General features: G+C 59.4%; 60 protein-coding genes and 4 pseudogenes (1 of these 64 running past the window's edge). 38 read left to right on the forward strand and 26 right to left on the reverse strand.

From position 1 onward, the window contains the following. Both C5J26_RS33405 and C5J26_RS27750 read left to right on the forward strand, forming a co-directional pair. Window positions 1–155: pseudogene (locus C5J26_RS33405) on the forward strand (IS30 family transposase); the annotation flags it as partial. A 108-nt stretch (window positions 156–263) separates the two neighbouring features. Further along, complete coding sequence (locus C5J26_RS27750; protein ID WP_105404704.1) at window positions 264–692, forward strand: hypothetical protein; 429 nt, start codon at window positions 264–266, stop codon at window positions 690–692. A 584-nt stretch (window positions 693–1,276) separates the two neighbouring features. Here the strand turns inward: C5J26_RS27750 and C5J26_RS27755 are convergent. Next, entirely contained in the window at window positions 1,277–1,744 is a 468-nt protein-coding gene (locus C5J26_RS27755; protein WP_206051232.1) for a translation initiation factor 2, read from the reverse strand. Between the two features lie 169 nt (window positions 1,745–1,913). Here C5J26_RS27755 and C5J26_RS33410 point away from each other — a divergent pair. Continuing rightward, a pseudogene (locus C5J26_RS33410) lies at window positions 1,914–2,048 on the forward strand (type II toxin-antitoxin system RelE/ParE family toxin); the annotation flags it as partial. 84 nt (window positions 2,049–2,132) lie between these two features. Here the strand turns inward: C5J26_RS33410 and C5J26_RS33735 are convergent. Further along, window positions 2,133–2,423 carry an HNH endonuclease gene (locus tag C5J26_RS33735; protein WP_105404705.1) on the reverse strand — a complete coding sequence of 97 codons (291 nt, stop codon included), beginning with the start codon at window positions 2,421–2,423 and terminating at the stop codon, window positions 2,133–2,135. 170 nt (window positions 2,424–2,593) lie between these two features. Between C5J26_RS33735 and C5J26_RS33415 the strand changes: the two are divergent. From C5J26_RS33415 to C5J26_RS27795, 7 genes and pseudogenes are all read left to right on the forward strand, one after another. After that, a pseudogene (locus C5J26_RS33415) lies at window positions 2,594–3,007 on the forward strand (IS3 family transposase); the annotation flags it as partial. A 708-nt stretch (window positions 3,008–3,715) separates the two neighbouring features. Further along, on the forward strand, window positions 3,716–4,636 hold the full coding sequence (locus C5J26_RS27770; protein ID WP_105404706.1) for a LysR substrate-binding domain-containing protein: 921 nt from the start codon (window positions 3,716–3,718) through the stop codon (window positions 4,634–4,636). Between the two features lie 429 nt (window positions 4,637–5,065). After that, window positions 5,066–6,124, forward strand: a complete 1,059-nt coding sequence (locus C5J26_RS27775; RefSeq protein WP_172746122.1) for an ABC transporter substrate-binding protein — start codon at window positions 5,066–5,068, stop codon at window positions 6,122–6,124. A 70-nt stretch (window positions 6,125–6,194) separates the two neighbouring features. After that, window positions 6,195–7,295, forward strand: coding sequence for an ABC transporter ATP-binding protein (locus C5J26_RS27780; protein ID WP_105404708.1), 1,101 nt, complete (start codon window positions 6,195–6,197; stop codon window positions 7,293–7,295). Continuing rightward, entirely contained in the window at window positions 7,292–9,112 is a 1,821-nt protein-coding gene (locus tag C5J26_RS27785) for an ABC transporter permease subunit (protein WP_245441297.1), read from the forward strand. Before C5J26_RS27780 ends, C5J26_RS27785 begins: the two co-directional genes overlap by 4 nt. After that, on the forward strand, window positions 9,099–10,187 hold the full coding sequence (locus tag C5J26_RS27790; protein WP_105404710.1) for a succinylglutamate desuccinylase/aspartoacylase family protein: 1,089 nt from the start codon (window positions 9,099–9,101) through the stop codon (window positions 10,185–10,187). Before C5J26_RS27785 ends, C5J26_RS27790 begins: the two co-directional genes overlap by 14 nt. A 4-nt stretch (window positions 10,188–10,191) precedes the next feature. Next, entirely contained in the window at window positions 10,192–11,358 is a 1,167-nt protein-coding gene (locus tag C5J26_RS27795) for a pyridoxal-phosphate dependent enzyme (protein ID WP_105404711.1), read from the forward strand. Between the two features lie 132 nt (window positions 11,359–11,490). Here the strand turns inward: C5J26_RS27795 and C5J26_RS27800 are convergent, their stop codons facing one another. Both C5J26_RS27800 and C5J26_RS27805 read right to left on the reverse strand, forming a co-directional pair. Continuing rightward, window positions 11,491–12,756, reverse strand: coding sequence for a type II toxin-antitoxin system HipA family toxin (locus C5J26_RS27800; RefSeq protein WP_105404712.1), 1,266 nt, complete (start codon window positions 12,754–12,756; stop codon window positions 11,491–11,493). Continuing rightward, entirely contained in the window at window positions 12,753–13,133 is a 381-nt protein-coding gene (locus C5J26_RS27805) for a helix-turn-helix domain-containing protein (protein ID WP_105404713.1), read from the reverse strand. The genes C5J26_RS27800 and C5J26_RS27805 overlap by 4 nt, the downstream gene beginning before the upstream one ends. Window positions 13,134–13,596: 463 nt before the next feature. Between C5J26_RS27805 and C5J26_RS27810 the strand changes: the two genes are divergently transcribed. The 3 genes from C5J26_RS27810 (at window position 13,597) to C5J26_RS27820 (ending at window position 15,908) form a co-directional block, all read left to right on the forward strand. Then, complete coding sequence (locus C5J26_RS27810) at window positions 13,597–14,055, forward strand: mobile mystery protein A (RefSeq protein ID WP_105404714.1); 459 nt, start codon at window positions 13,597–13,599, stop codon at window positions 14,053–14,055. Next, a complete protein-coding gene (locus tag C5J26_RS27815) occupies window positions 14,052–14,654 on the forward strand; it encodes a mobile mystery protein B (RefSeq protein ID WP_105404715.1) in 603 nt (200 codons plus the stop codon). Before C5J26_RS27810 ends, C5J26_RS27815 begins: the two co-directional genes overlap by 4 nt. Window positions 14,655–15,440: 786 nt before the next feature. Continuing rightward, window positions 15,441–15,908 carry a GNAT family N-acetyltransferase gene (locus tag C5J26_RS27820; RefSeq protein ID WP_172746124.1) on the forward strand — a complete coding sequence of 156 codons (468 nt, stop codon included), beginning with the start codon at window positions 15,441–15,443 and terminating at the stop codon, window positions 15,906–15,908. A 126-nt stretch (window positions 15,909–16,034) separates the two neighbouring features. Here C5J26_RS27820 and C5J26_RS27825 read toward each other — a convergent pair whose 3' ends face one another. Genes C5J26_RS27825 through C5J26_RS27835 form a run of 3 tightly spaced genes read right to left on the reverse strand, consistent with a single transcriptional unit; the run spans window position 16,035 to window position 19,037 of the window. Beyond that, window positions 16,035–17,258, reverse strand: coding sequence for an ATP-grasp domain-containing protein (locus tag C5J26_RS27825; RefSeq protein ID WP_172746126.1), 1,224 nt, complete (start codon window positions 17,256–17,258; stop codon window positions 16,035–16,037). A 23-nt stretch (window positions 17,259–17,281) separates the two neighbouring features. After that, entirely contained in the window at window positions 17,282–18,346 is a 1,065-nt protein-coding gene (locus tag C5J26_RS27830) for a cysteine synthase family protein (RefSeq protein ID WP_105404718.1), read from the reverse strand. Window positions 18,347–18,371: 25 nt separating this feature from the next. Then, the gene (locus C5J26_RS27835) at window positions 18,372–19,037 is read right to left on the reverse strand and encodes a GHMP kinase (RefSeq protein WP_245441298.1); all 666 of its coding nucleotides are present in this window, start codon (window positions 19,035–19,037) and stop codon (window positions 18,372–18,374) included. A 126-nt stretch (window positions 19,038–19,163) separates the two neighbouring features. On the opposite strand from C5J26_RS27835, the gene C5J26_RS33570 reads away from it, so the two are divergent. Next, on the forward strand, window positions 19,164–19,298 hold the full coding sequence (locus C5J26_RS33570) for a hypothetical protein (protein WP_256386095.1): 135 nt from the start codon (window positions 19,164–19,166) through the stop codon (window positions 19,296–19,298). 369 nt (window positions 19,299–19,667) lie between these two features. Further along, window positions 19,668–20,348: a response regulator transcription factor gene (locus tag C5J26_RS27840; RefSeq protein WP_105404720.1), complete on the forward strand. Its 681-nt coding sequence runs from the start codon at window positions 19,668–19,670 to the stop codon at window positions 20,346–20,348. 438 nt (window positions 20,349–20,786) lie between these two features. Here the strand turns inward: C5J26_RS27840 and C5J26_RS27845 are convergent, their stop codons facing one another. Both C5J26_RS27845 and C5J26_RS27850 read right to left on the reverse strand, forming a co-directional pair. Next, complete coding sequence (locus C5J26_RS27845; RefSeq protein ID WP_172746130.1) at window positions 20,787–21,542, reverse strand: autoinducer binding domain-containing protein; 756 nt, start codon at window positions 21,540–21,542, stop codon at window positions 20,787–20,789. 95 nt (window positions 21,543–21,637) lie between these two features. After that, the gene (locus C5J26_RS27850; protein ID WP_105404722.1) at window positions 21,638–22,345 is read right to left on the reverse strand and encodes an autoinducer binding domain-containing protein; all 708 of its coding nucleotides are present in this window, start codon (window positions 22,343–22,345) and stop codon (window positions 21,638–21,640) included. A 246-nt stretch (window positions 22,346–22,591) separates the two neighbouring features. On the opposite strand from C5J26_RS27850, the gene C5J26_RS27855 reads away from it, so the two are divergent. Continuing rightward, window positions 22,592–23,266: an acyl-homoserine-lactone synthase gene (locus C5J26_RS27855; protein WP_105404723.1), complete on the forward strand. Its 675-nt coding sequence runs from the start codon at window positions 22,592–22,594 to the stop codon at window positions 23,264–23,266. Between the two features lie 171 nt (window positions 23,267–23,437). Here C5J26_RS27855 and C5J26_RS27860 read toward each other — a convergent pair whose 3' ends face one another. Continuing rightward, window positions 23,438–23,914, reverse strand: a complete 477-nt coding sequence (locus tag C5J26_RS27860; RefSeq protein ID WP_172746132.1) for a helix-turn-helix domain-containing protein — start codon at window positions 23,912–23,914, stop codon at window positions 23,438–23,440. Window positions 23,915–24,068: 154 nt separating this feature from the next. On the opposite strand from C5J26_RS27860, the gene C5J26_RS32920 reads away from it, so the two are divergent. Further along, window positions 24,069–24,386 carry a hypothetical protein gene (locus C5J26_RS32920; RefSeq protein WP_172746134.1) on the forward strand — a complete coding sequence of 106 codons (318 nt, stop codon included), beginning with the start codon at window positions 24,069–24,071 and terminating at the stop codon, window positions 24,384–24,386. Between the two features lie 188 nt (window positions 24,387–24,574). Here C5J26_RS32920 and C5J26_RS27870 read toward each other — a convergent pair whose 3' ends face one another. From C5J26_RS27870 to C5J26_RS27880, 3 genes are all read right to left on the reverse strand, one after another. Next, complete coding sequence (locus C5J26_RS27870) at window positions 24,575–24,832, reverse strand: nucleotidyl transferase AbiEii/AbiGii toxin family protein (RefSeq protein ID WP_105404726.1); 258 nt, start codon at window positions 24,830–24,832, stop codon at window positions 24,575–24,577. Between the two features lie 211 nt (window positions 24,833–25,043). After that, window positions 25,044–25,586 (reverse strand): thermonuclease family protein, encoded by a 543-nt coding sequence (locus C5J26_RS27875; protein ID WP_105404727.1) that lies wholly within the window; start codon window positions 25,584–25,586, stop codon window positions 25,044–25,046. Beyond that, entirely contained in the window at window positions 25,583–26,104 is a 522-nt protein-coding gene (locus tag C5J26_RS27880; protein WP_245441305.1) for a hypothetical protein, read from the reverse strand. Before C5J26_RS27880 ends, C5J26_RS27875 begins: the two co-directional genes overlap by 4 nt. Window positions 26,105–26,364: 260 nt before the next feature. Here C5J26_RS27880 and C5J26_RS27885 point away from each other — a divergent pair, with 260 nt between their 5' ends. The 13 genes from C5J26_RS27885 to C5J26_RS27945 are packed head-to-tail and all read left to right on the forward strand — an operon-like array spanning window position 26,365 to window position 39,116. Further along, window positions 26,365–27,249, forward strand: a complete 885-nt coding sequence (locus C5J26_RS27885; RefSeq protein WP_105404728.1) for a lytic transglycosylase domain-containing protein — start codon at window positions 26,365–26,367, stop codon at window positions 27,247–27,249. A gap of 15 nt (window positions 27,250–27,264) precedes the next feature. Then, entirely contained in the window at window positions 27,265–27,615 is a 351-nt protein-coding gene (locus tag C5J26_RS27890; RefSeq protein WP_105404729.1) for a TrbC/VirB2 family protein, read from the forward strand. A 3-nt stretch (window positions 27,616–27,618) separates the two neighbouring features. Next, on the forward strand, window positions 27,619–27,918 hold the full coding sequence (locus C5J26_RS27895; RefSeq protein ID WP_105404730.1) for a type IV secretion system protein VirB3: 300 nt from the start codon (window positions 27,619–27,621) through the stop codon (window positions 27,916–27,918). A 2-nt stretch (window positions 27,919–27,920) separates the two neighbouring features. Beyond that, window positions 27,921–30,335: a VirB4 family type IV secretion/conjugal transfer ATPase gene (locus C5J26_RS27900; RefSeq protein WP_105404775.1), complete on the forward strand. Its 2,415-nt coding sequence runs from the start codon at window positions 27,921–27,923 to the stop codon at window positions 30,333–30,335. Next, on the forward strand, window positions 30,332–31,411 hold the full coding sequence (locus C5J26_RS27905; RefSeq protein WP_105404731.1) for a lytic transglycosylase domain-containing protein: 1,080 nt from the start codon (window positions 30,332–30,334) through the stop codon (window positions 31,409–31,411). The genes C5J26_RS27900 and C5J26_RS27905 overlap by 4 nt, the downstream gene beginning before the upstream one ends. A 15-nt stretch (window positions 31,412–31,426) precedes the next feature. Then, on the forward strand, window positions 31,427–32,128 hold the full coding sequence (locus tag C5J26_RS27910) for a type IV secretion system protein (protein ID WP_105404732.1): 702 nt from the start codon (window positions 31,427–31,429) through the stop codon (window positions 32,126–32,128). A 6-nt stretch (window positions 32,129–32,134) separates the two neighbouring features. After that, window positions 32,135–32,332: a hypothetical protein gene (locus tag C5J26_RS27915; protein WP_105404733.1), complete on the forward strand. Its 198-nt coding sequence runs from the start codon at window positions 32,135–32,137 to the stop codon at window positions 32,330–32,332. Window positions 32,333–32,338: 6 nt separating this feature from the next. Then, window positions 32,339–33,364, forward strand: coding sequence for a type IV secretion system protein (locus C5J26_RS27920; RefSeq protein ID WP_105404734.1), 1,026 nt, complete (start codon window positions 32,339–32,341; stop codon window positions 33,362–33,364). A gap of 30 nt (window positions 33,365–33,394) precedes the next feature. Continuing rightward, window positions 33,395–34,087 (forward strand): virB8 family protein, encoded by a 693-nt coding sequence (locus tag C5J26_RS27925; RefSeq protein ID WP_105404735.1) that lies wholly within the window; start codon window positions 33,395–33,397, stop codon window positions 34,085–34,087. A gap of 32 nt (window positions 34,088–34,119) precedes the next feature. Next, window positions 34,120–34,899, forward strand: coding sequence for a TrbG/VirB9 family P-type conjugative transfer protein (locus tag C5J26_RS27930; RefSeq protein ID WP_105404776.1), 780 nt, complete (start codon window positions 34,120–34,122; stop codon window positions 34,897–34,899). Then, entirely contained in the window at window positions 34,899–36,131 is a 1,233-nt protein-coding gene (gene virB10 / locus C5J26_RS27935; RefSeq protein ID WP_105404736.1) for a type IV secretion system protein VirB10, read from the forward strand. The genes C5J26_RS27930 and virB10 overlap by 1 nt, the downstream gene beginning before the upstream one ends. Beyond that, on the forward strand, window positions 36,094–37,119 hold the full coding sequence (virB11, locus tag C5J26_RS27940; protein ID WP_105404737.1) for a P-type DNA transfer ATPase VirB11: 1,026 nt from the start codon (window positions 36,094–36,096) through the stop codon (window positions 37,117–37,119). Before virB10 ends, virB11 begins: the two co-directional genes overlap by 38 nt. Next, window positions 37,116–39,116 carry a type IV secretory system conjugative DNA transfer family protein gene (locus C5J26_RS27945; RefSeq protein WP_105404738.1) on the forward strand — a complete coding sequence of 667 codons (2,001 nt, stop codon included), beginning with the start codon at window positions 37,116–37,118 and terminating at the stop codon, window positions 39,114–39,116. The genes virB11 and C5J26_RS27945 overlap by 4 nt, the downstream gene beginning before the upstream one ends. Window positions 39,117–39,296: 180 nt before the next feature. On the opposite strand, the gene C5J26_RS27950 is transcribed toward C5J26_RS27945, so the two are convergent. The 5 genes from C5J26_RS27950 to C5J26_RS27970 all read right to left on the reverse strand — a co-directional run bounded on the left by C5J26_RS27950 (window position 39,297) and on the right by C5J26_RS27970 (window position 42,630). After that, window positions 39,297–39,722, reverse strand: a complete 426-nt coding sequence (locus C5J26_RS27950) for a nuclear transport factor 2 family protein (protein WP_105404739.1) — start codon at window positions 39,720–39,722, stop codon at window positions 39,297–39,299. A 24-nt stretch (window positions 39,723–39,746) separates the two neighbouring features. Next, the gene (locus C5J26_RS27955; RefSeq protein WP_105404740.1) at window positions 39,747–40,364 is read right to left on the reverse strand and encodes a LysE family translocator; all 618 of its coding nucleotides are present in this window, start codon (window positions 40,362–40,364) and stop codon (window positions 39,747–39,749) included. A gap of 201 nt (window positions 40,365–40,565) precedes the next feature. Beyond that, entirely contained in the window at window positions 40,566–40,811 is a 246-nt protein-coding gene (locus C5J26_RS27960; RefSeq protein ID WP_105404741.1) for a hypothetical protein, read from the reverse strand. Between the two features lie 72 nt (window positions 40,812–40,883). Then, window positions 40,884–42,008 (reverse strand): acetylserotonin O-methyltransferase, encoded by a 1,125-nt coding sequence (locus tag C5J26_RS27965; protein ID WP_245441300.1) that lies wholly within the window; start codon window positions 42,006–42,008, stop codon window positions 40,884–40,886. Window positions 42,009–42,171: 163 nt separating this feature from the next. After that, a complete protein-coding gene (locus C5J26_RS27970; RefSeq protein ID WP_245441301.1) occupies window positions 42,172–42,630 on the reverse strand; it encodes a cytochrome c in 459 nt (152 codons plus the stop codon). 591 nt (window positions 42,631–43,221) lie between these two features. Here C5J26_RS27970 and C5J26_RS27980 point away from each other — a divergent pair. Both C5J26_RS27980 and rpsU read left to right on the forward strand, forming a co-directional pair. After that, window positions 43,222–44,658: a PLP-dependent aminotransferase family protein gene (locus tag C5J26_RS27980; protein WP_105404744.1), complete on the forward strand. Its 1,437-nt coding sequence runs from the start codon at window positions 43,222–43,224 to the stop codon at window positions 44,656–44,658. A 333-nt stretch (window positions 44,659–44,991) separates the two neighbouring features. Continuing rightward, complete coding sequence (rpsU, locus tag C5J26_RS27985; protein WP_105404745.1) at window positions 44,992–45,237, forward strand: 30S ribosomal protein S21; 246 nt, start codon at window positions 44,992–44,994, stop codon at window positions 45,235–45,237. A gap of 239 nt (window positions 45,238–45,476) precedes the next feature. Here rpsU and C5J26_RS27990 read toward each other — a convergent pair whose 3' ends face one another. Then, window positions 45,477–48,011: a relaxase/mobilization nuclease domain-containing protein gene (locus C5J26_RS27990; RefSeq protein WP_172746136.1), complete on the reverse strand. Its 2,535-nt coding sequence runs from the start codon at window positions 48,009–48,011 to the stop codon at window positions 45,477–45,479. Between the two features lie 20 nt (window positions 48,012–48,031). Next, window positions 48,032–48,250, reverse strand: a pseudogene (locus C5J26_RS33740) (plasmid mobilization relaxosome protein MobC); the annotation flags it as partial. Window positions 48,251–48,690: 440 nt separating this feature from the next. Between C5J26_RS33740 and C5J26_RS28000 the strand changes: the two are divergent. Both C5J26_RS28000 and C5J26_RS28005 read left to right on the forward strand, forming a co-directional pair. Beyond that, window positions 48,691–49,401: a ParA family protein gene (locus tag C5J26_RS28000; RefSeq protein WP_105404748.1), complete on the forward strand. Its 711-nt coding sequence runs from the start codon at window positions 48,691–48,693 to the stop codon at window positions 49,399–49,401. After that, on the forward strand, window positions 49,398–49,784 hold the full coding sequence (locus C5J26_RS28005) for a hypothetical protein (protein WP_245441302.1): 387 nt from the start codon (window positions 49,398–49,400) through the stop codon (window positions 49,782–49,784). The genes C5J26_RS28000 and C5J26_RS28005 overlap by 4 nt, the downstream gene beginning before the upstream one ends. A 63-nt stretch (window positions 49,785–49,847) precedes the next feature. On the opposite strand, the gene C5J26_RS32925 is transcribed toward C5J26_RS28005, so the two are convergent. Continuing rightward, window positions 49,848–50,012: a hypothetical protein gene (locus C5J26_RS32925; RefSeq protein WP_172746138.1), complete on the reverse strand. Its 165-nt coding sequence runs from the start codon at window positions 50,010–50,012 to the stop codon at window positions 49,848–49,850. Window positions 50,013–50,282: 270 nt separating this feature from the next. Between C5J26_RS32925 and C5J26_RS28010 the strand changes: the two genes are divergently transcribed. Continuing rightward, complete coding sequence (locus tag C5J26_RS28010; protein WP_105404749.1) at window positions 50,283–51,479, forward strand: DUF1173 domain-containing protein; 1,197 nt, start codon at window positions 50,283–50,285, stop codon at window positions 51,477–51,479. A gap of 9 nt (window positions 51,480–51,488) precedes the next feature. On the opposite strand, the gene C5J26_RS28015 is transcribed toward C5J26_RS28010, so the two are convergent. Next, window positions 51,489–51,710 (reverse strand): hypothetical protein, encoded by a 222-nt coding sequence (locus tag C5J26_RS28015; RefSeq protein WP_105404750.1) that lies wholly within the window; start codon window positions 51,708–51,710, stop codon window positions 51,489–51,491. Between the two features lie 143 nt (window positions 51,711–51,853). Between C5J26_RS28015 and C5J26_RS28020 the strand changes: the two genes are divergently transcribed. From C5J26_RS28020 to C5J26_RS33110, 3 genes are all read left to right on the forward strand, one after another. Then, window positions 51,854–52,117, forward strand: a complete 264-nt coding sequence (locus tag C5J26_RS28020) for a WGR domain-containing protein (RefSeq protein WP_105404751.1) — start codon at window positions 51,854–51,856, stop codon at window positions 52,115–52,117. Window positions 52,118–52,139: 22 nt separating this feature from the next. Continuing rightward, the gene (locus C5J26_RS28025) at window positions 52,140–52,478 is read left to right on the forward strand and encodes an HU family DNA-binding protein (RefSeq protein WP_256386097.1); all 339 of its coding nucleotides are present in this window, start codon (window positions 52,140–52,142) and stop codon (window positions 52,476–52,478) included. 80 nt (window positions 52,479–52,558) lie between these two features. Continuing rightward, window positions 52,559–52,960 carry a hypothetical protein gene (locus C5J26_RS33110; protein ID WP_206051233.1) on the forward strand — a complete coding sequence of 134 codons (402 nt, stop codon included), beginning with the start codon at window positions 52,559–52,561 and terminating at the stop codon, window positions 52,958–52,960. Here the strand turns inward: C5J26_RS33110 and C5J26_RS28035 are convergent. The 4 genes from C5J26_RS28035 to C5J26_RS28050 all read right to left on the reverse strand — a co-directional run. Then, complete coding sequence (locus tag C5J26_RS28035; RefSeq protein WP_105404753.1) at window positions 52,935–53,258, reverse strand: DUF736 family protein; 324 nt, start codon at window positions 53,256–53,258, stop codon at window positions 52,935–52,937. The two genes, C5J26_RS33110 and C5J26_RS28035, sit on opposite strands and share 26 nt — an antisense overlap. Before the next feature lie 595 nt (window positions 53,259–53,853). After that, window positions 53,854–54,273 (reverse strand): hypothetical protein, encoded by a 420-nt coding sequence (locus C5J26_RS28040; protein WP_105404754.1) that lies wholly within the window; start codon window positions 54,271–54,273, stop codon window positions 53,854–53,856. Further along, on the reverse strand, window positions 54,263–54,523 hold the full coding sequence (locus tag C5J26_RS28045; protein ID WP_105404755.1) for a type II toxin-antitoxin system Phd/YefM family antitoxin: 261 nt from the start codon (window positions 54,521–54,523) through the stop codon (window positions 54,263–54,265). The genes C5J26_RS28040 and C5J26_RS28045 overlap by 11 nt, the downstream gene beginning before the upstream one ends. Before the next feature lie 82 nt (window positions 54,524–54,605). Beyond that, window positions 54,606–54,701 carry the final stretch of a DUF2493 domain-containing protein gene (locus C5J26_RS28050; protein WP_105404756.1) on the reverse strand. It continues 846 nt past the right edge of the window, so 96 of the gene's 942 nt are visible here — the last part of the coding sequence; its start codon lies beyond the right edge, outside the window — the gene reads right to left on this strand; its stop codon occupies window positions 54,606–54,608.

Below are 54,701 nucleotides of genomic sequence, written 5' to 3' on the forward strand. Positions count from 1 at the left end.
TTTCGAGAGAGGTCGATCCACTGTCGGTCACAGACACAGATCTGATCGAGATCTGCAACCACCTCAATGCCACGCCGCGCAAGTGCCTTGGCTATCGAACCCCGGCCGAAGTCTTCCGCAAAAAATTACTCGCCCAGATGAGACACGCCGGTTAGCTTAAAGCAGCCCGCAAGTCGCGGTTCAGCATGAACTCACACGGGTACATTCTATTTTCAAGTGCGACATGCCAATAACATCAATGGCTTCGCCTTGGAGAAATTTGCATGTCGCCCTGCTATTCGCAACTCACCCTGTCCGACCGCCGCCATCTGTATCAGTTAAAGGAACGCAAGCTGCCGACGGCAGTCGTAAGGGCCGGACGCATCAACCGTCGCAGAGTTGCCCCTCTCTCAGCCTCCCTACTGGTGCCGCTGGCTCGACTGTTGATCGGACGGTGCCTCAGCCGTCATGTTCGCCAAGATGATGACGTACTCATCCGCGGCGTCGGCGAGGATCAGTGCGACTTCCTGCCGGCCGAGGCCTTCCTGCTGAAGGCGCTCGATCATCTCCAGCATCGCGGCTTCGACCCTGAAGCGGTGCGCAGGTGGAGGTTCGTATGGTTCATCGGGTGTCTGAGTTCGCATGTCCATGATCTGTTTCCCCATGTCAGGGGAGCATTGCACACCGTCGGCGGTCTGCAAGCAGATGCTTAAATAACAGTTAACGCGACCGCCCGACTGCTGCCCAAGTCAGACCAGACTCGAGCCGCTACTGGATCGGGCGTACTCGCAGACCAGTGAAGAGGAGACATCGCAGAGTAGATCACTGGTGAACGCGGATGCTGACGGGGAACAGGCATCGGGAGACGTGCTGAAATCAACATTCGCGTTCTATCCCTTAACAAGAGCAGTTCACGGAAGTTTCGCGCGCCTTAAAATTTGTTGAAGCTATTTCGGCCGCAACTGGTGCGGCCATGTCCCGAAAACCCGATAGTTGGCCCAGACGCTTCGAGATATCTCATCTTCGGTTGCCCATTCGGCGTCGGAGTCGTTGAGCAGAGTGAGAAATCCGTTGTTGCTCTCGATGTCGCCCGGCGATTGATAACCTTGCTCGCACTCCTCGCAATGTCCGTAGACATCTCCGGTTTCGCTCTCTCGAAAGAGAAAGAGCCGCCCGTTGTGACAATTCGGGCAATGGCCTGCGTGAAATAGCATCATGGCGCCTCGGAAGGGTTTCGCGGGCGTTTAGGTTGTTCAGCCCTGTACTCGGAGCCTGCAACGCGCAACTCACCCGAACTTCATACGGACGGCGTCTCTGCAGTCTTTTTCTTCGGCGTCTCGACCACGGGTTTCGGAATAACGGGCGTCTTCGGGTTCTTCGAATCGATCGGCTCGAGGACGACGTAGGCCGGATTAGGATAATGATCGAGAGCCGCACCGGTGGCCGCATCCACGCCCATTCCGATGATGCCGCCAACTAGGATGTTGCCGGCGAACCCAGCCGCTCCTCCATCACTTATCTTGGTTTTGACGTCCAGCCGGCCAGGTTTGTAGCCTTCTTTCTCCGCAAAGACGGTGAACTCTGCCTTCCGCTCAACCTTGATTGTACACGGCGATTGCGGGCACATATGACCAAGCGAGGTTGTCACCTTCGCGTCGTTCGGAAGAGCCGAAATGACCATGTTTTCAGATGTGCCGCGAGAGATCGAGCCGCATGACGAAAGGGCTACGGCAAGCGCAGCGATAGACGCAATTTTGATGTGCATTGAAATCCCCTTACCCTGCGGGGAGGAGAGCAGAAATTCGCGTGGAGGTCGAGTATCAGAGTTGATGGGTGGTTAATTCGGTTTTCCCACGGCGCGAGGTGCAACTTACCTGCCTTGGAAGTTCATCCACACTGATTTGACGGCGTCGTCATTTTGGAGGTTGCTCCGTACCGCGCGGATGCTGGTTGAAGCGCCCTATGTCATCCTTTATGAGACCCTGCCGGACAGTGACGAGGGCGATATCCATACGGGTGAGATTGTGCGGGTGGTGCATGGTCGGCGCGACCTATCCGCGCTTTTCTAAGGTAGGTTAGGCTGCTAAAGCGAATGCTCCAACGGGCACCTTTATGTGTCCGGCACCGACGCCGAGCCTCCTCGCCATCCCTTCTCAAACACCGCGTTTTACTAGAACCCGTGAACGAAACGCCCTTACATCTAACACATGGGCCGACCGGTGAATTGCACGGTGACAGGCAGCGCACAGGACGGCGAAATCATCTGTGATGAGCTCCCGCCCCACGCCTTCCTGCATCTCGCCCCAAGGCATGAGATGGTGTAACTCAAAACCGGTTCCCCAGATCTTTTGGTCTTTTTGGGAGATGGCATAGTTGCAGGATTCACAGAGAAATCTCTTGATAGATAAAGCATCGATTGCGGCCGCGTCCTTCCCATCGTTCATGCTGTTCGCATACGCACAATAAAGGGTGGCGAGAACCCAACAAAAGAGGCTCTAGGTTTTTTTGCGTCGCAACATTTTTTGAAGGAGAAGTGATCCGGCTGACCATCTCTCCCGCGCAACGTGCGACGGCTGAATTCGTGCGGCCAGTTGGCAAGCGGCGAGGTCGTGGGAATGCGATCGACAGGGAGATCATCTCCCGGACCCGCCATTGCGAATGCCGGAATATCGGGTTCTGACGCCCGCGACATGATGCTGGAGTCGTCAAGAAACGCTTCGACGCGACCAGGGGCCTGCATGCCTTTGAACATGCGTCCGATAGCGGTGGCGCCTGAACCTCAAGGGAAACCAGGCTTTCTGCTCAAGCTCTTAATCTGGTCCCGTGCTTCAGCCAGTGGGCTAGCCCACAGTCCAACGGCCGCTGAGGTTATATCGCGCCCATTCCGGACGCCGACACCGCGCTCCGGAAGGTCAAGGGATGAATCGAGGATGACAACGAAATCCACCCGTATTCCGCGAGGGGGATGGCCTCCCCAAGGAAATTCATCAAAGCATTATCTCAATGGCTGAGCTGTCCGGCGAATTGATGCACTTCACCCCTACCGACCCTTTTGACGACGACCAGTGCCAACAAGCCGGATGTGGCGCCGCAAAATCATATTGCACTGCGTCAATTGGCTGCCATAATGGGTTTGAGCATGAACCCCATCTCTTGCAGGAGTGAGAAGAATGAATGTCGCATTCCGCGTGAACAAGACCGACAGCCAGCGGGCACTCGTTGAGCACCTTGCCCGGTTCAAACTCGTTCCACCTCAAAACTGCACCATAACCTTCCGCCGGCAGCACGCGGTCGTATCCTCCCAATATTCTTTCGCGTTGAGCTCGGCTTTAACAGCGTGGCGCCACTGAGCGCCGAAGCTCTCGCCGGTCACTCTGGATCGGCGAATGCTCGTCCAGCTTGGACGATTCAGCGAACGGGGTGATCGTCTGGCTCAACGCCATTGCTGCGTTGCGCCGCCTGGCATCTTCTGGCATAAATTGATTGCTGTCGTCGGCAAGGGACCGCGCGAATCTACGACCGCGCATTTCGCCTTTGGGTAACGTCCGGACCGAGATGGCATCTCGCCATGCCCGCGCCGGACGGTTTCGGGGCCGCCCTTGGCTGCAAATTTTCAGGCGATATTCGGCTTTGCTTCCGATGAAATCCGCAGGTTCTTTCTAGCCGTCGACGTGGACCAGGACCTCGCCTTGTTCGCCGAACCCGGGCTGTCATCCCGACACGCGGGTGACCGGCGATGAACCTCAGGCAGATCGAAGTTTTTCAGGCCGTGATGCGCACCGGCAGCATCACGGCCGGCGCCGAATTGCTCAACCTTTCCCAACCGGCCGTCAGCCGTCAGATCGAGCGGCTGGAACAGGTCTCGAAACTCAAGCTCTTCCGTCGTGTCGGCCGCGGCATCCAGCCAACACCCGAAGGCATGGCATTTTACGAAGAGGTGAAGCGTGCATTCGTGGGGTTGGAAAACCTTCGCCACATTGCCGATACGATCAGCAATTTCAACACCGGCCATCTGCGCATTACCTCGATATCCGCGCTTGGTTTCGGCTTCTTGCCGCGTGTCATCACGCGCTTTTCGAAACAGTATCCGAACGTCGATGTTTCGCTGCAGGTTCGCAGCGCCGGCGCCGTCAGAGGCGTGACGGCCACGCAGGAATTCGACCTGGGATTCCTGCCAGGCCCCCTCAATGAGGGCGATCAGCATCTGGAACATTTCGCCAGTGTTGACGGGCTATGCATCCTGCCCTCGGGCCACCCTCTGGCGAAAAAAACCGAAATCCGACCTGGCGACCTTTCAGGTTTTCCGTTCATCGGGTTCGTCAAGGATGACGTCACCCGGCGGCAAGTCGACCAGATTTTCGCCAAAGCCGGTGTCAAGCCGAAGCTGCATATCGAAACCCAGTATGCGGCGACCGTCTGCAATTTCGTCGCTAACGGCGCCGGTGTGTCGATCGTCAGCCCATTCGCCGCGCTCGACTTTGCGGGCCATGGGCTTGTCATGCGCCGCTTCCGCCCAGCGGTCAAACTGGACTATCTGATGGCAAGGCCGAGCTTGCGGCCCGAGTCGGCGGTGACCAGCCGGTTCCTTGCGGTTTTGAAAGAGGAACGGGACAGCACCCTCGCCCAGTTCAATATGGCCGCGGCCTGGTGCGACTGACGGCCCCGTGAGTGCTTTCCGGGTCGAGAACCCCTGGGAAGGGTGGCCCCAACGGCCAGCCGACATCGCTTTTCGCCATCTTCTTGATTGCCTTCGGTTTTTCTGCCTGGCTGGCGAGACAAATGTCGCGGGATCGCCTTGATCGGCGTCAACTCACATTACACCCGTGCATGAGTTGCGATCATATTTCGATTGGACGCCGACCTCTGGATCCGCTGAATTCGCGATAGTTAGGCAGCCAACCGTTTCAATCATTCCGACCGGCGCTTTCTGATCGCGTCGCTATCGCTGCTTCGAGTGCCTTGGCCTCGAGCGCGAGAAAAGCGGTTGCCGCCGACTGTAAATCTCGATTGCCAACAATCCGTCGCGCCAGACGATGGACCAAACCAACAGGGGAAGGCAGACATGCAGCCAAAAACGCAAATAAGGATGGCGGCCATCGATCGCAGGGGCTTCATCGCGGCATCGTGTACCGCACTCCTGGCCGCCCCATTCATCCGAACCGCCTCGGCGAAAAGCCGCACCCTGACCATTCGTGATCCCGGTGGCCCGATTGGAGAAGCCTATAGGCAAGCATTTTTCGAACCGTTCAGCAAGCGGACCGGGATTGATGTCATCGGTGTCCAGTCGTCTCACGGCCCGACCGGTGAGATCAAGGCGATGGTCGAGGCAGGCAACTATGCCTGGGACGGCGCGCTGCTTGATATGAGCGATGTCGTCGTCCTTACAGACCGTCAGTATCTCGAGACGGTTTCGGGACCGGGTGGGCTCGGACCCAATGCCGCGCAGATCCCTGCCGATCTGCGGAACGATTTCCTGATCGGAGCCATGGGTTATGCCACGGTCCTTGCCTATCGCACCGACACAATGGGCAGGCAGCCACCGAGAGACCTTGCCGATTTCTGGAATACCGCCGCCATCCCCGGCGTGCGTTCGCTTCGCAAACATCCCAATGGAACACTGGAACCGGCTCTGCTGGCTGACGGCGTCAAAAAGGCGGATCTCTACCCGCTCGACCTCGATCGGGCATTCAGGAGCCTCGACAGGATCAAGAACGATATCGCGGTGTGGTGGACCGGTGGGGCGCAGACCTCGCAGATGCTCAAGACCGGCGAGGTGGATTGCCTCCTGACCTGGAATGCGCGGGCGCAGGTCGCAATCGACGATGGCGCGCCCGTGACCATCGTGTGGAAGGACGCAATGTTCTCGTTTGCCGGTTTCGCCATTCTCAAGGGCGGCCCGAATGTCGAATTGATGCGCGAGTTCATCGAATTTGCTTCAGCGGGCGAGCGTCAGGCGGAGTTCGTCAAGCACTCGACGAGCGGCCCTTGCAATCCGAAGGCCTTCGACTTCATCGAGCCGAAACTTGCCGGGATCCTTCCGACAAACCCCAACTATTTCGCGGAGATGTTCGTCATGGACGCGAAATGGTGGGGCAGCAACAACGCCGTGGCGCAAGAGCGCTACGAGAACTGGCTCGTCGGGTAAGGCCTGGCCGGGGCTTCACGATGGCCTGAATGCCAGCATCGATTAATCGCATATCTGGGAGGTTTTTACATTGAAAGAACGCATCAACAAGCTGGCGATCCGGGGGCTGACGAAGAGATACGGATCGGCCACCGCCCTCAATCACGTCGATCTCGATCTGGCGGACGGCGAGTTTCTGACCATGCTGGGTCCGTCCGGCTCCGGCAAGACGACGCTCCTGTGGGCGGTCGCAGGACTCAATGCGCCCGACGACGGCAAGATATGGATCGACGGTCGCGAGGCGACTGACCTGCCCGCGTCAGGTCGCGACATCGGCATGGTCTTTCAAAATTATGCGCTGTTTCCGCACATGACGGTCACTGAGAATATCTCGTTTCCGCTCGAGATGCGGAAAATGCTTGCCGGCGAGCGGCTGCCGGCCATCAGGCGGGCGCTTGAAATGGTAAAGCTGGAGCATGTCGGAGACCGCTATTGCAACCAGCTTTCGGGCGGACAGCAGCAACGCATCGCCTTGGCGCGGGCTTTCGTCGCCAATCCTTCCATCATTCTCATGGATGAGCCGCTTGGAGCACTCGACAAGAAATTGCGCGACCATCTGCAATTGGAGATCAAGCGGCTGCATGAGCAGCTGGGAATGACGGTTCTTTACGTGACGCACGATCAGGAGGAGGCAATGGTCATGTCGGACCGCATCTGCCTGATGAACCGTGGACGGATCGAGCAGATCGGCGCTCCCGACGAGCTCTACTTCCGGCCCAAAAGCCTGTTTGCCGCGGATTTTCTCGGCGAGTCGAACCTGATCAAGGGCAGGATCATCGCCGAAGAAGCAGAGTGTCTCCTCCTGGACCTGCCGGGGATCGGGACGATCCGGACCCATCGCACATCGTCAGACGCGCATGGCCCCGATGTCGTCCACTTCACGCGCCCGGAATCCATCGAGGTCCTTTCCGATGCGGACACCAGGGCAAACCGATTGTGTGGCCAGGTGACCGAAGTCGTCGTTTCGGGTGCGATCACCAAGCTGTTCATCCGCGTCGGTGAGACGTCGACATTGCAGGTTTCGCAGCTGACCTGCGGTGCGCGAGGTGTACGCAAAGGTGAGAGGCTCACCATCGGTTGGAACGCTGACGTCGGCAGGGTTTTCTCGGACAACCAGCGGGAGGCTGCATGATGGCGAGAGTTGATTTTGTCGCCGGAACCACCCCGCCGCTGCGCATCTGGCCGACATGGAACAAGCTCTATTGGCAGACCGGGCCCGTGGCGGTGTACCTGCTGTCGCTGTTCGTCATTCCGGTCGTGATGCTTCTGGGCTTAAGCTTCCTGGATGAACGCAACCTTCCGTCTCTTGAGCACTACCAGCGGCTGGTCGACGTACCGCTCTATGGCAAGGTCCTGCTCACAACCATCAAAGTCGCTTTCTACACGACGCTGCTTTGTATCGTTGGCGCCTATCCGGTGGCCTATCTCCTGGCAATCTCACGCGGATCGACGCGCAACTGGCTCATCATTCTGGTCTTGATGCCGTTTTGGACGAGCTTCCTCGTGAGGACGTTCGCATGGATCGTGCTTCTCGGTCGCAAGGGCGCTGTCAATCAGATCCTGCTTGCCATGGGGATTGTCGATGCTCCGCTGCAGTTGATCTACAATTTCGCCGGCGTGATGATCGGCATGACCCATGCCCTGATGCCTTTGGCAATATTGACCCTTCTGGCGGTGATGGAGGGTATCGACCCGAACCTCTCCAAGGCTGCGGCGACGATGGGGGCAAAGGGCGGGACGCGTTTCTGGCGGATCTACTTCCCCCTGACGATGCCTGGCGTCGCGTCCGCGGCCCTTCTGGTCTTCATCACGTCCCTCGGCTTTTTCATCACCCCGGCTTTGTTGGGTGGTCCTCAAGACACGATGATCGTCCAGCTCATCATATTCCAGATCAGGGAGGTCCTGAACTGGCAATTTGCCGGCGCCATCGGCGTTTTGCTCGTCATCACCTTCATGGCGATTTTTCTCGTCTACGACCGGATATTCGGCCTGTCGGTTATCGGGGGGAGCGCGCCAACGCGGGTGCCCGCGAAGAAATCGTCCATACGCCGGTGGGCGGTCCTTGCCGGAAACACGATCACCTCGGCTTTAGCCAATCTCACCGATGCGGCCATCTCCGCGTTGACGGCTCTGAAACAGGAAAAAAGACGTCGAGCACGCCGCACGCGCCTCGGACTCTATGCTGCCTGTACGTTCGTTCTGGCCTTTCTCGCGCTCCCCACGCTTTTCGTTCTGCCGGTCTCGTTCACGTCGGAGGCCTTCCTGACCTGGCCTCCAAAGCTTTTCTCGCTGCAATGGTATCAGTTGGTGTTGGACTCGCCGGTATGGCTTGGTGCGGCTGTGAGATCCTTCATCGTCGCGCTCGCCGCCGCCGCCATCGCGATGCTGTTTGCCGTGCCCTGTGCCTTCGCACTGGCGCGCGACAGTTTCGCCGGGAAGCCGGCCCTGTTCGGACTGGTTGTTGCGCCGATGATCGTACCGAACATCTTCATCGCCGTTGGTCTGTTTTTTCTCTTTTCGCGGATTGGAATTGCCGGCACTACGTTTGCTGTCGTGCTGGGGCACACGGTCATTGTGATCCCTTATATCGTCATCACCGTGCTTGCCGTCATCAAGGGTTATGACCGCAATCTCGACTATGCGGCCGCCACCATGGGTGCGAGCGGCGTGCAGACCTTCCGCCGCGTGACATTTCCCCTGATCCGTTCAGGCATCATCGCATCGTTCATGTTCGCATTCATCATTTCCTTCGACGAGTTGACGATCGCTCTTTTTGTCACCGGCGGTCGCGTCACCACTTTACCCAAGCTCATGTACGAGGATGCCCTGCTATCGGTGAGCCCGCGTCTGGCGGCCGTAGCCAGCCTCCTGCTGGTATTCATGAGCATCATCATCGTGGTTTCGGAATTGATCCGACGGAAGGGAGGACACCGCTATGGTCAAAATTGAGCCGTCGACGAACTTGCAACCAGCACAGGCCGGATCGGTGAACCGGACGGGTCAGTTATTTGGGACTGCGGTGGAAACGCCGATATCGACGCTTCTGGACTTCGACAAGGATGGCAAGCAGGACGGCTCCCTTCACCTTTACCATTCTCGGGAAACCAACGGCTATGGCTACGTTCCGATCCCGGCGATCTCGGTCAAGAACGGCGCTGGTCCGACCGCCCTGTTGGTCGGCGGCAATCATGGCAACGAGTATGAAGGTATCGTTGCGCTGATGAACCTCGCCCGCGATCTGGAGGCAGAGTGGGTGCAAGGCCAGATCATAATCCTGCCATCGCTGAATTTTCCGGCGGTGATGGCCGGGACAAGATCCTCCCCGCTTGATGGAGCCAACCTCAACCGGTGCTTTCCGGGCGATGCCTTGGGCGGTCCGACGCAGGTGATCGCGCATTACGTCAGCACGGTGCTTTTGCCCCGCGCCGATCTCGTGATCGACCTGCACGCCGGGGGGCGTTCCTCGGAGTTCATCCCCTGCGCGCTGTTGCGCGAGGATGGAAGCGGACGAGCATCCCCCGAGTTGCGGCGTTTGGCCGAATGGTTCGGCGCGCCAGTCAGTTTTTTCAGCACCGGCAAGGGTGGAGGAGGCAGCCTGACCCTTTCGGGTGAATGCACGAGGCAAGGCATAGCCTGCCTGACGGTCGAGCTCGGCGGAGGTGAAATGCTGTCCCGGCAGGGGCTCCAGCTTGCCAGCGAGGGCATGAAGAGGATCCTCAAACAGGTCGGCATCCTGCCCTCGATCGCCGTGACGACACCCAACGTGACGCGCTGGATGGAAAAGGGTTCAAACAGTCGCCTGCATGCTCCTGTCGCCGGAATATTCGAACCTCGCATCCAGCTGGGCGAATATGTTTCGGCTGGCAAGCTCGCGGGGCTCATTCATTTTCCGGACTTCCCGATTCGCGAGCCCGCGGAAGTGCGTTTCGAAACCTCCGGCTATGTCTTGTCGCGCCATATACCCGCCTTGGTTGGCAGAGGCGACGAGCTGTGCACCTTCCTCAATGATGAGCTCCGGCAATAGGGCAATGATCAGTAAGACATATGAGACGAGCCGATCGGCTCGTGTCGCCGAGCCAAATCCCATACTATCCGGCATGCGGTGCATCAAATGCCAAAGGTCCTGGCCGATCGGCGATTATTTTGGCGGCTGTCCTGCCTGCGCCGCGACAGGCGCGCCCGCGAGCGTAGCACCTGTTTTTGAGAGTTTTCCAGAATTGAAGGTTGCCGGAGATATCGCAAACTGGCTCGCTTATCCGGGTCATCCCCGACTCGGTGAGGGAAATACCCCTCTCCTCGAGCTGACCGAGACTGCGGCAAAAAACGATATCAAATGGCTGGGCGTGAAAAACGAGGGCGCAAATCCGACCGGCTCGCACAAGGACAGGATGAGCGCGGCCATCGTTCGCAGAGCTCTCGATATCGGCGCGCGCGCACTCGCTATCGCTTCAAGCGGGAATGCCGGCGCCTCGCTCGCAGCATTTGCGGCCCATGCTGGTCTCAAATGCGTGGTGGTGACCACCGAAGCAATGGAGCGAGGCTGGCGAAAAGCGATCGAGCTGCACGGCGCCGAAGTCATCGTGGCGCCGAACTCCGCGGCGCGATGGGAATTGGTTTCCGTCCACGCCAAGTCAGGGGAGTGGTATCCGGCCAGCAACTTTACAATCCCGGCCGTCGGCAGCAACCTGTTCGCCGTCGATGGATACAGGGCGATCGCGCTTGAACTCTATCTGTCTTTGGGTGCGGAGCAGCCAAGTGACATCATTGTGCCAGTGTCCCGAGGAGATCTGCTGTGGGGACTGGCAAAGGGATATGCCGATCTTGTTTCCGCAGGGCTGGTGACAGACATCCCGCGAATTCACGCAGCGGAACCGTTTCCCCGAATTTCCCAGGCGATGGCGGGGAAAGACTATGTGGGACAGTTTCATGGGCAGTCGCCGCTTCTCTCCCTGGGTGGAACGACCGTCACCTATCAGGCCATCGCAGCGCTGCTCTCCTCGCGAGGAGTGGTCGTCGGACCCTCGGCTGATCAAACCATTGCCGCGCAGCTTGAATTGGCGCGAGTGGGTCTCTTCGTCGAAAGTTCCAGCGCGATTGCGCTTGCAGGACTTAAGATCTTGCGCGAGCAGGCTGTCATTGCCGAGGATGCATCGGTTGTGCTGATCCTGACGTCACATGGCTATAAAGAGGGCTGATAGATCTCCGGGAGAAGACCTTTCAGGGCGAGAGCGATTGACGCTGTGTCGGAGCTTAGAAGCGCTGATCGAACGTGACCGCCTCCGCGTGAGCTGAAGTCGGCGGTCGCTTAGGATGGACTGGAGCCGAAGCTAGAACGCGACTTTCGTGTCCGCGCTGAGTCGAAGTGTCTTCACGCGATCCATGATGATCCGAGCGTGTTCGCCTGACAGTGGGAGATCTTCCATCATCTTGCCCCAGGTGTCGGCCGCCTTTTCGACTGTACGGGTGACTTCTTTCTTGACGACGTTCACGGGAACGCCCGCCAAATCGGCTGCCCTCTGGAAACGTGCCAGTCCGACGATCAGCGAATCGTGGCTATCTCGAAATTTCAAGGCAAGCTCGTTGCTGCCGTCATAGACAATCGTGGCGACGATATCGTAGGCCGGGCTGAGAGCGCCGTTGATCCCATCCTCATAGATCAGCGAGTGGTTCTTGAGATGCGCGTCGCCGTTTCCGAGCAATATGTTGACCGTGGTGCGACGGACGATCTCCAGATAATCCTTCGTGCCTCGGCCGAAGCGTTTGGCAAGGTTCATGACCGTCTCTTCGTTGGCCGCAGTATATTTTCGCTCCTTTGGAACCTGCATCACTTGGCAAAAATCCTCCATATGAACACGTGCGCCATCGGCGGCACGGTCAAATCGTTTGACCGCCAGAACGTAATCTCCCTTTAGCATCTCGGGCTTGATGCCCACAACTGAGTCGGTCTGGACCAACTCGCAATGAGGGATCGTCACTCCTGCCGCTTCTGCGAGTTTCATTGACGAATATTCAAGCTCGGGGAGCATCGCGTAGCGTTCGCTGGGTAGCTTTACGACTATATCGCCATTCATCCCTGTGGCCGGAAACGTGAGGCGCTCGTCCTGCTTCAGCATGCTCATCTTGAGCTGTACGCCCGCCAGAGAGAAGCGGATCTGGTTTGGTGCATCGGCCTGATCGGTAGAGAGTGGTTCGCGTTCAGGAGGGGCCACCGCAGGCTCGTCCTGAACGCGAACCATCACAGCTCCCGGCAGGTCGTGGCCAAGATGGGCGAGAACGTCAAAATCTGTTGTGGCCCCAGTCGGAAGTCCCCGCAAAACGAGGTCGCGAAGCGCGCCTTCTGGCAGCAGGTTGGAGAACCAGGGATGCAGGTCGCGTCCTGGCTGCGTGATCGGACCAGAAGTCAGCATTCGAACCGTCCGCTCCTCATCTCCGATGAAGCGGATTGACGAGCTGAGGAGAGGTCTGTTTTCACCAAGCGCGATGTAGGTCCCTTCGACAATGAAGCGCATTAGTCCGCTTCGTTCCCTGATCAAGGTTCCAACCTGAGTATCTGCCTTGCCAGACCTCAGAAAGACGGACAGCGTGTTGCTCATTGCTTTGCCGCCGTCGCGCCCCGTGTAGGTGTTTCATCGTCTTCCCCATCATAGCCATCAGGGATGAACACATCTTCCAGTACTGAACCCTCGTAGGGCTTGTGAGGGCCGGATGGCGGTGCCAAATACTCGGAGATGATGGAATTGACGCGGCTGATTGCCCGGTTGGGTACGAATACGATCTGCATCTGCAGTGCTTCGGCCACAGCCTGTAAGGTGGCGGCTTCCGGGTTGATGGCTCCTCGCTCAAGGCGAGAGACATAACCCTGATCTAGGCCAATCAGCTCTCCCAGATCGCGCTGAGACATCGACGCAGCCTTCCTCAAAGGCTTCACCTGTTTTAGGAACGACATTAACATGCTGACCTCATGACTCATATTTCATATCCGTGCCAAAATATGATTTAAAATACATTTCGTCAAGTCGGCAAAGATGCCCCTGATGAACAAGGATACATGTCTTTACGCATAAATGAATTATACATCATTCTTTATGTCAAGCGCTCGCCTGACGCAATCCCGCCCGTCAGCGCTTCGTCTTCGCAAGGTAGCGCTCGTAACGCGCCTCAATCTCAGGAGACTGGGCAGCACCTCGTTCCTCCATGGTCAGCACCACGCCCTGCGCAGTCGCCGATACAGGCGGCATTTCATTTCAAGAGACCCTATCTCAAGGCCGCATTTGGCGCTTGGTGGCAGCTCCTACTAATGCGGGTTTTCGTTCGGGGGTGGGGGCTAAGTTATCGGCTCCAATGAAATGTTAATGTATATATTGACGTTTCATTGCCGAGTGTATAGTTATATATATACGGAATGATTTAATCTGTCAACATATGGGCGCCCAATGAGCGTGAAGCAAGCTGTACGTCGGCAGTATCAGGCGATTGTAGATACGGCGCATGGAACCGACATCGAGATACCGGCTGAAGGCTGGATCCGAACGGTGCGTAGAGCCTTGGGCATGTCGGGCGCACAACTCGCCAAGAAAATGGGTGTCACGCGCTCGCGCATCGCGCAGGCCGAAAAAGCCGAGCTTGATGGCGGTGTGACCTTGAAATCCATGGAGGCGACCGCAGAAGCGATGGGTTGTCGCTTCGTCTACGCCTTTGTTCCACCTCAGACGATCGAAAATGTCATTATCGCCCAGGCCAGGAAAAAAGCACAAGTGATCGTCGGTCGTGCCGCAAAACATATGGCGCTGGAAGACCAAACTGTTTCGCACAGCCGGACCCAGCAGGAAGTCGCTCGCCTGATGAGTGAGCTGATGTACCAGATGCCCTCCGATTTCTGGGAGGATAAGTGACCTTTGAGCTCGAATATCCCGATGGCGCGACCCCTCTCGACCCAAACGAAATCGGTGGGCTGAAATTTAGGCATCTTAAAACGCAGAGTGAGTTGGACGAACTCGAACAGGCAAACATCGCTTCTGGACTGCGCTGGATTTCTCGTATGCGCCGAAAAGATATTCTGACCGATGACTTTGCAATCGAGCTTCATCGGCGGCTTTTTGGCGATGTTTGGGACTGGGCGGGCACATTTCGCAAAACGGGGAAGAACGTTGGTATCGATCCCGTGCAGATAGGAGTCCAACTGCGGGGGCTCATGGATGATGCCCGGTATTGGGCTGATAACAAGACGTACTCTGCGATCGAGGTGGCTGTCCGGTTACATCATAAGCTGGTGTTCATTCATCCGTTTCCGAACGGTAATGGCCGGCATGCGCGCATCATGGCGGATGTCGTTCTTGAAAAGATATATGGAGCCGAACCTATCAACTGGACATTGGGCTTCGATCTTCAAAAGATGAGCGAGAGACGCGCCGCCTATATCGCGGCGCTGAAAGCGGCAGATAATTACGATTTGGAACCGCTGCTGGCTTTTGTGGCGCCCGGAGTCTCTTGACTTCCTGCGACGCATTTCACGTCGACCCCAAGGCGGTCGGAGGATGACGAGAGACGCCAATATCGCATCACTCTTTGAGCGGTATCACACAGCTCAACGACTGTCATTTCGGGATGCCGGCGGGCAGGACGGTTCCCAGCGATTCGATGTTCTCGATCTTGCCCAAAGTCGAAGCGCCGAAGGCCGCCAAAAGTGTACGCAGACGTCGCTCTACAGGCAATGCCTGCAGCCACGCTGATGATCCGACGCCATGATGGCTTGAGCACGGTGCGGAGCAGGACCAGCAGGTTCGGTCCCGGTGTGATCAGCATAAGAGCGTAGGGCAAAATCAGTGAGGACAGAAGTGTCAACATGATCATCGTCAAGTTGGATTGAAACGCGAGGCTCGCGTTCACCATGGCGATTTTCGCGCGTGGCGCATCAGCCGGTCGTATGACCGGTGTGCCGTGGAAATCCGCATGATGCTCCCGCGCCGACCCTTCGTTGCAAGGCAGTCACCGACCCCGCCATCTCCTGGAAATTGCCTCTTCGTATTGATCGACCGCCGGACCCGTTCGGCGAAGGCGTTGTCCGCCGGGCGGCAACCTGGCACCGTGCACGTCGAGCCGGCGGTAACTCTCATCGAGCGCTTGCGGCAGGCTGCATATGTCCGAAATGCCTCTTCATGTTTTGGGCGCAAGTTTGCAAAGCTTCGCAATCTTGCCGAAAGAATTCACACCAACTTTGGACTTCTCATGTCCCTACCCTGCTAAGATCAGCCCGCCGAAAGTCTATCCAGGGTGTCGCATGGCGGTCCGTAAGATTCAGCATGCTGATCTGGCAAGCGTTCTAGCCTTGATGCAGAGGCATGCGCACCTGGAGAACTACGATGACATTTTCGCCGTCGACGAGCAGGCATTAAACCGGCTGCGGCTCGGCAGCGTAAAGCCGCCCTGTAACGTCGTCGTCAGCGAAAACTCCGAAGGAAAAATCGTCGGATTTGCGCTTTATTTTGTTCTCGAATTCACGTTCAGAAACAGGCCCATGCTGTATCTCAACGACCTGATGGTTGATGAAGCCCATCGGCGACGTGGGATCGCGCGTGAGTTGATGGCGGCTTTGTGTCGGGAGGCCGAGAGCCTGGGGTGCTTCCGCATCAAATGGGGCGTTTCCAGTGCCAACACGGAGGCGCTGGCGTTCTACGAAAGCATTGGTGCCATTCGAGAACAGGGCAAACTCTACTATGTGCTCGACGAGCGCGCTTTTGGACGCTGACCATGCGCAGGCGGCGGCTCTGCGGCCGTCAAGGCGTTCCGGCGCGCCCGTCGCGCCCACACGGACCCAGGGCCATGACGGTCCGCCCGAGTAAAGACACTTGTGATCAAGGCTTGGCTTGAGCCATCAGCCATCACGTCGGTTGGAAGAGCCCTCTATATCGTATCGCAACTGTGCCGTCGCATTCGCGAGACTGGCTTCGACCTGATACGGCGTTTCGCCTGCCACGATCACATGGCCGATCCGGTCCCGATAGTCGCCATGCCGCCGAACTTCATCCCCTTCCGCCACGTAGAGTTCAACCTCCGAGACCGACGGTATCGCGCGGGCGGCATTCAGATCAGACTTCCATCGGACGAAACCCTCGGCGCCCGGATTGAGAAACCGGATAGAAGCCCATCGGTGTCCTTGCGGTGTCAGGTCGATCCTTGCGCCGGTGGCCAGCTTGATTGTCTCTGAGACGATGTCGACGCCTATCGCCAGCCGTATCAGTTCCGGAATCATGTCCCCTCCCATCCTGGGATTGACCTCGATAATTGTCGGGCCCCGACTATCCAGCCGCAATTCCGTATGCGCCGGACCCCAATGAAGATGCAGCGCGTCAAGTGCGGACACGACCGTGTCGGCAATGGCAACCTCATCCGACCGATGCAAGGCAGCCGGGAAGTCATGACCGACTTCGACAAAATAAGGCAATTCCCCCAGATGTTTCCTGGTGATGCCGAGCACGACATCTCCAACTGTCTCAACGGAATATTCCAATCCCACGATGAACTCTTCGATCAAAACATCCCGGGCCATTGCCTCGCCGCCGCTCGACAGCAGATGAGCCACCTGCGCTCCAACATCTCCGCCGTCCAGACAAAGACGCACGCCGGTGCTTCCACTTCCGACCACCGGCTTCACGATCACCGGAAATCCGATCCGGGACGCTGCTTCGACAGCGGACGGGATATTGTCAACCAGTTCATAGGCCGGTGTGAGCAGGCCGGCATTCTTGAACGTGCCCCGCTGGAGGAATTTGTTCTGGCAGCTTTCAATTGCTTGGCCATCGGCGCCGGGAAGTCCGAATCGGTGGCAAAGACGAGCGGCCATTGCCGCATAGGCACCCGAGGTGGACAATATCCCTGCAATCGGAACCTGCGCCTGGAGTTCATCGCAAACTCGCGCCATCGCCCAAATGTCGGCGGTATCGGCGATAACCGTATCGACCGCCTCGCCTTCCAGGTTTCGATAGCGATCATGTCCGCTCGTCACCAGGATGGGGCGAAGACCCTGGCGGCGGGCTGCCCGAAAGAAGAGGTGCCCGCTCGTGCTGCTTTCCAGGAAAACCAGTCGTCTGTCTGGCATCGTGCTTGCCTCCCTTTTTCTCTTCATGGCCGTTGCCAGCCGGCAATGTCGCCTGCACCAGCGTCCTCTGGTACAACCTCGCAATACGCTCGCCTGCACCAGGCGAAGCGCGTCCAGCTGGTAAATTGCGAGCTCGGCTCCGCTGTCGTTGCGGGACGGTCGGGGCTGCTCTTGATCCATTCGGGACTGTTTGCCGCCAGCCAGTTGTCGTCATAGGCGGTGTCGATATATCGATGGCCTTCGTCGGGCATTAGCACCACGGTATTTTTGTCCCGGTGGCTGGCACTCCACCAGGCGGCGACCTTGAACGCTGCTCCGCTTGTTGGGCCCATGAACAGGGCATGGCGATGGTGCAAATCGCGGGTTGCCCGAAACGTCTCGGCTGCGGAAAGCCAGTGGACCTCATCCACCTGTGTATGGTCGACATTCTTCGGAATCATGCTGCCGCCCAGTCCGCGGATCAAGCGCGGTGCGTCCTGCTGCCCGAAGAGCACACTGTTCATCGTGTCGACGCCAATAACGAAGAGGTCCGGAAACAACAGCCGCAGATAGCGGGCTGTGCCGCAGAGCGAACCGCCTGACCCCACGGTTCCGACGAGGCAATCGATGCGGCCGATCCGTTCGGCCAGCTTCGCGGCGACCTTGGCGTAGGACAGCGGGTTGTCCGGATTGTCGTATTGGCGAGGCCAAAATCGGCATCCATTTTCGGCAAGCAGCTGGTGCAAGCGGTCGAGCCGCGCCTGTTGCAAGCCACGCTGCGGTTGGGGATCCGTGATGATCTCGAGGCGGGCGCCAAGTTCCAGCAACCGCCTTTGCAGCTTTGGGTCGATGGCCCAGTCGCAGACAATGATCAGCCCATTGCCGGACTGTGCCATCACCATCGCCAGCGCCAGCGCGAAGGTGCCGGAAGAGGTCTCGCAGATACAGCTCTCGGCCGTTATCTCCCCGCGCTCAAAGGCGTGTTCAAGCATAAATCTTGCCGGCAGGAGCTTCATCAGGAAGAATGCGGCGCCATACAGATTGCTTCCGATCCTTACCAGTCGAGGATCCTCGAAATCCTCGAGCTTTCGAAAATGGGAATTTGCCATAACGCCCTCGCCTAGGATTGGGTGTTCACGCGTTGAAGATCCGGAATTGGAAGTCGGCAGCGCTGAGAGCGGAACTCGCACGATCGATTTTCTGCGGCGTCTCTGGAGAGCGGGGGTCGAACATCAGGCCAACAACCGTCCCGCTATGGGCCACCTGGATGCCGAAGGCGCCGCACCGGCCGGCTATTTCCTGGAGCTCGCGGAGACCTGGTTTCGGCAGGAACCTCTCATTCAGGTTGGCGCTTGCGGTCGCAACTCGGCCGAGGAGATCCAGGTCTCCGAGCCGGATGGCCCTCCTGAGCAGGCTGCGCAGAGACTTGAAGGCCTCGGCTTCGAAAGTGTCGTAGTGAGCCGGCACGAAATCGAGTGTCGAGACCGTCTTCAACGGCTCGGTGTCGACACTGATGATATCGATCGGAGGAACCGGCCGGTGGAAAGGCTCGATCACAGCCCCCTCCCGCTGGGCAAACAACACGGCGTTCTGAGTAAAGAGGGTCGCGTCGCACGCAGTTTCCGCCTCAACGGCGACGCCCATGATCTCTTCATGGGTCCAACTGACACCCAGATAGTCGATCACTGCACGGATCGCCGCCAGCACATCGGCGGTTGATGAACCAAGACCTCGACCGACGGGTATGTCCGACGCGATGACAAGGTGCCCGCCGCAACTTTCGAACCCCGTCCGGAGCATGGCGAGTTCGGCAGCCCTTCGTGCCTTTTCACAGGAGGTGGGAGAGACAGTCACATGTTCATGTGCGTTGGGGAAAAAGACCGCTTCTGACCTCAGATGGCGGCAGGGAAGGGAAACCAGTCCCCGATGTCTATGACATCTCTCGTCCTCGAATATGCCCTGCAGGATCTCGCCATGATGAGCCCGAGCCTCTCCAATTCCTCGCGCATTCGGCATTTCGACCTCCCCATCGTCCTGTGGATGACAGACGTGACGGACTGATCGTGTCACCGAGCCGGGAGGAATTCGAGGCGAGCATCGTGAAGACTGTGCAATTTTTTGTTGAGACCTTTGCAAAGGACAGGATCTGCGTCATGCAAGGTCGCACAGCCCTAGATCGGCTCTGTCACCCCCTGCGCATGTCTTGAACCGACCGCCAGGGACCAGGCGAAGGAGGATGGCTAACTGCCGATCGGCATGTCCGGGAACTGCTCGCAATTCTGCGACTTGCAGCCTGCCAAACACGAGCGATAATTGCCCGGAAACACTTCGCCTGCATAGGATAGCCGTGCCTACTGGCCGAGAGACATCCAGTAACCCGGTCCAGATCCTGACGCAGCTTCTTGAGGATGGACGGTGTCTCCGACTGTGATGCTGGTTTCCCCCAGCCTGGACTTTCTTCTTTTCATGAAGCACATGCTCGAAACAGATGGTTTCGCGGTGGTACTGGCGAAAGATCCCGATGAGGTCGTCGAACGGGTCGAGATGATCAAACCGCAAGCGGTGATCGCAGAGTGCCGTGCCTCCAGCACCATGTGCCGTGAACTGTGTATACAGCTGAAGACCGCCCACTCGACACGCTTGATAGCCTTCATACCATTGATCGAACCGGGTGCGGAGGCACTTTACCTCGAGATGATACAGGCAGGCGCTGACAGGCCGTTCCATCGCCCGTTCGAGCCAATCAAGCTTCTCGAATATCTTCGTACCTTATCTGCCGACCGGCAAAGCTCGGACCAGCAAGGAACATTGAGATCGGGTGGGATCGAACTCAATGTCCGGGCCCGCCGCGTTCGGCGTGACGGTTTGATCATCAATCTCGGCAGCCTGGAATTCAACCTCCTACAGATATTCCTGCAGAATCCGGGTCGGGTCTTTCGACGCGAGGAGTTGATCGCACTTGGCTGGCCCGCGAATACATTCGTCGACAATCGTACCGTCGATGTCCGGATCGGACTGCTGAGGAGGTCACTGCGGTCAAACGGCGGAACGGATGTCATACGCACTGTTCGCGGCATCGGATACGCATTTGACGCTGATCAGCAGGACTAACCACCGGCGTTTGACAATCTTGCGGTCACGGATCTCTCCGCTCCGTCGTGGCATTTGACAGGCCGTTAGCGCAGGAGCCAATGCAACTCCAGCGAGACCAAGGAGGACGCCTCGCTGCGGAAAATCCGCGATGATGTAGCACCTGACACCAGATGCCGATTGTGGGGTGACCTTAAATCTCCGGGCCACCTCCCAATCATTGATGCCCATTACCAAGACGGATGGCACGGTCTTCTGAGGAAGCGCTGCACCAAAGACCTCTTTGGCGGCAATGTGCAATTTTCGGAATTATGTAACAACTGCCACCAAATCTGCGACGAGAGGAAAACTATTGCCGCTGTGACCGACCGAGGTCCTTTCCAGGCCTCTGAATGGCATCCCAAAGTGTGTTGGTCGGTGAACAACCCATGCCGTTCCGGTCCATCGTCATGAATCTCCCTATGAAGGGTCAGGAGGGTTGTTTGCGACCGGACGGTACGCCTGCGCGTAGGATCCCGGAATGAGTTTCAACCGCGTCGCGTGGACAGCGGCCTGTGCACTCGTGCTGGCGTTGAGCTTCTTCCGCGCGTTGGACATGTGAAAACATACGTTGGAATACTTCATCCCTTCGATGGTCGCGATGTCTCGAAACGATTTCCCCTGAGCATACCATGCCAAACACACGGCTTCTTCAGGCTTCAGCTTGACAAGCATGCTTCCGTTTGCGCGACGACGATTTCGCAATTGAGCATGGATATGTCCGACGGTCGCGGCCGCAAAAACGGGGTCAATTTCGAGACCACTTGTCACAGCATCGTGGCGAGAGGCTACCGTGAGCATTGCCATTCCTCCAAGGCCGATCGAGATCGGGAAGGATAAACCGGACCGGATATTGAACTTCGCGGCACTGGTGAAGAAGTCCTCGATCAGCCGATTTTTGTCATCGCGGTAGTTCGCGGCTGACCAGTGGAACGGACGCAGTATCTCCCGCGCTGTAGTCACCACTGGGTCGATGGAAAAATAGGACCTTGTCATATAGTCCGATTGCCAGGCGGCAGGATAATTCGACCTCGCGCAGATCTTTGCGCCGAGCCCCAGATATGCGTAATATTCATATCCATAGTCTCGTGTCAGCGTAGCGAGGGAGGCTTCAAAACTCGCGCTTGTCTCGGTGGTTTCCAGCGCATCACTCAGCGCCTCCAACAATCCGGTCATAGCCATCCCTTTTGTTTTTTACAGGCTTGATCCGGTGCAGCAACGTCCATGCTAAGGCCGCAATGGATGGCAGACCTCCGCGGGGCTATTCCGGATCAGACCAAATTCAAGGTTGTCGCGATGGCGGTCGCCTGCTGCAGGGTCATGGCGTCCAACCGCGCTCGTGCTTCGTCAAGATGGAAACGAACGGAGGTCTTGGCAAGCCTGAGCAGCATTGCGATCTCCTCCATTGTTTTTCCCTCTGCAGACCACTTCAAACACAGTGCTTGCCGAGGTGTAAGTCTCGGAGTGGCCGCCGCTGTGGGTACTGCCTGAAGCAAAGTGAGATAGGCGTGCACGAGCGTCGCGGCCGTCGCTGCCTTGATAGGATCGTCGAGATCTCCAACGGCAAAGCTCGTTTGCCCGGAAGCGAATGTCAAGATCGCGCTTGATCCGAACCCCGCCGAAACCGGAATGGAAATCCCCGACCTGATACCGAGTTCCGCTGCCTCTTCGAAAAACCTCAGGACCTGACGCGATGGTTTTTTGGCTTGCGGCGCCGCGCTGGACCATGAAAACATCTGCATTTTTGACATCGAGATTTTGATCACCGGATCTATCCGGGAATAGGAACATTCGAAATAGCGCCTTTGCCAGACCAGCGGATAGTTCGACAGAGCATAGGTCTTTGCACCGCTTAGGCGTAGATAACAGAAATATTCGAATCCCCATCGCGCCGTCGCTCGGCGCAGCACACGTGAGACGTCACGCTGATCGCTGGCAAGGGACACTTCCTCTATCAGGCCATCCAATTTATCGCTCATCGGGCCACCTCGCGGTACTCATCTCGGGCTTGACGGGAGACAACGTTCCAAAGTTACACCTCTTGACGCGGGTCATGACCGGGCAAATTGAGGGTTTTTCACGCGCATTTGATGACACATGGTCATATTTTCTTCACTAACTTTGACGCGCCGCCGCTTTCGGAAACCGGAACCCCCTCAAAAATGAGAGCTTATCAAGCGACGCGATCAAGGCTCGAATGCGGTTTTCAATTTCGCGAGGTCGTCATGAAGATCATTGCCCTGCAGACGTCAAACCACCACGTCGAGCGAACCCTACTTGAAAAAATGTTCGCTCTTCGCGCACGCGTGTTCCAAGGCCGATTGAACTGGGATGTCTCCGTAGTTGCCGGCGAGGAGCGTGACGAGTTCGATGAGCTGGACCCCTATTACCTGCTTGCCGTCGGAGCGCGCGATGACGTGCTGGGGACAGCCCGCCTCCTTCCAGCAATAGGGCCGACAATGCTGGAAAGGAAGTTTCCAGTCCTTTTGCCTCAAGGAAAGCTCGTGCCGCATAGCCGAATGGTGGAAAGCTCCCGATTTTGCGTCGACACCTTTTCACCCGGCAGATCAAAGGGCTTATTGCATGACGCGACCCTCAGCCTGTTCGCGGCGATCATCGAATGGTCGATCAAACACGGCTATGATGAAATCGTCACGGCGACGGATTTACGGTTCGAACGGCTGCTGCGGCACGCGGGGTGGCCGATGAAGCGGCTTGGAGAGCCGCAACTGATAGGCAATGTTGACAGCATCGGAGGGATCCTCAAGGCCGACAGTCAAAGCTTGGCGCTAATTCGGCCGGCGACCTACGAGTTGATCGAAAGCACGGATCCTCTCGCGGCCAGCGATGTCAGCATGAAGAGTATCGACGGAACCGCCTGGCCCGTGGCGCGGCAATGACTTGTCGCAAGCAGCCCGCCCCTCCCGATGGAACTGTGACGACGTAACCTGCGGCAGGTCCGGTGGGCGCGGCCCCGGAGCTGCGCCGGAATACGCCCGATCCTGTAACGCGCGCGTCGAAGACCGCTTTCGCCGGCACGGAAGAAAGCTAATCTGGCCACGCCAGGCCTTCTACTTATCCGATGACCGCGCAGGCTGCGTCGCAAGGAACGTTTCAGCGACATCAAGCAGGAGCTTTGCTTTTTCGAGAGGAAGTTTTTCCATGACCGCAATCAACCGACAGCGAATATCGGCCTCCTCGATGGTCCTCCCCATCACGTGCGGCGCCGCCGTACTGATGACATCCAGAGGCGAAAAATCGAGGATCTCGGCCAGATGCACGAGCCTCGTGACACTCAGCTTGGCTTCTCCACGTTCGTAGCGTCCATACACCTGCGGCGTCAGTCCCAACATAGGAGCTAGATCAGGACGGGTCAGGTCTCGCCTTTCGCGTGAAGTCCGAAGCGCCTCTCCGATCTTTACGTCCAAATCGTCCATCGAGGGAGCACCGTCGAAGCCGGCGCTACGATAAATGGAACTACCGCTCTCGGGATCGCGCGTCTCCACCAGACCCGCGCTCGCTATGTATTCATCTGTTTTCGTTGTCATGCACGTTGCTCTGAGCGCCTCAAGCGGCAGTATATCACCCGTAGGCAATCCGTCCGCAACCCCTGCGATCGAAAACTAAGGTTCTCCGTTGGCGGCATCGAATCGGCCGTCCGTGGCTGGACGTGCCTGAAGCCTGTGATCATAGGAGCGTGACGTGAGAACGAGGACGCAATCCGACAACGACCGCATTCACGCGCTCCTTCTGGAATTTGTCGATCTCGGGCGGCGGGCAAAAAGGATCGATGGCAAACCCGAGCCCATCGCCAGGAGCGAACATGACCGCATCGTAAAGCGAATACGTGCGGTCGCTTCCGAAGTGGTCGAATTGTCCGAGCATATGGACCGCCACAACGAATATCTTCAGATATTCTCAGCCGCAGCCATCATCGCTTCAGCGGCGACCGAGGATCCTGAACTGGAGAAAAACTTGCTAGCATTGTCTTACAAGGTTTCGAAGATCGCGCCGCCGTAGATCCCGCCCGCTCCGTCGCCGTCCTATTTGTCCGACCTCAGCCCGACGAGAAGTCGCCAAAGAACCTCAATAGAGGCCGACTGACATCCAACTAATCTTTGTTGTTCTGCTGCTTTTCCTGTTCCCGATCAGCGTCGGATCCGCCTTTTTGAGGCTTCGAGCGAGGCCCCCGCAATTGGCGGACGGGCTCACTTCCAGGGCAGCGAGTGGTAGAACTTGTGGACGATGTTGAAAGACTCCTCGAAGTCCGGCAGGTTTGCGCCGATTTCGAGGATCATTGTCTCCCACTCCCGGGCCGACCGTTCCCTGACTTCTGGGTTGTTGAAGGAGTCCTGCTTCGGCTCAATATCGCGTGTGTCGGATTTTTCGAGCAGGGTCTTTAAAATGACGTCCCTTGTTTCCTCGTCAGGTTGGTAGCGTTCGACCAGCCAGCGGATATCGAACACGTCCCATAGGGCCTGATGCCATCGAGCCTGACTTTCTTGCCTCGTGTTGGAAACCAGAGCGTGTCGCCACTGAGAGCCGAAGCCCACGCCGAGATCAACGATATCACCCGCTCTGCGGGCGCAGGGGTCCCGGCGCCATGTTTGAAGTCCGCAGCACGAACCTCTGACGCGTCAACGGCAGCAACCAGAACAGAAGCCTGGAGAACTGATCTCATCGAGAACCCCTTTGTTTCACACCCGCCGCCCTGCCGATCAAGACCGACGGATGCTGGACGTCCGGGAATTGCCACAGTCCCGCCCTCCGCGATCTCGCCTGCTGCTCGGCCACCGCATAGGCCGGATTGACGGGTATTCCGTTGGGATCGAGTGCTGCGAATCCAAAACCTTCGGAAATCAGAATGGTCCCCAAGTCGAGCGATTGACCTGCCACGGTGGCATAGCAGACCACATAGGTCAGGTCGGCTTTCTGGGCGATTGGTGCACAGGATGGATGGGTGTCCCGGATGAAGGCCGCAAGGACAGCGATCGAAGCATCACCGCAATCCTTCTCCCGGTTCTGACGATCGGTATAGCCCGTGCCGCGAAGGCAGGACTGAACGCCGTAAAGGCGGTAGCGTTTGCCGGCAATCGACCAGGTGTCGCCGCTTTCCAGGGTCACCGAACCCGAGAATCGGAAAAACTCGGATGGTGCCGCGGTCGCGTCGGATGCGACGATCGCGATGGCCGCCACTAAAATCCAAGCAGGCCGGCTCATGGGGCTTTTACCCGTGCGTCGGCCCACATGCCAAAGCCGCCCCGTCCGATTTTTTCGGCAGCGACGAGATCAGGCCTCAGAAAAGCGCCGTCGGCCTTTTTGGACAGCCGCAATGCGCCCAGCGAGACGAGATGTTCCTCCACATTGTCGATCGCGTCCAGCGTTCCGGGGTAATGATAATAACCAAAGCAGGTGACGTCCTGGATCGCGGCGCCCTGTTCCGAGGCGAACGCGCGGCAATAGAGAACCTTCGCTGCCTTCAGCTTGATCGCAAGCTGCTCTTTCGCGAAATCGTCGCAGCTGCCGGCGAACCCTTCCCTGCGATTGACCATTTCACCACTGCATGGCTCAAGCCCAAAGAGATGAAGTCGGGTTTTGTCATCGACTTTGAAACCCGTCGCCGATACCGCCTGAAAACCGCCCACCGAAGCATAACCCTTGCGGGCAACGACGGATTTCTGACCGTCGTAATATTCGATCATCAGCACGCTCCTGCCTGGGGCGGCAAGGGACCGGATCTAGGCCTCGTCAATATTGCCGGCCGCGATAGCTGACGCGAGCAACCCCAACGGCGACGCGGCCACCAAGAACGCAATGCCAATCCTTGACATATCTCGATTTGATATCCTCTTTTTTCGAGTTTCCAAGATTTTTCCTCTTTTCCGTTCGGCGTTGCTGATTTAGATGTTACCTTATTTAGTAAATATCGGCAACCGCCCTGGACAACCACGGCGTCATTGCGAGGTGTCGTCCGAATGAATTGGAGCGCGTTTATTAGATGAGCTCGCACATTCTGACATTGATTGTCGCTGCTTCGTTCGCAGCAATATTGAATGCAAAGGGGCACGCACAGTCGGGACAACCATTTGATTATGCGCGTGTTTCGAATGATGTCGGCACTCCTGCGATGAAACCTTTCGACAGGGCGCGATCTCAATCCGAGCCAAGGGTCGACATCTATAACCTTGGCGCATCGGGCAATCTTTCGAAAGAAGGCCACGACAGTGGTGCGAACAAAATAAGGCATCTTCCATATCCCAATGGCGCCGACATCTCGGCTCAAGGTTCTGCGCTCACAATCGGGATCAATGCGAACAAATATAGTAACTCTTCCTATCTCCCGAACTGCCCAGCTTCACCTTTGCCCCCGGATCAGATTGCCGATCTGGTCGAGGCCGCAGCCGACAGACACGGCGTCGACGCCGGGTTCGCGACAGCAATCGCCTGGGCAGAAAGTCGGTTCGATCAGGTTCGCAACAGTCCACGGGGTGCTCGCGGGCCGATGCAACTGATGCCTGCCACGGCAAAGCGCTTGGGCGTCACAGACGTCTGCGATCCGGCGTCCAATATAGACGGCGGCGTGCGTTACCTCCGGTTGCTTGTCGACCAGTTCAGAAATCCGCTGCTCGCTGCGGCGGCCTACAATGCCGGCGAGCACGCCATCTTCGAAAACAACGGAGTTCCGCCCTATCCCGAGACGGTTCGATACGTCACTGCGGTGCTGAACCGGCAGCTCGGTCTGGACGAGCCCGGCAAGACACCCGGCCGCGGAACCGACAAACATCCCTCATCGGTCAATCCCTCACCGCCCCCCGGTAACCGAAAGAGCGGCATAATCGGCGCCCGCGCCGTCAGCTTTGTCGGCGGGGTCATGAAGTTCTGAAGAAAGGACGCCCAAATGAAACTCGCAGGCTCCCCGTTGCGGAACCCGGCACGAAACAAGATATTGCCCCTCGGGGCGGCAATCTCCGTTTTGGCGCTGGCACAGTTGGTCGCGGCCGATATTGCCCAGGCGCAGGCAACCAATCAGGCTTTCGCGCCGCTTCAGACCGTCGTCCAAGCGGTTGTCGACTTCATTACCGGTCCGTTTGGCCGGCTCGTCGCCATCATTGCGGTGATCGGCCTCGGCTTCCTGGCCTTTGCCGGCCGACTGAGCTGGTTCACGGCCGGCGCCGTCGTCCTCGGGATCGGCCTCGTCTTCGGTGCACCTGCAATCGTCGATCAGCTCATTTCGACAGTCGGGAATTGAGCCATGGCGGTCAATGAAGACGACAAGCCGCTTCTGACGCCCCTCGTCATCGGACTGACCCGTTCCCCCACGCTCTGGGGTGTTCCCTATATGGCCGCCGTCCTCGTCATCGGCCTGACGATCATCGCCTGGCTGGTCACCAATGAGCTTTGGGCACTCCTCACGGCGCCCTTCGCCTATGTCGTCTTGTTCACCCTCTGCAGCTGGGACGCTCGCGTTCTCGACGTGCTGCAGGTTTCCCTCCGGCAGACGCCCCGCACCCCCAACAAGACCTTCTGGGGCGCCAATTCCTACGGTCCATGACGATGCTCACCGTGATCCGAGACGAATTGGGATTCGGCGCCGCCCGCGGCCGGGAACGGCCGATGGCAAAGCACATCCCGTATATGCGCCACGTAGCCGATACCGTCATCCGCCTGGAAGACGGTGCCCTGATGAGCGTCGTGAAGCTGGATGGCCTGTTTTTCCAAACTGAGGACCAGGCAGAGATCAACATGCGTTCGATCGCGCAAAACACGTTGATCCGAGCGCTCGGGTCAAGCCGGTTTTCGTTGTGGTCGACAGTGATCCGTCGGCAAGCCGACAACGCGATCGACGGGACGTTCGATGATCCTTTCTGCGCCGAACTCGATCGTCGGTATGCCGCGTCGCTCAGCGGCAAGCGCATGTTCACCAACGAGGTCTACCTGACAGTGCTGCGCTCGGGCATGCGCGGTGCGCTCGCCGTCGGCGATCGGGTCCGTCGTCTTCTCGATCGTGCAGCGCGGCGAGTGGTTAAAGACGACCTGCTGCGCGAAGCAGTCGACGACCTCGAAGAGATGATCGGCAACGTTGTTCGCGATCTCGGCAGATACGGCGCGCGAGTTCTGACGATCGCTGAACGCGAGGGCGAGCCCTACTCGGAGCCTTGCGAGTTCTTGAACTCGATCCTGACCTGCGGGGTGCCGCGCGAGATGCGGCTTCCGCGCATGCGGCTCGCGAATTATGTCGGCACCTCGCGCCTGCATTTCTCTCGGAGAACCATGCAGGTGCAGGGGCCGACCCGGCAAGAGGATCGGTTCGGGGCGATGCTCTCCATCAAGGAATATCCTCCCTTTACCGGCCCGGGCATGCTGGACGGGCTGTTGCAGGTGAACCACGAGTTCATCCTCACCCAATCCTTCACGCTTGCCGACAAACCGATAGCGCAGGAGCGGATCACCCGCTTGAGGCGACAGATCGGCGCTTCCGACGAAGCCGGCAGCGATGTCGAGACCGATATCGAATTCGCGCTGAACAGTCTGCTCAATCAGGAAGCCGTGTTCGGCTTTCACCACCTCACCTTGCTCTGCCTGTCGCGAGAACTCGATGGCCTCAACAAGGCGGTATCGGACCTTGGTGCATGCCTGACCGACATGAACATCAACTGGCTGCGCGAGGACCTGAACCTCGAGGCCGCTTTCTGGGCGCAGCTTCCCGGCAATCACGCCTACATTGCCCGGCGGGGCATGCTCTCCAGCGCCAATTTCTCTGGCCTGTCGTCGATGCACAATTTCGCGTCCGGACAGCGGAACGGCACGCATTGGGGAAGCCCGATCACCATCCTGGAGACGACCAGCCAGACACCGTACTGGTTCAACTTCCACCAGCATGACGTCGGCCACTTCCTCGTCACAGGCCCGACCGGGTCCGGCAAGACCGTGGCGCTTTCCTTCCTGCTCGCCCAGGCGTTTCGGGTCCGCCCTTCGCCGCGGGCCGTCTTCTTCGACAAGGATCGCGGCGCGGAAATCTTCATCCGGGCGATGGGTGGATCTTATGAAATCCTTTCGCCCGGCATGCCCACCGGCTTCAATCCACTGCAGATCGACAATACCGGCGACAATCGCGAATTCCTGGCTCGCCTCCTCAAGGCGGTGTTGCGCAAGGACTCCGCCCCCGCCTTCGACCAGGAAGAAGAAGACACGCTCGAACGGGCGATCGTCCGTCTGATGCAGGAGCCCATCGCGGAGCGGACCTTGAGCAACCTGTCCGGTCTGCTGACGGGTCGCTCCCGGGCGGGCCCCAATGATCTTCACGCGCGGCTCCGCCCATGGATCGAAGGCGAAAAGGCCTGGCTGTTCAATGCTCGCCACGACGTCCTGTCGTTCACCGACCGTCGAGTGTTCGGCTTCGACATGACCAGCATCCTCGACAATGAGGAGGTACGCGCGCCTGCCCTCATGTACATCTATCACCGCCTCGACGCGCTGTTCGACGGCACGACGGTGATGATCTTCATGGACGAAGGCTGGCGGCTTTTGCGCGACCAGACGTTCAGCGACTTCATCGTCGACAAGATGAAGACGATCCGCAAGCTGAACGGCATCGTCGGGTTCGGTACGCAGTCGGCGGCTGATATCGTCAGATCGCCGGCGGCGCATACGCTGATCGAGCAATCGGCGACCCATATCCACTTTCCCAACCCCCGCGCCGACGAGGAGAGCTACATCCACCGTTTCGGACTGACGGTGAAGGAATTTAACTTCGTCCGCAATACGCCGCCCGAAAAGCGTGCCTTCCTGATCAAACACGGCAATGACAGCGTCATCGCCCGGCTCGATCTCAGCGCCATGCCGGACCTGATCAAGGTCCTGTCCGGCCGCAAGGAAACAGTTGAGGAATGCGCACGGTTGCGTGAGGCGCATGGTGACGATCCAGCCAGCTGGCTCGCCAAATTCTGCGGCTGGGGGGCGCAGGCATGAAGAGCACTCTGACCCTGGGACTGACCGGATCGACGCTCGCCGCCAGCATCGCATTGGCCGACGTGTCTGTCCTCGACAATACCAATCTCGATCCCCACGAACAACGCGACCGGACCACCGGCACGATCGCGGACACCGACCATGATCGCCATACGATCCATACCTCGGTGACCTGCTCCGTCTATCGGCCCGGTCGCCGCAACGATCCGGTCGGTGCGGCTGAAGCAAACCCTGAGATTTCCGGGTTGGTGCGCCGCGTGGCACGGGAAGAGGGCGTTGACGAAAACCAATTTTTAGCCCTGGTCTACCAGGAGAGCCGCTTCAATCCATGCGCCAAGTCGAGCGCCGGCGCCACCGGGCTCGCACAGCTGATGCCCGGCACCGCCGCAGGCCTCGGCGTCGATGAGAACAATATCGAGGAGAACCTGCGTGGTGGCGCTCGATATTATCGCCAGCAACTGGACCGCTATGGCGGTAACCTGTCTCTGGCGCTGGCCGCTTACAATGCCGGGCCCGGCAACGTCGACAAATATGGCGGGATTCCGCCATTCAAGGAAACGCAGGGCTACGTCGCCTCCATAACCCGGGACTGGCTGCCGGCCTTCGGCGGTTCCGACAAGTCCGGCATCCCGCTCAATTTCGGAGGTGGGGACACCGCCTATACCGACATGCGAACCTCGACGCTCAACGCCATGGGAGTGGCCCGGTCAACCGGCGATAGCCTTGGCAATGTCGCGAGTTGGTACCATCAGCTCGGACAGCTGCACGCCGGCACAATCCAGGACAGCTGGGATCTCAATTCCACGGCGCGCAACGCCAACCTCGAGATGATCAACAACCTCATCAAGCTGACCACGGCAATGGCGAACCTTGCGAATTCGCGCAATGCCGTTTCGTCGGCCAATCTGTCCGGGTCATCCCGGAGCGCCGAGCCTCCAAAAAGAAACGACATGCCGCGTGAGACGACCGGCCTCTGCGATCCGCGCCAGAACCTCGTCTGGAGCAAGGAGCGGAAGGCGTGCGCCGAGAGGCGCGAAGATCAAACCCAGATCGAGCTGGCGCTCGATACCCAATAGAGAAGGAGCAAGACAATGAAGACGAGCATTCTGGTCACCGCCGTTCTCGCCACGGCCTCAGCCCCTGCCCTTTCGGATGTCCCCGTCATCGACAAGACCAATTATGCCGTTGCCAAAAAAACGGCCGAGACGACAGGTCGAATCCTCGATACCAACAAGAACATTCTCACCACCGTGACCGATACTCTGAAGGCCGTCACCGGAGACCGGGCCGGCACGGCGGCCCCGATGAAGGACTTGGCGATCGGCAAGGGATTCAGCGTGTCGTCGGTGCCGTCATTCGACAGCCTTTTGAAGGAAGGGCTGCCGAATTTCGGCTCGATGAGCGGCGACATCGCAAAAACGGCCGCCGTGTTCATCAACGGACTGCAACTGGTCAAATCGCTGTCGGGCAAGGAAAACAGCAACTTTTCCAGCGACAAGTCCTATGAGCAACTTGTCAACGCGGTGCTCGGCGTCTCTGCCCTGATCAACGGTTCGCAGCAGGCGATCGAGACCCGCAAGGGTGCCTTCGAACAGGCCGGCAGCCAGATCGGCGGTGCTGAAGACATCAAGGGCTCGATCGACCAGAATACCCAGCTTCAGGTTCAGTCCGGCTTGACCCTCAACGAAATGATCGGGGTGATGAACGGCGTGGTGATCTCGCTGCAGGCCGAAAACCAGCGCCGACTGACGGACATCTCCAACACCAAAAAGACTCTGGCCTACGAACCCTGAGCCGCGATGCTGAAGCCGACCACCGCACTGCTGATCGCGTCTTTCCTTCTGTTCAGTTGTGGAACGATGAAGGAAAAGACCGCCCCGTGCAAACGGGCGGCCAGTTTGACATCGTTCGTGGGAGATCCCCGTCCGGCGTGCCCCGTCATGCGGGCCGTCAACGATCCTGCCGCGGCGTTCATCGCGCTCGGCATTGAGGAGTGAGTTTCGATGGAAGATTTTCTCGGCGACCTCCTGAAGCGCATCGAAGGCTCAGGCTCGAATTTTTCCGAGCAGGCCTATACCGTTGTCGGCAACGAACTGATGCCTCTGCTTCGCATCATGTTCATCGTATACGTCGCCTGGTACGGGCTCCAACTGGTCATGGGTACCTCGCGTCTTGGCGTCGGCGAGATCATCGGCCGGGTCGCCAGGATGATGATCATCCTGGCCTTGATCAGCTCCTGGGCCAACTTCAACAATCTCTTCTATCACTGGATCAATGACACGCCGGAAGACCTTGGCCGCGCGATCCTTGCCGCATCCGGGACGGGCATCATCGAGCCGACCAATGGCATGTCGCAGATCTGGACGACCGCCAACCAGGCAGCCTCCGCCTTCGCCGAACAATCGGGCTACTTCTCCATACTCCCCAGCATGATCGGCATTCTGATCATGATCGGCGCTGGGGTTTTCATTGCCGTGGCTCTGGCCGTGCTGATCCTCGCCAAGGTGATGCTCTGGGTTCTGATCGGGACGGCGCCGGTCTTTATCGCCTGCATGCTGTTCGAGCGCACCCGTGGCTATGGTGTCGGCTGGTTCAATCAAGTGCTGACCTATGCGCTGATCCCACTGTTCATCTACGTGATCGCGGCGTTCCTGATCGCTGCGATGGACCCGGAGCTCTCGAAGATCGATGCGGCGAGCAATAGCCGCAGGCTGACGCTCGCCGACATTGCGGGATTCCTCTTGCTGTGCATCGCGGGCGGTTTTGTCATGCTCTACATTCAGTCGATCGGCCAGGGGATTGCCGGCGGGATCGCCGGCGGCATCGGTGCTGCTGCCGCCCGAATGACGCGCCGATTCGGCCTTGAATATCCGCGGACTGTCGCGCGCGGAGGGGCGCACCTTAGCCGAAGTGCCCATCGCACCGCGGGCGCTCTCGGATCGCGCTTTCGGCGCCGTGATGGCGACGACAGCACCGGCGCCCAATCCGCAATGCAGGACAAGATAACCCGACAAGGCACGCCCACCTGACCCCTCCTCATGTCGAGAAGATGATTCCTCATGGCAGATCCAAAGGATATTGACCTCCGATCCTATTATCAAAGTGGCGATATCTGGGAGAAAGAGATCGTCAAGCGCACCAGGCGATCGCATGCTCTCGCCTGGTTGGTCACGACGATTTTCGGCGGCATCACGCTGCTGAGCCTGATCGCTCTCGTGATGCTCGTCCCGCTCAAGAGCTTTGAGCCCTATGTCGTGGTGGTCGACAAGAACACCGGTTACCTGGAGGTCAAGAGCGGGCTCACCCGTCCTGCTCGCCTGACGGAGCAGCAGGCCATCACGCAGGCTAATATTGTGCGTTATATCCGCTCGCGCGAAGGCTATGACCCCTATGCGATCTCCGACAATTTCGCCATCGCGGCATTGCTGTCGACCGGAAACGCCGCGCGGGAATTGCAGGAACTCTACAGTGCCGCGAACGCGAAGAACCCGGCCAAGCTCTATGGCAAATCGATGCGCATCACGACCGATATCGCGTCTGTCACCTTCCCGAACAGCTCGACCGGGATCGTCCGCTTCGCGACCTCCGAGATCTCGGAGGCCGAGGCGGTAACGCGTCACTGGATCGCCGTTGTCCGTTTTCGCTATACCGACACGCCAGCAACCAACGAGTGGCGGTTCGAGAACCCGCTCGGCTTCCAGGTCTACGACTACCGTCGCGACCAGGAAACGGTCACGGGGAGCAACTCATGATCAGGCGCCTCCCTCTCATTCCTGGCTTGTTTATGTGGCTCGCCTCGGCAAGTATCGCGGCCGCCGCCGCCACGCCGGCCGCCGGCCGTCGCGATCCGCGCATCACCAGCATCACCTACCAGCCGAACGATGTCGTGCGCGTGTTTGCCACCTATGGCATCTCGACCATGATCATCTTCGACGAGGACGAGAAATTCGAAACCATCGCCCTCGGCGATACTGATAGCTGGGATGTCGTGCCGACCGACAGGGGCAATATCCTGTTCGTCAAGCCGACGGCGAAGAATGTTTCGACCAATCTCAACGTCGTCACCACCAAGCGTATCTATTACCTCGAGCTCAACGACTTTGCGCCCGAGGCCAACAGACAGGTCTTCGGCATTCGCTTCATCTATCCCGACAAGGATCTGAATGCGTCATTGCGAAGGCAAGCCGCGGCACGCGCCGCCTACCCGAATATCGCCGGCATCGACAAAGCCAACGTCAATATCGATTATTCCTTCTCGGGCGATATCGCTCTCAAGCCGCTGATGGTGTTCGACGACGGCAGGAAAACCTTCTTCAGATTTGCACGACAAGTTCCGGCAATCTTTGCCGTCAATGCCGACTTCACTGAAACGCTGCGCAATTTCCGTCGGGAAGGCGCGTATATCGTCGTCGATGGCACCGCCACGCAATACACCCTCCGTGATGGCGACCAGTGGACCTGCATCTTCAATCTCCGCAAGCCGGATTTCGGGCAATCGGACCCGGCGATCATGAGCCCTGTGCCGGATTCCGAAGCGACCACACGCAGAAGGAGCCGCAACTGATGCAACGTTCGCCTGAGCTTCAAGCCATGTTGGCCGCCGACCAGACGGTGGTCCGCGACACACGCGCCCGCCGCAAGCAGTTGCTGGGTGGTGCAGCGTTGCTGCTCGGCGGAGCGGGCCTCGCCTATGTCGCCGTGTTTATGCCACAGCGCAATACGAGCGATGCGCTGACAGGTGACGAGGAATTCTCGACAACGACATTCCGGCCGCCGTCCTTCCTGCGCGAGGAACTGAGGCCCGAACCGAAAGAGCCCGATGTCATCCAGATCCCGGAACCTCCACCGGAGAAATCGGCTGAAAAATCCGACACGACCGAGTTCAATGTGCCGCCGCCTCCGATGATTGCCGCTCCTGCGGAGCCAGCACCGGAGCCATTTCCCGAGCGTTACCGGTCAAAGCAGATCGTCGTCGATTCCGCCAAAACGGGTTCTGACGATGGATCGCCGACTGGCAACAGTCCTGATGGCGGTCCGACCGTCGCCGGCGAGGATCATGCCAGCAAATTTCTGGCGACGGCGTCTGCGATTGGCGACCGCTCCGCCATGGGCCGCCAGATCAAGCGCATCGACGCCATGATACCGGAAGGCACGTTGATCCCAGGCATCCTCGAAACCGCTATCGTCAGCGATTTGCCCGGCCAGGTCCGCGCCATCACATCGCAGGACGTTTATTCCTTCGACGGACGCCGCGTCCTGATCCCGACCGGCACGCGCTTGATCGGCGAATACCAATCGGAGATCACAAGAGGCCAGAAGCGGATCTTCGTCATCTGGACCCGACTGCTGCGGGATGACGGCGTCACCGTTCGCCTGAACAGCATCGGCACCGATAGTCTCGGGCGTTCAGGCCTGACCGGGATCGTCGACAACAAATGGCGGGAGCGCTTTGGTTCTGCGACCCTGCTGTCGGTCGTCGGCGCCGGTTCGTCCTACCTGACCGGTTATGGCAGCGGCCAGTACAGTTCAGGCGGCAACAATGGAAACTCGAATTCCGATCGCGCGGCTGACCTCGCCCGCCAGACGATTGCCCAGACCTTTTCCGACATGGCAAACCAGGCGCTGTCGGAAAACCTCAGGATCCCGCCGACGATCAGCGTCCATCAAGGGGAACGCATCTTCGTCTATGTCCGCCAGGACCTCGACTTCTCCGCCATGTATCCGGACCCGGTCGAGGAAGCGCTGAAGGAGATCAAGCATGAGCGAGCCATCAATCAGGGTCGTTACCGCCAGTGACCCCTATTATTTCCTGCGGCGCGCACTCTCGCCGCTCGCCGCATTTCTCGACGATCGACAAGTCGTCGAGATCTCCGTCAACCGGCCCGGCGAGGTGTTTGTCGAGCGCCTCGGCTCCGCGCATATGGAACATCATGCGGTCACTGAATTGACCGCGGCAGAGATCGAGCATATTGGTGAGCGGGCGGCGGCGGCCAGCAATCAGTTCATCAGCCGGATCAATCCGCTGCTGAGTGCTGCCCTGCCTTCTGGTGAACGCATCCAGATCGTGCTTCCGCCGGCTGCCCCGGATGGCGGGTCGATCTCGATCCGCAAACAGGTGATCAGCGATTTTACACTGGCGCAATATCGCGACAGCGGCGCGTTCGACAAGGTCGTGGTCACAGTCGATGGACGGAGCGAGACCGAGGTCAAACTGACCGAGCTGCTCGAGGCCGATCGGATCCACGATTTCATTGAGACGGCTGTGTGCGAGCGGGTGTCGATGTTGATCAGTGGCGGGACGTCCACGGGGAAGACGACATTCCTCAATGCCTGCCTCAAAAGCATCGATGAGCGTGAACGGATCCTGACGCTCGAAGATACCCGCGAGCTTTTTCCACCCCATCGCAATCGTGTCCATCTGCTGGCATCGCGGGGCGATCAGGGCACTGCGCAGGTCACCATTCAATCGCTGCTTGAGGCATCACTGCGCATGCGCCCGGATCGCCTGTTCGTCGGCGAGATCCGTGGTTCGGAAGCCTTCGCGTTCTTGCGAGCCATCAATACCGGCCACCCGGGCAGCATGTCGACGGTCCATGCCGACACACCGATGGGCGCCTACGAGCAGCTGGCGATGATGATGATGCAGGCCGGCATGGCGTCCGGATACTCGAAACAGGATCTGATGTCCTATATCCGCATGGTCATCCCGATCGTCATCCAACTGCGACGCGATGGCGGCCGCCGCGGTGTTTCCGAAATCTTCTACGCCCGGCGTGGACCATGAGCCGCAGCTACCTCGCATTCTACCTGCTCTTCTGCGGGCTGATCGCCGTCGCCGTCTGGATGCTGAGCTACAGCCTTATCCTGCAGCTCGTCTGGAAGGATGGACGAATCCTGCACCTGATGACAACAACCAATCCCCTGGCGCCGCTTCAGCAGTTCATTGCCTATTCCGGAAGCCGATCCCTTCAATTGGTCGCGCTCGCGGCGGCCGTTCCGGCAATCGGCGCAGCCGCCGCGGCCACAATCTTCGGTCTGCACCAGCCATCCAGCCCGCTGGGTGACGCCGCCTTCCAGGATATAGCCGCGATGCGACGCGGGGGTTGGTTCCGCAAGGACGGTCATATCTTCGGCCGGATCGGCGGGCGCGTCCTGCGACGCAAGGACGACCGCCATCACCTGATCATCGGACCGACCCGGTCCGGCAAGGGCGTCGGTTATGTCATCCCGAACGCCCTGGTATTTCCCGGTTCGATGATCGTGACCGATCTCAAAGGCGAAATTTTCGGGCTGACGGCCGGCTATCGAAAATCCAGGGGCAATCAGGTCTTTCTGTTTTCGCCCGGGTCACAGAAGTCGCACCGCTGGAATCCACTGGATTTCGTCCGGTCCGACCGCGGGAGCCGCACGATCGACATCCAGAACATGGCAGCGGTCCTGATCCCGGAGACGGTTGGCTCCGAGAATGCCATCTGGCAGGGGACCGCGCAACAGATCATCGCCGGCGTCATCAGCTACGTGCTTGAAAGCAGCCACTACAAGAACCGCCGCAACCTCGGTGAGGTCTACGCCTTCTTCAATACCGGTATCGACCTTCAGGTGCTGATGAAACTTATCAAGGAAACGGAGCTGGATCTCTCCAGATTCACTACGGACAGCTTCAATGCCTATATTTCCCTGAACGAGCGTGCCGCGCGATCTGCCCTCCTGGATATCCAGAAGGCTTTGGCGCCATTTCGCAATGAGCGGGTGATTGCTGCGACAGCCGTCACCGACATGGATCTCGCGTCGTTGCAGCGTCGGCCGGTCACCATCTACCTGGCGCCCAACATCACTGACATGACCATTCTCAAGCCCCTGCTGACCCTTTTCGTCCAGCAGATCATGGATATGCTGACGCGTGAGCACGACCAGGATGCCCTGCCCGTCTATTTCCTGCTCGACGAGTTCCGCCAGCTCAAGAAGATGGACGAGATCCTCAACAAGCTGCCCTATGTGGCCGGCTACAACATCAAGATGGCCTTCATCATCCAGGACCTGAAGAATATCGACGAGATCTATGGCGAAACCGCCCGGCACTCGCTGCTTGGCAATTGCGGACTTCAGCTCATCCTCGGTGCCAATGACCAGGCGACGGCAGAATATGCGTCGCGTGCACTGGGCAAGCGCACCATTCGATACCAGTCGGAGTCGCGCACCCTCGAAATCCTGGGCTTGCCACGCCGAACCAAGGTCGAGCAGATCCGCGAGCGCGATCTGATGATGCCGCAAGAGATCCGGCAGCTCCCGGAGGAAAAGCTGGTTCTGCTTGTCGAGGGTCAGCGACCGATTTTTGCAAACAAGGTTCGGTACCACGCCACTGAGCCCTTTCGAAGTGCTTCCAAGGCTGCCCAATCGCTGAGCGTTGTTGTGCCCGACTGCGAATTCGTAGCGGTTTCAACCGTGCCAGCGGTAGAGGCTTTTCACAAGAACACGGCGGCTGACGTCGAGGAGGGGCCGAAGCCTGTGAAGCGACAAGACCCAGTTCTGCCCGCCTCACAGCCGCCCCGAAAGGTCGCGCGCGTCGTAGGGGCCATGCCAAAACCGAAAACGAAGACCGGTGGCAGCGGGTCATTGGCCGACGACCTGTCGAGCGAACGTGTTGTTGCCACCGCACGCCGCTTGAAATCCGTGGTGGCGGAAGTGGCAGCCGTCCCAGATCTCCCAACGCATCAGAGGCAAAGTATTCAAGACATTCTCGCGAGGACAATTCCCGATCCGGCTGAACTTGGGTTGGAGTAGTCGTGTAGCCAGCGCATCGGGTCGCCTTCTGCCTTGTGTTCGGCGGCAAGGGTAGTGACCTCGACGCGGATGGCATCAAGACGCCCGATTCCTGCGCGCGTGGAAGTTTTCGTAACTCGTTGCAGATGAAGCACGTGCAAGCATCCTCCGCGGCTTTCCCTGATGTAGTGCCCTGGCCCCCTACTCCGTATGCGGCGGAGTTTCGACAGCCCATCTCGGATCGGCGCCGGACGGGTGATCTATGAAAAATACCCAAGTCCCGTCGGCAAGCCGACGATGAACCTCCATGCCATGATGGTGCACTTCGATCGCGCGACCATTCTCATCGGCGCCCCTGATCAGCCACTGCGAGCGCGTCATGGCGAAGTCCCCCGCAATCGTGGTGTGATGAGTGACGACATCCATATGGGGCTTAAGTCCGATATAGGCCGCCATGGTCAGGAGGATGCCTTCGGCGCCGCGCGCGATCGTAGTGTCACCGTGAACCTCATCGATCTGCACGATCGACGCCTCGGGGTGATACATTGCAGCCGCGGCTTCAACGTCCTGCGTGTTGAAGGCGCGCGCGAGCCAGAGATTACAGAGTTCGGGAGATGGAGCGCCCATAGGAAATCTCCTTTTTGTAAGGCGTTAGGTAACCGCGATCCGGATGCCGAAGGTGGCGATCAGCACGCCGAAGGCGCGGTCGATCCAGCGCTTGGCGCGGCCGTACACGGCACGGACATGCGCGAGCGAGAACACGCGCCCGACGAAGGCATACCAAAGCATCTCGTCCAGGAGGATCATCACCAGGATTGCGGCTTTCGCCCAGATCGGCGCGTCGTGTGGCACCATGCCGACGAAGACGGCGCCGAAGAATACCGCAATCTTCGGATTGGCGAGCTGGGTGAGAAGGCCCAGCCGGAAGGCCGAGCGGGCGGTGCGCGGCGCCGGCCCGTCGCCATCGACCTGCGGCAGCGGCGCGTCGGCGTGACGGAAGGTCTGCCAGGCGATCCACAACAGGAAGGCAGCGCCCGCGAGCTTGAAAATGAGAAGCGCCGAGGGCGCGACCTGGAACACCAGGCTCAGGCCCAGAAGTGCGGCGAGCGCCCAGCAGACGGCGCCCGTCCCGAGCCCGACCGACGCCAAGAAGGCAGGCCGGAAGCCTTCGACCGCGGCGGTGCGCACGGTCATCACGAAGGCCGGTCCCGGACTGATCGCGCCGATCAGATGGAGAAGAAGGATCGAGATGAAGGCCGCGAGGGTCATCGGGCTGCCTCCCTGCCGCGCGGCGGGCGCAGGCGGTAAAATCCGTTGTCTGACATGCAATCACCTCCGCTTCGTGCCGATCCCGGATCGGCGCCGATCATGACCGACAGGATGGCAGCGGGTTCCGTTCCACGGTTGCGCCACGCATGACGCGTGCCGTTCTGTACGACGACATCACCGGGCGCGAGGCTGCGCTCCTCATTATCGTCGAGCTCCAGCCAAAGTTCCCCCGACGGCAAGGACGACATGGTCGACCGTTCGCGTCGTGTGCATTCCGGGCGGCTCCGGTTCGAAGGTCTCGGCGATGCCGGGCAGTCTGGCGCCGTACTCCGCACCCGCTGCGTTCCAGTCGCTGACCGTTGCCATAACGCTGTCGGGCGGGGAGATCATTGTCTCGGTGACGGAAAAGGCCTCCGAATCGCGGCCGATGATCACGACGTCGTACATTTTGGAGGTCCTTTGGAGTTCGGTTGTTCTCGGAATTTGAACTGCGGCGCCTATTCCAGTCAGCTTTGCGCCTTACGGCTTGCGGCCGATCACGGCGCCGTTCGCGGCGGGTGCGTCGAACCAGACCGTCTCGATGTGCCGGAATCCGGCTTCCTCGAGCCACGCCGAATATTCGGCCGGCGTGTAGTTTCGTCCTCCTTCCGTCTCGATCAGCATGTTGAGGCTCATTAGCGCGGCCGACACTGGCCCGGTCTTTTCGTCATCGACAAGAAGCTCGCTGATGACGACTGCACCGCCGCTCGGCAAAGCCTCGAAGGACCGGCGCAGCAGGGCGCGGTTCGTCGCCTCGTCCCAATCGTGCAGGATCATCGACAGAAGATGTACGTCATGCCCCTCCGGAAGACCATCGAAGAAGCTGCCGCCAACGGTATCCACGCGGTCGGCCAGGCCGGCCTCGGCAACCTTGCCTGCTGCGATCTCGGCGACATGCGGCAGGTCGAACACGGTCGCACAAAGCTCGTCATATTGCTTGCAGAGCTCGATGTCGTAGGCGCCCGATCCGCCGCCGATGTCCAGGAGGCGGCGGAAATGACCGAGATCCACCGCTTCGCCGAGCTTGCGCGCGGTCATCGTGGAGAGCGAATGCATCGCCTCCCAGAAGAGTGCCAGCATCGTCGGATCCTCGCCATCGAACAGCGAGGATTGCGCGGCCGGATCCCACGTGGTTGGCCGGTTCGTACGCAGCGCTTCGGCAAGTTTGCCCCAGCCCGCGTAGAGCCGCTTGTCGGCCATCTGCACGAAGCCACCGAAGTAGTTCGGTTTCCCGCGCACAAGATAGGTTTCGCTTAACGGCGTGTTGCGATAGAGGCCCTCCGTTTTCTCCAGAAGCCCGAGTGCGGCGCAGCCGGTCAACAGCATCTCGGCCGGGCGTGGATGCAGACCGAGCGCTTCCGCCAGCCCGGCAACCGTGATGCCGGCGTGGCCCGCAAGGCGGCTGAAGAGGTCCAACTCGTGCGCAGCGGCCAGAGTCTTGAAGGCCCAGAAACCGGTCGAAAGCGCCATCAGCGGGACGGCGGAAGGAAGCTCCGGCGTGGCAATCGGCTGATCGACCGCCCACAGCTTTGTCTCGCCCGAGATCGAACCGGGCTGGCGGGCAAGCGTTGTCGTGTGCGTAGCGGCGCGCTGATGGTTGGGCATGGCGCTCTCCTCAGGCATTGACGGTTAGTTCGCAGCTTCAAGCCGCGCGGTGGTCTCGACGGCGCGGTTTTCGTCGGCTCCTTCCCAGAGGCTCTCCCTGTCACCGTCGTGGGGAATGGAGTGATCGCCGAACACGACGTCAGGTGGAAGGCTGGTTTCCGGCCTATTTCGGTGCAGCGGCAGCGGTTCCGCCCGGCGGTATGATCCGCATCATGAACGTCGACACCGTGTCGCCAGGCTTGAACGGGACGGGGACCTGATTGCTTACCGGCTTCACACTTTGCAGGAACACCGCGATCGCCATGGCATCGTCCGCAGTGAGATGCGCAAGAGCAGGCCAGGGCATGATCGGCGCCAGGGTGCGGCCGTCTGGCCGCTGCCCGGTCTGGATCGCAGCGACGATCTGCTCCGGGGTCCAGTTGCCGATACCGGTCTGCTTGTCGGGCGTGATGTTTGGACCTGGAAAGACACCGAGGCCAGGTATCTCAAAGCCCACATCCGAGCCGCCAAGAAAGCGCGATATATCGGGTTTGCCCAAGAAGTAGCCGGGCGTGTGGCAGTCGTTGCAGCCGCCGATCGTAACCAGGTATTCGCCACGCGCAATCTGTGCGTCGTCGGCCATGGCGGCGTGCGATGGAAGGGCAGCGACTGAGGCTGTGAGGAATGCGAGACGAACTGATGTTGGAATCACGGTTTCCTCCCTTGGTTTGTTCTTGGTTTCTCCCACGACCTGGCTTCTCGATGTTCTGCAGCCCCCGACTTGCCTGCGCGGGAAGCCAAATTCTCTCATAGAGAGGGTTCGCTTACCTCATCGATATCAAGTTCGTGACTAGACCCGCCTTGACCTCAAGCACAGGCGCGGAGGCCTCGGCATGACCGATGTCCCTCAACTGATCGGCGGTAAATACAAAATTCCCGATCGTCGGACGTCTTGAGACGGTCCGTTTCCAGGTCTGGCGACCTGCAATTGCGGTGGTTTTCAGCACAAGTCCAAGCAGGCGAACTGTCGACGGGTGATGACTGGCGTGAGTATCCGTGTGAGCCATTTCGGCCTCCCAATCTCAAGACTGGCCAAGGTCTCCGCAACTGTTCCAGCGCAAAGGCCTCCCTCTTCCTTCACATTGCCGTAGTGACATCGTAAGGAAACAACAGGACTGATAGAAGTGCCAATTCTGAAATTTGTGGGCAGGCCAATTTTCTATACTCTAAAAGCATGACCGCCTTTCACGTCAGCCTGGTCGGGCGCAAAGACCTCAGTGGCGAGATCTATCGTCAGATCCGCCACGCCGTTCTGGATCGTCGGCTGCGGCCGGGGGACCCTCTGCCGCCTGGCCGCGAATTGGCGCGGACGCTGGCCGTGTCGCGTGCGACCGTTACGGTAGCTTACGAACGGCTAGCCGCGGAAGGGTTCGTGACATCACGGCAGGGGTCCGGGACATTCGTCAGCGAATTGGCCACGCTGGCCGGGCGCGAGAAGACAGGGCGCCGATCCGCTGGGGCGCTTCAGCCGCGCCCGATCTGGGTAGCGATGAACCCCCCGCCTACGTTCGAGACGGTCCAGTTCGACTTTCGCAGCGGCCTTTGCGATGCTTCGCTGTTTCCCCACAACTCATGGCGGCGGTCGGTGGCTTGGGCGTTGCGTTCGGGCGAAACGACCGCCGGCGTTTATGAGCACCCCGCCGGGCATCGCGATCTCAGGGTCGCAATCGCCCGGCACATAGGCATCTCCCGAGGGATTAGGGCTTCAGCGGACGACATCATTGTCACGAACGGCACGCAGCAGGCGCTCGATGTCCTGGCACGCGTCCTGCTGGCGCCGGGCGACGCAATTGCCGTCGAAGATCCGAGCTACGGCCCTCCGAGGCGGTTGTTCGAGGCGTTGGGCATTCGCGTGGTTGGCGTACCGGTGGATCGCCAGGGGCTGGTCGTTGATGCGCTGCCGCGCGGCGTCCGGGCCGTGTACGTCACGCCATCTCACCAATATCCGCTTTCCGTAACGATGACGCTACCGCGCCGGCAGGCACTGCTGGCCTGGGCAGAAAGAAACAACGCGGCCATCATCGAGGATGACTACGACAGCGAGTTCCGTTTCGGGGGCCGTCCTCTCGAGCCGTTGCAGACACTCGACGCAAAAGGACTGGTCGTCTACGTCGGCTCCTTCTCAAAGACAATGCTGCCGACGCTTCGGCTAGGTTTCCTGATGACGCCGCCATCGCTGCGAGCGGCCTTGCACAAGGCCAAATTCGTCAGCGACTGGCACTCATCGACCCTCGCGCAAGCGGCACTCGGGCGTTTCATCGATGAGGGCGAGTTTGCGCGTCATGTCCGACGAGTGGGTGCAATCTACCGGGAACGGCACCAGGTCCTCGCGGACGCTATCTCCCGTGATTTTGCCGAACATCTCGAGCTCATCCCATCGACAACGGGGCTCCATCTTACCGCTCTGGCCCGCAGAATGTCGGTGGACCGGATCGCCGAGATCGCCCGCCGTGCTGCCGATCGCGGCGTCGCCGTCCAGATACTGTCAAGGTTCGCTGTGAGCGCGACCCCACGGGCCGGGGTTATGCTGGGGTATGGCGCCATTCCCACGGCCCACATCGAGGAAGGGATGCATTTGCTCCGCGCCTGCTTTGACAGTGAACCGCAGTGAACCAAGTATCGAAGATCACGGGGCCGGGCGACCGAAGGACCAGAATCAGAGATGGGTTCGTCAATGACGTCATCGAAGTAACTCTCGACAGGCGCGACGGAGCACTTCTCACGCGCTATTCGCTTCCGGAAGCCTGATTCTGCCAGATCGGCATTTTGATCTCGCCGCCGCGGAAGACGAACCTGGCCTGGCTCTGGTGCCGGTGCTGTATAAGGCGAATCTTCTGCGGAGTCAGGTGCACCAAATCGACCCCAGACGAATGTTGCAGAACTTGCACTCTGCGGGTATGCAACGGTCTCGAGGCCAAGGGCTTTATCAATTCGGGAGGGGATTTTGCAAGTCTTAGTGCGTGATAACAATGTCGACCAAGCTTTGCGATTTCTGAAGAAAAAATTGCAGCAAGAGGGTGTTTTCCGCGAGATGCGACTTCGGGAGCACTATGAAAAGCCTTCTGAAAAAAAGGCCCGCGAAAAGGCCGAGGGAGTTCGGCGCACCCGCAAGCTTGCACAAAAGAAACTGAACCGGGAGCTCGGTATCGTCATGGCAAAGAAGGCCAAGCCCGCGCCACGCCCGAAATGAGTTTGATGCAAACCGTAGACGATTTCAGGTTCGGTCGCTTGCGTTCCTTGCCGGGACAGAGCGCTCTCAGGAGAGAGTGCTATGTCACAGTCACAAACCAGCCACCTCGATGTCGTTGTCAAGCAGTCGTCGAGAGGAGCAACAGCGGCGACAAGCCAGAAGATCGCGCCGAAGACCTTTCCCAAGCGGTCTTCATCCTTAGCGGCACGCATCCGCCGGTCGTCAGGCTCGCTGTTCTCCTATCGATCGCGATCGTCGCGCTCTCTGTCTTCATCCGCGTCGCGCGGTAATTGCTCAAGCCGGGGGACATGCTGCCCGGCAGGGTCGGATCGCGTCGTGTCTCCGGGTCGTATCGCTGGACGATCCCGCCGTTTCTCATTCGCAGCGCGAGGCGACAGCTCCGCTTCACCACCGTCCGATAGGCGCTCCGCACTTGCGCGATGATCTGTCTTGTCGGCCTCGTCGTTTTCGCGGCGAACATTCGCAATCTCACCAACATCATCCCCTGCGCGACCTCGCTCACGAGATCGCCGCGCCGCTTCCAGCGCCATGCGAATCTCGTCATCGGCTTCGGCAATCTCACGAATGAGGCTATTGCCGGTCGCACCCAGTACACCGGCCCTGGCAAGCTCGAGATTTAAGCTCGCCTGCAGGGCAGCCTTGTCCGCCCCGATGCCACCGGCCTCGGCACGTCCGATCGCATCGCGGTAGTGCTCGACCTCGAGCATGATCCGGTTGGCAGCCTCGACCGTTCGAGCTCCGTGACGTGCGACTGCCCGGTCCCAACGCTCCTTTGCGTCGTCACCGCGATCCAGCTCACGCCCATCCTGAATGGTCCGAGATTGCTCGCGATTTCGGTGCTGCAGTTCCACCATGTCCCGACGGGCATCCACATGGTCGCGCACCGCCGAAACGATCTCCGCGAAACCGCCGCGCTGGCCATCGGGGATGGTGCGCTGCGCCTGCGACAGCACATCCTCGACCCGCTTTTCGTAAGCCCTGAATTCGTCCCGCGTCATCGGGCGCATCATCCTATCCTCCGAAAATGCCTCGACCAAGTTTACCGAATTTGTCCTCAATTGCGAGAGCGGATTCTCCTTGGAGGAGGCTGTCCTGCTCGTCTTGCCGTGCTCCATCAATTTCGCTTCAAGCCGCGAAAGCTGGACTTTCGCAAATGTCAACGCACCTTCCGCGCTGGTCTCATGGATCAACCTGGACCAGTGTCGCCGGGCTGCACGAGAATAATCCAGGCTAACGCCCGTCTGTGCCAGGTTCGGTTGATCGGCCCGCTTTGATTGATATCGATCCTGCGCGGCCAGGCTCGTTCCGACATGTTCGGTTCGGCCAATCCGGCTCATCGGCCGGACCTGGTTCCGACCGTAGCTCGGTGCGCTGGCGCGATCCCGGCGATCGGTCATCGCCATGGCGATGCCGTGTTCACGGGCCTTTTCGGCCAGCGTGACGCGCCACTGCCGGAACGTCCGAATGCTGGTTTCCACCCGCTCCCCCTCATCGTTGCGCATGGCGACGATGGCATGGACATGCACATGCGGCCGCTTGCCGCCGGTACCTTCCGGCTTCGGATCGAGTGACGGGTCATGCAACGAGAACACATATCGGTGACCGCCAAATTCCGCGGCGAGGAAAGCGCGCGCGGCGGACCGGAAATTTTCGACATCCGTTCCCGCCCGAGCCGACAGGATCAGGTGCATGACGTCACGAGACTTGCGACTGTGAAGCTGGTCGCGCCACTCAAGCTGAACGATATCGCCGGCCAGCTGTGCATCGCCGATCTTCCGGCCTGCTTCGTTCTCGACCGCTCCCTCGTGCCGTTCGACCAGGGCGCGCAACCGGCTCGTGCCATAGTCGATGCCGTTGCCGTGAGCGGTGAACCGGAACCATACCCTGCCCCGGAATGCGGCGTCGAGGCGATCTGCGACAATCCTTGAGGCTTTGTTGTCTGCGGTGAGCCGTTCTCCGTTGCTATCGCGCAGGACGGTTACGCCTTCGATCGTATAGCCATTGTCACGGCCTTTGATCGCGAAGGCAAAGCGCCGGTCTCCAAGCGCGCTCTTCAGGAACGCCCTCGCCTGCGCCGGAATCTCGCCCCCGGGGTCGAAGCCGCCCGTTATATCGACAGCGAACGTGCCGATGTCCCGGCTCTCGGCACGGTTCTTCATCAGATGGTTCCATTCGCCGCGGATCGTGGAGATCTCGTCTCGTCCGCGCGGTTTCTCACCACGCTCATTCTCGGCGGCCACCTCGCCATTGCGCGACACATAATTGATCATCGCGCCCAGCCGAGCAGCGCTGCCGAAGGAGGCCAGTTTCACCACGGCCGGCTGACTGCCCGACGCGAGCGCCCTGAAACGCGAGCGCATGCTTGGCTCGGTGCGCGATGATCGTTTGCCTTGGAGTATCAAACGTGGCTTGAGGCCCGCGATCCGTCCAAACGAGACCCCTGGCGCGACCGCAACCGTACCTCTCCGCTTGCGAGGCTCGTCATCCAATTGCGAGCCATTGCCGCGCGCCCGGTCATGGAGGATCGCCGCCCGGCGCCGCTCCCATTCCTTCTCGAAGGCGCCGAAAAAGAACTCCATTACACACCTCTGCCGTGCCGCCTGCCACGCTCGGCGTATCGTCTCATCTCCAACACGACGGCAGCCATGAGCTGCTGAACCTGAGCCAGTGTTTCGCCCAATTCGATCGCGATGGAGCTCCTGCCGGAATTCGCGGCTCTCGCAAGCCGGTTCAGGCTGGCGCTCAACGCGCACATATCGGAAACCAATACGCTGAGGATGACACGATCCTCGTCGTTGAAAAACGGCCGTACACCTGCGCCTTCCAAAGCCAGAGAGCGAAGGAAGGCGGAGAAGGTCATCTCCGCCGCGATGGACGATCGCTCGATTGCCTCATAATCCGACGCTGCGAGCCGGACGTGAACGACACGGTCCTTCCGCGCGCCGGCCCAATCGGCGCCGACCTCAAGCTCCCTGGCACTTTCGTTTGCCATCCTGATCTCCGAAAGAAGCGCCGCAGGCGCGATCGACGGCTCGTCCGTCGATCGTCAGCAAATTTGTATCACAAAATTGCGTATCCTGCCAACGGCGGCTTTACTGATTTTGATATACCATTTTCGGGTGTCCGCAACCGAGCCACCGTCGGGCCGCGGCAATTCCAGGATCGCGCCATGCTCCGAAGCAGTGGGCCACACCATGCGGCCGCATGGTGTGATGCAAGCATCACGTTGAAATAATGCGATAAACAGAGTGTCAAAGCTATCCCTCGATGAGGATAAACCATGTGAATGCGCCTTACCTGCACATCGAGGTCCATCAGAATATGCTAGCGCCTGATGATTTGCCGGACTTGACGCGGCACAAGATTCGAACAATATTTATTCTGCTCCGTACATGACCAACTCCTGTCTCAATCGTTACGAACGGACGTGCCATGGCCAAGATCTACTCCGCGATCAGCAGCAAGGGGGGAGCGGGAAAGACGACATTGGTGACGCTTATAGCGGGAGAATACGCTCTGAGAGGAAAGCGTGTTCTGTTGGTCGACGCGGATGGACGCCTCAACCTGTCCGGCTGGTGGAAGCTATGCCATAACAAGGGAAACGTCCCGGAGAACATCAGCGTCGCGATTGCCGCTACACGACGGGCGATCGAATCCGAGATCGCACGGCTCCAGCATGCTTTCGACCTCATCATCATCGATGCGCCAGGCGTCGACAGCACCGTTCAGGAAACCATCATTCGGTCGAGCGATGTGGTTCTGTCACCGATCCAGCCCGGCATCAAGGAAATCGAAGCGGCTGGTCAGGCGGCCGCCAGCGTAAGCGACATCAACGACAAAAGCGGATCGAGTATCGTCCATCTCAATATCCGAACCCGGATCACGGTGCCTGGTCGCAATCTGGAAGCCTATCGATATGTCCGCCCGTTTGTCGCCGACCTACGTCAGGCAGGCTATCAAACGGCGCTGCTCGATACCGAGCTTTTTGAGCGAAACATCTATCGCGAGATTCAGAACGGCCTGGGCACGCTGCAAATGCAGGACCTCAGCGATCCGGTTCGCAAAGCCCGGCTCGAGGTTCAGGCTCTTGTCGAGGAAATCGAGATTCGAAGCACGGCAGACGGTCGCGGAGCTGCGGCATGAACGGAAAGGGGGGTCTCGCGCCGGGCGACTTCACCATTGCGGCCAAGATTATCAACCGCCCCGAGGACGAGGATGATGTCGAGGAATATCCCAAGGCCGTCGAACCGGAAGCATCCCACCAGGCTGATAAAATCCTTGCCGGGAAATCAGTCTCCCAGCGGGAGAAGCAAACGCGCGAAACGGCTGCGGCCCAGGAAGAGGCGCGCTACAGCTTGAGGAACCTCAAGCGCGCCAAACAGCGCGAAGTCAAGTTTTTCGTCAACGTCGCACTGGACCAGGCGACCAAAGCTCGCTTGAAGCGCGCTGCCGACGAGAACGACCTGAAGATGGCGACGGTGATGAAAGCGGCGATCGACGTCTACCTCAGGGAAAATGGATACTGATCGGGCGATTGGGATGCGACCGGCGACAGCGCTCAACGACAAGAGACCGACGAGAGTGCCGCCTCAAAAGGGCGGCTCGGCTTCGATCGTGCCGTCGAGTTCGGCCATGATGACGGCGAGCTCGGCCCGGGCCAGTTCGAGTTCGGCTTCGATCTGGCGGCGTTCTTCGACGGTGGGGGCGTTGGCGGCTTCGAGGCGCAGTTCCTCGATGAATTGTTCGATCGTCATCGTCGTCTCCTTGAGGTTTGTGAGAGATGACGGCGGCAGGCTGGGCGGGGAAAGACAGGTCAAGGCTCGGAACGACCGGCAGAGCCGGTGCGCGGAGGAACCGAATTTGTCGGAGCGGAGTGAAACGCAGGGACGAGAAATTTGGAGGGGCCGCGCGGCCTTGAGCTGGCTTTGCCCGTCCGGCACAATAGGCCGATCTGAACAGACAGTTTTTCCTTGCGTGTGGCACCGCTATTCGCCGTCGCCTGACGCGCGGCCGGAGCTGTTCGCATGAGGCGCTTCCTGCTCGATGGCACAGTCCTGGAAGAGGGTGATGAACGCTTTCAGGATCTGCTGACCGACGCTTATCGTGGCAGGGTCCGTCCGCTTTGCCTCTGCTGCCAACCGCCGGTTCCGATGTATGTGGCCAATATCGGTGACCAGCTGGTGATCAAACGCATGCCGCTCTCGGGCGGCAAACACGATCCGGCCTGCCCTTCATACGAACAGCCCTACGAATTGTCAGGCCTTGGACCGTTGGTGGGGGGCGCGATCAAGTTCGATCCGGCTGCCGGTACGGCATCGCTGACGCTGGACTTCTCGCTGTCGAAGCGCGGCGCGGTCGCAAGATCAAACGGGAGCGCCGCGTCAGCCGACAGTGGGAGAAACGAGACCAAAAAATTGTCCCTGCGCGGGCTGCTGCATTTCCTCTGGCATGAGAGCGGGCTGACGGAATGGACGTCGCATTGGACAGGCAAGCGGCACTGGTGGCAGGTCTATCAGCATCTGAGCGAAGCCGCTCGGCTGATGGAGGTTCGTGGGCAGGTACTGGCCGACAGGCTGCTCATTCCCGAACCGTTCCGCGCCGGTGACAGGGCGGCGATCGAACAGCGCCGGGCCCAAAAGCTTACCGGCCTCTTCCAGGCAGCAGCCGGTTCGAAAAAGCTGATGGTGCTGGTTGGGGAGATCAAGGAGTTCGCGGGGGTGCGCAACGGCCGTCAGGTCGTGATCAAACACATGCCGGGCTTCCGGCTCTATCTCGAAGAGCCCGCTTGGCGGTCCCTGCAACGGCGGTTTGAAACGGAACTGATGCTGTGGCAGAGCACCGAGACATCGCATCTGATGGCGATCATGACGATCGGGGGCACGCCAGCCGGCATTGCCACCGTCAACGAGATTGCCCTGATGGCGGTGACCGAACACTGGCTGCCGATCGAGAGCGCCTATGAACAGCTGCTGGTCGGTCGCCTCGGCCGCCTGCGCTCCAAGTCGGTAAAGGGGTTGAGGTTCGATCTCCCGCGCATTCACCCGCTCGCAAATGCGATCCTGCCCGAAGCAAGGCCCCTGCCCTGCGCGCTTTATATCGTCCCACCGGATGCCGGCGATGACTTCCAGGCAGCCCTGGGCGAGATGATCGACGCGCGGCCGGATCTTGGATCCTGGATCTGGCGGGTCACCGAGGGTGACATGCCGCCGCTGCCGGCCTAGGTCATCAGCCTATTCGTCCTCGGCACTGTCCAGCAACCCGTCATAGACCTCCAGGAGCGCATTGGTGATTGCCTGCCCGAGGGCGTTTCCCGCGTCACGAAGTTCTCCCTCGGTGCCGTCCCGCGCGGCTTTCGCCAGCTCGAACCCCTGTTCGCCGACGATCTGCTTGGCGGCCTCGATCGCCCATAGGCCGAAATCTCCGCGGTTGTCGATCGTGAATGCGTCGTCCATTGCCGTCTACCCGTTGATGGAAAGCGACTTCTATCGCGTCTCCTCAATGATCGCCAGCATTCATCAAAGTCGTGAATCGAAGCGCCTCCACCGATTCATAACTGTCGTTGGACGCGCTGGCGTCTCTTCATCATCGTTCGCCCATGGCGACTTACCCCTTCCGGCTCTATTGCCAGCGCATCGACGCGACGAAAAACATGGCACGGTATTATGCCCTGTCCATGCAGCCGACCCTGTCTGGAGAGGTGGCCGGCGTACGCCGCTGGGGCCGGATCGGAGGGCGCGGCGGCGAAAAGACCGAGGTGTTCGCAACCGAGCGTGAGGCTGCGATGCATTTCCTGGATCTCGCCCGCAGGAAACGTCAGAAGGCTATCGACCCGGAAACTGTGGAAATCCGGGGTTGCTGAACGCTTCTTCGGCCTCGCGTCAATGACAGGCCGACATCCACCTGTCAGGGATTTCAGATCAACTTCGATCCGGAGAGAAAAAATGACGACCACAAACGAAATCGCCGACAAGATCGCCGGCGAACACAGCCTGACCAAAGCACAGGGCAAGGCGATTGTCGAAGCGGTGATTGCCTCGATCACCGAGGCAGCGATTGCCGGCAATGAAACGAGCCTTCCGGGGTTCGGCAAGTTTAAAATCAAGAACACGCCGGAACGCGAAGCTCGCAATCCGGCAACCGGCGCGACGATCAAGGTGGCAGCTGCGAAGAAGCTGGCCTTCACGCCGGCCAAGGCTCTCAAGGACGCGCTGAACAGGTGAACTTGTAAGCAGAGCATAAAAATAGCCCGGCTTGTGACCGGGCTGTTATTTTTCGAATTTCCGCTCAGCAGGGAGCAGCATTGTTCAGCAGATCCCGAACGATCAGTTTCACTGACCGGTCGGACTGCTTCACGGCTATGATCGTCCAGCAGCCGGTGAAGAATACCAGACGCGAGCGGCACGAAATCAAAGCCTTGATTGACAACCGCAGCGCGCAAGGCTGCAAGCGTTTCGAATTCCTGAAATTCCGTACCAAGCCAAAGTTCGAGATCCTCGCCATCGGAAGTGGCGAAAGCCTGGAGGAAGAACGTCTGAAGCGGACGGTCATAGCCGATAGTGGCGTCTGGGTCGGCATGGCGGGATGCGGTTCGGGTAACAGTGATCGCATAGTGGCTCATCACAGCCTCCTTCGGATGACGGGAGACGCCGGCCCTTGGACGGGGCCGGCGGTTGGCTTCAGGCCGGGTTGTTCCAGAGGATGACCTTGCGGTTGGCTTCGCCGCCGGGTGCCGGCACCAGATTGCCGAAGATGACGCCGATCTCCGGCGCTTCCAGCTTGACGGAGAGGTATTCCTCGCCGGTCTGGCGGGAGATGCGATTCCAGCCTGCGCCGATCTCGAAGCCGGTCTTGCGGTGCAGGATGCGGTAATCGGGGGCGTCTTCGCTCGTCTTGTTGGCGTTCGAGACGATGGCGATCGGGGCGTTGACCCGGATGGTGGCGAAGATGCCTTCGAGTGTGCCGTCGGTCTTGGCGGTGAGGGTTGCGATCGTAGTAGCCATGGGATTGTCTCCTTCGTTGCATCGGGACCATTCCCGATGGCGCCCGAAGAAGGGGACGCGCCGCGGGCGTCACCGGAGCGCAAGCGGAGGGAAACCCCTTGCGGGTTGACGCTGATCGCGGCCGGTCCCTTAGAAAGGCGACATAAAGACCGGGATTGGTCACTGATCGCCACGTCAGGGGAGACCCTTGCCTCGGCTGCCCGCCCGCTGCTCCGCCCCTGCCGCGTGCGGGTCCTACAGCGCCGGCGTCCGGATAGACACGCTTTTGCCCATCAACCGTTCGGCAAGCCGAGTATCCGCTGCCCCTACCCATCCTCACGGCGGGACCGCATCGGTCGGCGCGGCCTTCGAATTGCCTGCCGTGACGGCGCGACTGCTGTTCCGCGGAAGCAAGACCGCATGACAAGCGTGATGGCGGGACGTTGCCCCGGCACCGGGCGGTAACCAGGCATGGAGATCGATCGAGAACAGCCACCCTGACCGCCAGTCGCCCACCATTCGCGGCCGGCGCCGATCATGAGCGGCACCAACGATCAACACTGGGTTGGCAGCACCAGACTTGGAGGAGAAGGGAGGCCGTATCGGGTGGCGGGCCTCAGTCGAAGCGGTTGACCCGGCTGGAGCGACCGCGCGCCTCGGCAAACAAGCCGGCGATCTTTATCATGAAGGATTTGCTGAAACGGCCGAGGGTGTCCTGATTGGGCTCGATATACCAGGAGCGCTCGACGATATCGTAGTTGTATTCATCGACCGTGATCCAGCTCTGTTTCAGGTCCCCGAGGCCGGCACGCTTGCGCTCGATGTGCGGAATCTCCAGAGCGGCCCGTCCCGCCTGCGGCGGCTGGGTTGTGATGGCGAGAAGCGCCAGATGCGTGTTTCCGTCGCTGGCGCCGCGGATCGCGACGACGACGCAGACGGCGCGCTGCTTGCCTCCCTCGGTCTCACCGTGTTGCTGCTGCCATGCCCAGAGATAGGGATAGGAGATGACCTCGCCGGGGCGGAATTCACGGCTCATTGTCGTAGGCTTCGCCGCGCGCCAGCCGGTCGATCGCCTCGCCGAACAGCGCCGAATGCTCGTCGGGCATTTCCGGCACACGATAGGCCCGGCGTGGATCGCCGCCGGTCCGCATACGCTCATAGTGCTCGTAGCTCATCAGCACGAAACGCGGCTTCTTGTGCCGCGTGAGCATGACCGGCTCGCGGCTCGCCGCATCGGTGATATCTCCGATTTGTTTATTCAAATCGCCCGTCGTGAATTGCTTCATCGCTATGGTCTCCAAAGTACAGTTTTCTATATATCATTTTTCCATGTTTTCCACCTTTTCCATGTTTCCAGGAAAACGGCGCTCACGCGCCGTCACCTGAAGCCTGCCAGACCGGGATGCCGAGCCGACGCGCCTTGTCGGCGAGATTGCCGGTGATGCCGTTTCCGGGGAAGACAAT

It is taken from the genome of Neorhizobium sp. T7_12 (assembly GCF_002968535.1).
In the GTDB taxonomy this organism is placed as follows: Bacteria; Pseudomonadota; Alphaproteobacteria; order Rhizobiales; family Rhizobiaceae; genus Neorhizobium; species Neorhizobium tomejilense.

Coding starts and splice junctions, on each gene's coding strand:
- C5J26_RS27795 (WP_105404711.1), top strand. CDS start 10,192: ATGATCAGTAAGACATATGAGACGAGCCGATCGGCTCGTGTCGCCGAG.
- C5J26_RS27800 (WP_105404712.1), bottom strand. CDS start 12,756: ATGAGCAACACGCTGTCCGTCTTTCTGAGGTCTGGCAAGGCAGATACT.
- virB10 (WP_105404736.1), top strand. CDS start 34,899: ATGCAACGTTCGCCTGAGCTTCAAGCCATGTTGGCCGCCGACCAGACG.
- C5J26_RS27840 (WP_105404720.1), top strand. CDS start 19,668: ATGCTGGTTTCCCCCAGCCTGGACTTTCTTCTTTTCATGAAGCACATG.
- C5J26_RS27770 (WP_105404706.1), top strand. CDS start 3,716: ATGAACCTCAGGCAGATCGAAGTTTTTCAGGCCGTGATGCGCACCGGC.
- C5J26_RS28045 (WP_105404755.1), bottom strand. CDS start 54,523: ATGAAGCAATTCACGACGGGCGATTTGAATAAACAAATCGGAGATATC.
- C5J26_RS28010 (WP_105404749.1), top strand. CDS start 50,283: ATGAGGCGCTTCCTGCTCGATGGCACAGTCCTGGAAGAGGGTGATGAA.
- C5J26_RS27955 (WP_105404740.1), bottom strand. CDS start 40,364: ATGACCCTCGCGGCCTTCATCTCGATCCTTCTTCTCCATCTGATCGGC.
- C5J26_RS28005 (WP_245441302.1), top strand. CDS start 49,398: ATGAACGGAAAGGGGGGTCTCGCGCCGGGCGACTTCACCATTGCGGCC.
- C5J26_RS27885 (WP_105404728.1), top strand. CDS start 26,365: ATGAGCTCGCACATTCTGACATTGATTGTCGCTGCTTCGTTCGCAGCA.
- C5J26_RS27945 (WP_105404738.1), top strand. CDS start 37,116: ATGAGCCGCAGCTACCTCGCATTCTACCTGCTCTTCTGCGGGCTGATC.
- C5J26_RS27920 (WP_105404734.1), top strand. CDS start 32,339: ATGGAAGATTTTCTCGGCGACCTCCTGAAGCGCATCGAAGGCTCAGGC.
- C5J26_RS28020 (WP_105404751.1), top strand. CDS start 51,854: ATGGCGACTTACCCCTTCCGGCTCTATTGCCAGCGCATCGACGCGACG.
- C5J26_RS27790 (WP_105404710.1), top strand. CDS start 9,099: ATGGTCAAAATTGAGCCGTCGACGAACTTGCAACCAGCACAGGCCGGA.
- C5J26_RS27890 (WP_105404729.1), top strand. CDS start 27,265: ATGAAACTCGCAGGCTCCCCGTTGCGGAACCCGGCACGAAACAAGATA.
- C5J26_RS28000 (WP_105404748.1), top strand. CDS start 48,691: ATGGCCAAGATCTACTCCGCGATCAGCAGCAAGGGGGGAGCGGGAAAG.
- C5J26_RS27825 (WP_172746126.1), bottom strand. CDS start 17,258: ATGCCAGACAGACGACTGGTTTTCCTGGAAAGCAGCACGAGCGGGCAC.
- C5J26_RS27860 (WP_172746132.1), bottom strand. CDS start 23,914: ATGACAACGAAAACAGATGAATACATAGCGAGCGCGGGTCTGGTGGAG.
- C5J26_RS27900 (WP_105404775.1), top strand. CDS start 27,921: ATGCTCACCGTGATCCGAGACGAATTGGGATTCGGCGCCGCCCGCGGC.
- C5J26_RS28040 (WP_105404754.1), bottom strand. CDS start 54,273: ATGAGCCGTGAATTCCGCCCCGGCGAGGTCATCTCCTATCCCTATCTC.
- C5J26_RS27910 (WP_105404732.1), top strand. CDS start 31,427: ATGAAGACGAGCATTCTGGTCACCGCCGTTCTCGCCACGGCCTCAGCC.
- virB11 (WP_105404737.1), top strand. CDS start 36,094: ATGAGCGAGCCATCAATCAGGGTCGTTACCGCCAGTGACCCCTATTAT.
- C5J26_RS27855 (WP_105404723.1), top strand. CDS start 22,592: ATGAAGATCATTGCCCTGCAGACGTCAAACCACCACGTCGAGCGAACC.
- C5J26_RS27810 (WP_105404714.1), top strand. CDS start 13,597: ATGAGCGTGAAGCAAGCTGTACGTCGGCAGTATCAGGCGATTGTAGAT.
- C5J26_RS28025 (WP_256386097.1), top strand. CDS start 52,140: ATGACAGGCCGACATCCACCTGTCAGGGATTTCAGATCAACTTCGATC.
- C5J26_RS27805 (WP_105404713.1), bottom strand. CDS start 13,133: ATGAGTCATGAGGTCAGCATGTTAATGTCGTTCCTAAAACAGGTGAAG.
- C5J26_RS27915 (WP_105404733.1), top strand. CDS start 32,135: ATGCTGAAGCCGACCACCGCACTGCTGATCGCGTCTTTCCTTCTGTTC.
- C5J26_RS32925 (WP_172746138.1), bottom strand. CDS start 50,012: ATGACGATCGAACAATTCATCGAGGAACTGCGCCTCGAAGCCGCCAAC.
- C5J26_RS27925 (WP_105404735.1), top strand. CDS start 33,395: ATGGCAGATCCAAAGGATATTGACCTCCGATCCTATTATCAAAGTGGC.
- C5J26_RS27775 (WP_172746122.1), top strand. CDS start 5,066: ATGGCGGCCATCGATCGCAGGGGCTTCATCGCGGCATCGTGTACCGCA.
- C5J26_RS28015 (WP_105404750.1), bottom strand. CDS start 51,710: ATGGACGACGCATTCACGATCGACAACCGCGGAGATTTCGGCCTATGG.
- C5J26_RS33570 (WP_256386095.1), top strand. CDS start 19,164: ATGTCTATGACATCTCTCGTCCTCGAATATGCCCTGCAGGATCTCGCC.
- C5J26_RS27905 (WP_105404731.1), top strand. CDS start 30,332: ATGAAGAGCACTCTGACCCTGGGACTGACCGGATCGACGCTCGCCGCC.
- C5J26_RS27785 (WP_245441297.1), top strand. CDS start 7,292: ATGATGGCGAGAGTTGATTTTGTCGCCGGAACCACCCCGCCGCTGCGC.
- C5J26_RS27845 (WP_172746130.1), bottom strand. CDS start 21,542: ATGACCGGATTGTTGGAGGCGCTGAGTGATGCGCTGGAAACCACCGAG.
- C5J26_RS27820 (WP_172746124.1), top strand. CDS start 15,441: ATGGCGGTCCGTAAGATTCAGCATGCTGATCTGGCAAGCGTTCTAGCC.
- C5J26_RS27965 (WP_245441300.1), bottom strand. CDS start 42,008: ATGCCCAACCATCAGCGCGCCGCTACGCACACGACAACGCTTGCCCGC.
- C5J26_RS27895 (WP_105404730.1), top strand. CDS start 27,619: ATGGCGGTCAATGAAGACGACAAGCCGCTTCTGACGCCCCTCGTCATC.
- C5J26_RS27830 (WP_105404718.1), bottom strand. CDS start 18,346: ATGGCAAATTCCCATTTTCGAAAGCTCGAGGATTTCGAGGATCCTCGA.
- C5J26_RS27750 (WP_105404704.1), top strand. CDS start 264: ATGTCGCCCTGCTATTCGCAACTCACCCTGTCCGACCGCCGCCATCTG.
- C5J26_RS27930 (WP_105404776.1), top strand. CDS start 34,120: ATGTGGCTCGCCTCGGCAAGTATCGCGGCCGCCGCCGCCACGCCGGCC.
- C5J26_RS27970 (WP_245441301.1), bottom strand. CDS start 42,630: ATGGCCGACGACGCACAGATTGCGCGTGGCGAATACCTGGTTACGATC.
- C5J26_RS28035 (WP_105404753.1), bottom strand. CDS start 53,258: ATGGCTACTACGATCGCAACCCTCACCGCCAAGACCGACGGCACACTC.
- C5J26_RS27755 (WP_206051232.1), bottom strand. CDS start 1,744: ATGCACATCAAAATTGCGTCTATCGCTGCGCTTGCCGTAGCCCTTTCG.
- C5J26_RS27960 (WP_105404741.1), bottom strand. CDS start 40,811: ATGTACGACGTCGTGATCATCGGCCGCGATTCGGAGGCCTTTTCCGTC.
- C5J26_RS27850 (WP_105404722.1), bottom strand. CDS start 22,345: ATGAGCGATAAATTGGATGGCCTGATAGAGGAAGTGTCCCTTGCCAGC.
- C5J26_RS27980 (WP_105404744.1), top strand. CDS start 43,222: ATGACCGCCTTTCACGTCAGCCTGGTCGGGCGCAAAGACCTCAGTGGC.
- C5J26_RS33735 (WP_105404705.1), bottom strand. CDS start 2,423: ATGAACGATGGGAAGGACGCGGCCGCAATCGATGCTTTATCTATCAAG.
- C5J26_RS27835 (WP_245441298.1), bottom strand. CDS start 19,037: ATGCTCCGGACGGGGTTCGAAAGTTGCGGCGGGCACCTTGTCATCGCG.
- C5J26_RS27875 (WP_105404727.1), bottom strand. CDS start 25,586: ATGAGCCGGCCTGCTTGGATTTTAGTGGCGGCCATCGCGATCGTCGCA.
- C5J26_RS27950 (WP_105404739.1), bottom strand. CDS start 39,722: ATGGGCGCTCCATCTCCCGAACTCTGTAATCTCTGGCTCGCGCGCGCC.